At 57.0% G+C, this 55,905-nt stretch carries 54 protein-coding genes and 1 tRNA gene (1 of these 55 only partly in view); 29 read left to right on the forward strand and 26 right to left on the reverse strand.

Features of this window, described 5'->3' with window-relative positions; genetic code table 11:
* Positions 1 to 159, reverse strand: the beginning of a protein-coding gene (locus AC2FHX_RS06805) for an MBL fold metallo-hydrolase (protein ID WP_496700839.1). The gene continues 774 nt to the left of window position 1, outside the view; only the first 159 of its 933 coding nucleotides appear in the window; the start codon lies at positions 157 to 159; the stop codon falls past the left edge of the window.
* 140 nt (positions 160 to 299) lie between these two features.
* On the opposite strand from AC2FHX_RS06805, the gene gltX reads away from it, so the two are divergent.
* Complete coding sequence (gene gltX, locus AC2FHX_RS06810; protein WP_496700837.1) at positions 300 to 1,625, forward strand: glutamate--tRNA ligase; 1,326 nt, start codon at positions 300 to 302, stop codon at positions 1,623 to 1,625.
* 51 nt (positions 1,626 to 1,676) lie between these two features.
* Here gltX and AC2FHX_RS06815 read toward each other — a convergent pair whose 3' ends face one another.
* Positions 1,677 to 2,246 carry a gamma-glutamylcyclotransferase family protein gene (locus tag AC2FHX_RS06815; protein WP_142635620.1) on the reverse strand — a complete coding sequence of 190 codons (570 nt, stop codon included), beginning with the start codon at positions 2,244 to 2,246 and terminating at the stop codon, positions 1,677 to 1,679.
* A 93-nt stretch (positions 2,247 to 2,339) separates the two neighbouring features.
* Here AC2FHX_RS06815 and AC2FHX_RS06820 point away from each other — a divergent pair, with 93 nt between their 5' ends.
* On the forward strand, positions 2,340 to 2,786 hold the full coding sequence (locus tag AC2FHX_RS06820) for an RrF2 family transcriptional regulator (RefSeq protein ID WP_142635622.1): 447 nt from the start codon (positions 2,340 to 2,342) through the stop codon (positions 2,784 to 2,786).
* A 2-nt stretch (positions 2,787 to 2,788) separates the two neighbouring features.
* Here the strand turns inward: AC2FHX_RS06820 and AC2FHX_RS06825 are convergent, their stop codons facing one another.
* Entirely contained in the window at positions 2,789 to 5,317 is a 2,529-nt protein-coding gene (locus tag AC2FHX_RS06825; protein WP_496700835.1) for an ABC transporter permease, read from the reverse strand.
* Positions 5,314 to 6,009, reverse strand: coding sequence for an ABC transporter ATP-binding protein (locus tag AC2FHX_RS06830; RefSeq protein WP_496700833.1), 696 nt, complete (start codon positions 6,007 to 6,009; stop codon positions 5,314 to 5,316). Before AC2FHX_RS06830 ends, AC2FHX_RS06825 begins: the two co-directional genes overlap by 4 nt.
* 26 nt (positions 6,010 to 6,035) lie before the next feature.
* Between AC2FHX_RS06830 and AC2FHX_RS06835 the strand changes: the two genes are divergently transcribed.
* Positions 6,036 to 6,695, forward strand: coding sequence for an arylesterase (locus tag AC2FHX_RS06835; protein WP_416383914.1), 660 nt, complete (start codon positions 6,036 to 6,038; stop codon positions 6,693 to 6,695).
* On the opposite strand, the gene AC2FHX_RS06840 is transcribed toward AC2FHX_RS06835, so the two are convergent.
* The 4 genes from AC2FHX_RS06840 to ettA form a co-directional block, all read right to left on the reverse strand.
* Positions 6,696 to 7,253 (reverse strand): L,D-transpeptidase, encoded by a 558-nt coding sequence (locus AC2FHX_RS06840; protein WP_142635628.1) that lies wholly within the window; start codon positions 7,251 to 7,253, stop codon positions 6,696 to 6,698. It lies immediately after the preceding gene.
* 179 nt (positions 7,254 to 7,432) lie between these two features.
* Positions 7,433 to 7,639: a cold-shock protein gene (locus tag AC2FHX_RS06845; RefSeq protein ID WP_142635630.1), complete on the reverse strand. Its 207-nt coding sequence runs from the start codon at positions 7,637 to 7,639 to the stop codon at positions 7,433 to 7,435.
* 310 nt (positions 7,640 to 7,949) lie between these two features.
* The gene (locus AC2FHX_RS06850; protein WP_142635632.1) at positions 7,950 to 8,696 is read right to left on the reverse strand and encodes a hypothetical protein; all 747 of its coding nucleotides are present in this window, start codon (positions 8,694 to 8,696) and stop codon (positions 7,950 to 7,952) included.
* Complete coding sequence (gene ettA / locus AC2FHX_RS06855) at positions 8,693 to 10,348, reverse strand: energy-dependent translational throttle protein EttA (RefSeq protein WP_496700830.1); 1,656 nt, start codon at positions 10,346 to 10,348, stop codon at positions 8,693 to 8,695. The genes AC2FHX_RS06850 and ettA overlap by 4 nt, the downstream gene beginning before the upstream one ends.
* 593 nt (positions 10,349 to 10,941) lie before the next feature.
* On the opposite strand from ettA, the gene AC2FHX_RS06860 reads away from it, so the two are divergent.
* The 4 genes from AC2FHX_RS06860 (at position 10,942) to dacB (ending at position 14,253) form a co-directional block, all read left to right on the forward strand.
* Positions 10,942 to 11,472: a YcnI family copper-binding membrane protein gene (locus AC2FHX_RS06860; RefSeq protein ID WP_496700828.1), complete on the forward strand. Its 531-nt coding sequence runs from the start codon at positions 10,942 to 10,944 to the stop codon at positions 11,470 to 11,472.
* Between the two features lie 109 nt (positions 11,473 to 11,581).
* Positions 11,582 to 12,052, forward strand: coding sequence for an MOSC domain-containing protein (locus tag AC2FHX_RS06865; RefSeq protein ID WP_496700827.1), 471 nt, complete (start codon positions 11,582 to 11,584; stop codon positions 12,050 to 12,052).
* A 32-nt stretch (positions 12,053 to 12,084) separates the two neighbouring features.
* Positions 12,085 to 12,705, forward strand: a complete 621-nt coding sequence (locus tag AC2FHX_RS06870) for a nicotinate-nucleotide adenylyltransferase (protein ID WP_496700825.1) — start codon at positions 12,085 to 12,087, stop codon at positions 12,703 to 12,705.
* Positions 12,706 to 12,771: 66 nt separating this feature from the next.
* The gene (gene dacB, locus AC2FHX_RS06875; protein ID WP_496700823.1) at positions 12,772 to 14,253 is read left to right on the forward strand and encodes a D-alanyl-D-alanine carboxypeptidase/D-alanyl-D-alanine endopeptidase; all 1,482 of its coding nucleotides are present in this window, start codon (positions 12,772 to 12,774) and stop codon (positions 14,251 to 14,253) included.
* Between the two features lie 2 nt (positions 14,254 to 14,255).
* Here dacB and AC2FHX_RS06880 read toward each other — a convergent pair whose 3' ends face one another.
* Both AC2FHX_RS06880 and AC2FHX_RS06885 read right to left on the reverse strand, forming a co-directional pair.
* Positions 14,256 to 14,678, reverse strand: coding sequence for a tellurite resistance TerB family protein (locus AC2FHX_RS06880; RefSeq protein WP_142635642.1), 423 nt, complete (start codon positions 14,676 to 14,678; stop codon positions 14,256 to 14,258).
* Positions 14,679 to 14,759: 81 nt separating this feature from the next.
* Positions 14,760 to 15,227: an Lrp/AsnC family transcriptional regulator gene (locus tag AC2FHX_RS06885; protein WP_496691748.1), complete on the reverse strand. Its 468-nt coding sequence runs from the start codon at positions 15,225 to 15,227 to the stop codon at positions 14,760 to 14,762.
* A gap of 106 nt (positions 15,228 to 15,333) precedes the next feature.
* Between AC2FHX_RS06885 and phhA the strand changes: the two genes are divergently transcribed.
* The 5 genes from phhA to AC2FHX_RS06910 all read left to right on the forward strand — a co-directional run bounded on the left by phhA (position 15,334) and on the right by AC2FHX_RS06910 (position 21,072).
* Positions 15,334 to 16,134, forward strand: coding sequence for a phenylalanine 4-monooxygenase (gene phhA / locus AC2FHX_RS06890; protein WP_496700821.1), 801 nt, complete (start codon positions 15,334 to 15,336; stop codon positions 16,132 to 16,134).
* Positions 16,135 to 16,141: 7 nt separating this feature from the next.
* Positions 16,142 to 16,495, forward strand: coding sequence for a 4a-hydroxytetrahydrobiopterin dehydratase (locus tag AC2FHX_RS06895; RefSeq protein WP_142635646.1), 354 nt, complete (start codon positions 16,142 to 16,144; stop codon positions 16,493 to 16,495).
* A gap of 122 nt (positions 16,496 to 16,617) precedes the next feature.
* On the forward strand, positions 16,618 to 18,192 hold the full coding sequence (locus AC2FHX_RS06900; protein WP_142635648.1) for a lysine--tRNA ligase: 1,575 nt from the start codon (positions 16,618 to 16,620) through the stop codon (positions 18,190 to 18,192).
* Positions 18,193 to 18,240: 48 nt separating this feature from the next.
* Positions 18,241 to 18,642: a DUF4864 domain-containing protein gene (locus AC2FHX_RS06905; protein WP_142635650.1), complete on the forward strand. Its 402-nt coding sequence runs from the start codon at positions 18,241 to 18,243 to the stop codon at positions 18,640 to 18,642.
* Between the two features lie 141 nt (positions 18,643 to 18,783).
* Positions 18,784 to 21,072 carry a glycosyl hydrolase family 28-related protein gene (locus tag AC2FHX_RS06910; RefSeq protein ID WP_496700818.1) on the forward strand — a complete coding sequence of 763 codons (2,289 nt, stop codon included), beginning with the start codon at positions 18,784 to 18,786 and terminating at the stop codon, positions 21,070 to 21,072.
* Positions 21,073 to 21,115: 43 nt separating this feature from the next.
* Here AC2FHX_RS06910 and AC2FHX_RS06915 read toward each other — a convergent pair whose 3' ends face one another.
* Positions 21,116 to 21,799, reverse strand: a complete 684-nt coding sequence (locus AC2FHX_RS06915; RefSeq protein ID WP_496700816.1) for a hypothetical protein — start codon at positions 21,797 to 21,799, stop codon at positions 21,116 to 21,118.
* 123 nt (positions 21,800 to 21,922) lie between these two features.
* Between AC2FHX_RS06915 and AC2FHX_RS06920 the strand changes: the two genes are divergently transcribed.
* The 4 genes from AC2FHX_RS06920 to AC2FHX_RS06935 all read left to right on the forward strand — a co-directional run bounded on the left by AC2FHX_RS06920 (position 21,923) and on the right by AC2FHX_RS06935 (position 23,673).
* Positions 21,923 to 22,243: an antibiotic biosynthesis monooxygenase family protein gene (locus AC2FHX_RS06920; RefSeq protein ID WP_142635654.1), complete on the forward strand. Its 321-nt coding sequence runs from the start codon at positions 21,923 to 21,925 to the stop codon at positions 22,241 to 22,243.
* Positions 22,244 to 22,314: 71 nt separating this feature from the next.
* Positions 22,315 to 22,722, forward strand: a complete 408-nt coding sequence (locus AC2FHX_RS06925; protein ID WP_281972496.1) for a universal stress protein — start codon at positions 22,315 to 22,317, stop codon at positions 22,720 to 22,722.
* Positions 22,723 to 22,879: 157 nt separating this feature from the next.
* The gene (locus tag AC2FHX_RS06930; RefSeq protein ID WP_246097187.1) at positions 22,880 to 23,281 is read left to right on the forward strand and encodes an excalibur calcium-binding domain-containing protein; all 402 of its coding nucleotides are present in this window, start codon (positions 22,880 to 22,882) and stop codon (positions 23,279 to 23,281) included.
* Positions 23,282 to 23,319: 38 nt separating this feature from the next.
* Positions 23,320 to 23,673 (forward strand): MmcQ/YjbR family DNA-binding protein, encoded by a 354-nt coding sequence (locus AC2FHX_RS06935; RefSeq protein ID WP_496700813.1) that lies wholly within the window; start codon positions 23,320 to 23,322, stop codon positions 23,671 to 23,673.
* 43 nt (positions 23,674 to 23,716) lie between these two features.
* On the opposite strand, the gene AC2FHX_RS06940 is transcribed toward AC2FHX_RS06935, so the two are convergent.
* The gene (locus tag AC2FHX_RS06940) at positions 23,717 to 23,941 is read right to left on the reverse strand and encodes a hexameric tyrosine-coordinated heme protein (protein WP_142635660.1); all 225 of its coding nucleotides are present in this window, start codon (positions 23,939 to 23,941) and stop codon (positions 23,717 to 23,719) included.
* A 110-nt stretch (positions 23,942 to 24,051) separates the two neighbouring features.
* Here AC2FHX_RS06940 and AC2FHX_RS06945 point away from each other — a divergent pair, with 110 nt between their 5' ends.
* Positions 24,052 to 24,498, forward strand: coding sequence for a MarR family winged helix-turn-helix transcriptional regulator (locus tag AC2FHX_RS06945; RefSeq protein ID WP_271948315.1), 447 nt, complete (start codon positions 24,052 to 24,054; stop codon positions 24,496 to 24,498).
* Between the two features lie 275 nt (positions 24,499 to 24,773).
* Entirely contained in the window at positions 24,774 to 25,064 is a 291-nt protein-coding gene (locus AC2FHX_RS06950; RefSeq protein ID WP_282021601.1) for a hypothetical protein, read from the forward strand.
* Between the two features lie 243 nt (positions 25,065 to 25,307).
* Here AC2FHX_RS06950 and AC2FHX_RS06955 read toward each other — a convergent pair whose 3' ends face one another.
* The 4 genes from AC2FHX_RS06955 to AC2FHX_RS06970 form a co-directional block, all read right to left on the reverse strand.
* Positions 25,308 to 25,538, reverse strand: a complete 231-nt coding sequence (locus AC2FHX_RS06955; protein ID WP_271948311.1) for a hypothetical protein — start codon at positions 25,536 to 25,538, stop codon at positions 25,308 to 25,310.
* A 54-nt stretch (positions 25,539 to 25,592) separates the two neighbouring features.
* On the reverse strand, positions 25,593 to 26,111 hold the full coding sequence (locus AC2FHX_RS06960) for a hypothetical protein (protein WP_271948309.1): 519 nt from the start codon (positions 26,109 to 26,111) through the stop codon (positions 25,593 to 25,595).
* 80 nt (positions 26,112 to 26,191) lie between these two features.
* Positions 26,192 to 28,378: an excinuclease ABC subunit UvrB gene (uvrB, locus tag AC2FHX_RS06965; protein WP_281972493.1), complete on the reverse strand. Its 2,187-nt coding sequence runs from the start codon at positions 28,376 to 28,378 to the stop codon at positions 26,192 to 26,194.
* An 81-nt stretch (positions 28,379 to 28,459) separates the two neighbouring features.
* Entirely contained in the window at positions 28,460 to 28,939 is a 480-nt protein-coding gene (locus tag AC2FHX_RS06970; RefSeq protein ID WP_496700810.1) for an SRPBCC family protein, read from the reverse strand.
* Positions 28,940 to 29,097: 158 nt separating this feature from the next.
* Here AC2FHX_RS06970 and AC2FHX_RS06975 point away from each other — a divergent pair, with 158 nt between their 5' ends.
* Together AC2FHX_RS06975 and AC2FHX_RS06980 are read left to right on the forward strand one after the other, a co-directional pair.
* A complete protein-coding gene (locus tag AC2FHX_RS06975; RefSeq protein ID WP_142635668.1) occupies positions 29,098 to 29,409 on the forward strand; it encodes an ETC complex I subunit in 312 nt (103 codons plus the stop codon).
* Complete coding sequence (locus tag AC2FHX_RS06980) at positions 29,410 to 29,898, forward strand: GNAT family N-acetyltransferase (RefSeq protein WP_496700809.1); 489 nt, start codon at positions 29,410 to 29,412, stop codon at positions 29,896 to 29,898.
* Here AC2FHX_RS06980 and AC2FHX_RS06985 read toward each other — a convergent pair.
* Positions 29,895 to 30,764 carry a LysR family transcriptional regulator gene (locus tag AC2FHX_RS06985; RefSeq protein ID WP_496700807.1) on the reverse strand — a complete coding sequence of 290 codons (870 nt, stop codon included), beginning with the start codon at positions 30,762 to 30,764 and terminating at the stop codon, positions 29,895 to 29,897. The genes AC2FHX_RS06980 and AC2FHX_RS06985 overlap by 4 nt on opposite strands.
* Positions 30,765 to 30,867: 103 nt before the next feature.
* Between AC2FHX_RS06985 and glyA the strand changes: the two genes are divergently transcribed.
* Complete coding sequence (gene glyA / locus AC2FHX_RS06990; protein WP_496700805.1) at positions 30,868 to 32,175, forward strand: serine hydroxymethyltransferase; 1,308 nt, start codon at positions 30,868 to 30,870, stop codon at positions 32,173 to 32,175.
* A gap of 101 nt (positions 32,176 to 32,276) precedes the next feature.
* On the opposite strand, the gene hutU is transcribed toward glyA, so the two are convergent.
* The 3 genes from hutU to hutI all read right to left on the reverse strand — a co-directional run bounded on the left by hutU (position 32,277) and on the right by hutI (position 36,796).
* The gene (gene hutU, locus AC2FHX_RS06995) at positions 32,277 to 33,950 is read right to left on the reverse strand and encodes a urocanate hydratase (RefSeq protein WP_496700803.1); all 1,674 of its coding nucleotides are present in this window, start codon (positions 33,948 to 33,950) and stop codon (positions 32,277 to 32,279) included.
* A 105-nt stretch (positions 33,951 to 34,055) separates the two neighbouring features.
* Positions 34,056 to 35,591, reverse strand: a complete 1,536-nt coding sequence (gene hutH / locus AC2FHX_RS07000; protein ID WP_496700801.1) for a histidine ammonia-lyase — start codon at positions 35,589 to 35,591, stop codon at positions 34,056 to 34,058.
* Positions 35,588 to 36,796 carry an imidazolonepropionase gene (gene hutI / locus AC2FHX_RS07005; protein WP_496700799.1) on the reverse strand — a complete coding sequence of 403 codons (1,209 nt, stop codon included), beginning with the start codon at positions 36,794 to 36,796 and terminating at the stop codon, positions 35,588 to 35,590. The genes hutH and hutI overlap by 4 nt, the downstream gene beginning before the upstream one ends.
* 216 nt (positions 36,797 to 37,012) lie before the next feature.
* Between hutI and hutC the strand changes: the two genes are divergently transcribed.
* The 4 genes from hutC (at position 37,013) to AC2FHX_RS07025 (ending at position 40,741) form a co-directional block, all read left to right on the forward strand.
* Positions 37,013 to 37,717 carry a histidine utilization transcriptional repressor HutC gene (hutC, locus tag AC2FHX_RS07010; RefSeq protein ID WP_246097191.1) on the forward strand — a complete coding sequence of 235 codons (705 nt, stop codon included), beginning with the start codon at positions 37,013 to 37,015 and terminating at the stop codon, positions 37,715 to 37,717.
* A gap of 96 nt (positions 37,718 to 37,813) precedes the next feature.
* Positions 37,814 to 38,617: an N-formylglutamate deformylase gene (gene hutG, locus AC2FHX_RS07015; RefSeq protein ID WP_142635683.1), complete on the forward strand. Its 804-nt coding sequence runs from the start codon at positions 37,814 to 37,816 to the stop codon at positions 38,615 to 38,617.
* A 44-nt stretch (positions 38,618 to 38,661) separates the two neighbouring features.
* Complete coding sequence (locus AC2FHX_RS07020; protein ID WP_496700797.1) at positions 38,662 to 40,038, forward strand: formimidoylglutamate deiminase; 1,377 nt, start codon at positions 38,662 to 38,664, stop codon at positions 40,036 to 40,038.
* Between the two features lie 625 nt (positions 40,039 to 40,663).
* Positions 40,664 to 40,741: transfer RNA gene (locus tag AC2FHX_RS07025), tRNA-Arg, on the forward strand.
* A 37-nt stretch (positions 40,742 to 40,778) separates the two neighbouring features.
* On the opposite strand, the gene AC2FHX_RS07030 is transcribed toward AC2FHX_RS07025, so the two are convergent.
* The 6 genes from AC2FHX_RS07030 to AC2FHX_RS07055 are packed head-to-tail and all read right to left on the reverse strand — an operon-like array spanning position 40,779 to position 51,477.
* On the reverse strand, positions 40,779 to 42,761 hold the full coding sequence (locus AC2FHX_RS07030) for a DNA/RNA non-specific endonuclease (protein WP_496700795.1): 1,983 nt from the start codon (positions 42,759 to 42,761) through the stop codon (positions 40,779 to 40,781).
* A gap of 51 nt (positions 42,762 to 42,812) precedes the next feature.
* Positions 42,813 to 45,935, reverse strand: a complete 3,123-nt coding sequence (locus tag AC2FHX_RS07035; protein WP_496700793.1) for an ATP-binding protein — start codon at positions 45,933 to 45,935, stop codon at positions 42,813 to 42,815.
* Positions 45,932 to 47,740, reverse strand: coding sequence for a S1 family peptidase (locus AC2FHX_RS07040; RefSeq protein WP_496700791.1), 1,809 nt, complete (start codon positions 47,738 to 47,740; stop codon positions 45,932 to 45,934). Before AC2FHX_RS07040 ends, AC2FHX_RS07035 begins: the two co-directional genes overlap by 4 nt.
* Positions 47,741 to 47,747: 7 nt before the next feature.
* Positions 47,748 to 49,355 (reverse strand): S8 family peptidase, encoded by a 1,608-nt coding sequence (locus AC2FHX_RS07045; RefSeq protein ID WP_496691729.1) that lies wholly within the window; start codon positions 49,353 to 49,355, stop codon positions 47,748 to 47,750.
* Positions 49,342 to 50,043: a copper chaperone gene (locus AC2FHX_RS07050; protein ID WP_496700789.1), complete on the reverse strand. Its 702-nt coding sequence runs from the start codon at positions 50,041 to 50,043 to the stop codon at positions 49,342 to 49,344. The genes AC2FHX_RS07045 and AC2FHX_RS07050 overlap by 14 nt, the downstream gene beginning before the upstream one ends.
* 6 nt (positions 50,044 to 50,049) lie before the next feature.
* Complete coding sequence (locus AC2FHX_RS07055; RefSeq protein ID WP_496700788.1) at positions 50,050 to 51,477, reverse strand: tyrosinase family protein; 1,428 nt, start codon at positions 51,475 to 51,477, stop codon at positions 50,050 to 50,052.
* A gap of 364 nt (positions 51,478 to 51,841) precedes the next feature.
* Between AC2FHX_RS07055 and iolG the strand changes: the two genes are divergently transcribed.
* The 4 genes from iolG to AC2FHX_RS07075 all read left to right on the forward strand — a co-directional run bounded on the left by iolG (position 51,842) and on the right by AC2FHX_RS07075 (position 55,891).
* Positions 51,842 to 52,855 (forward strand): inositol 2-dehydrogenase, encoded by a 1,014-nt coding sequence (gene iolG / locus AC2FHX_RS07060; protein WP_496691726.1) that lies wholly within the window; start codon positions 51,842 to 51,844, stop codon positions 52,853 to 52,855.
* Positions 52,856 to 52,972: 117 nt separating this feature from the next.
* Positions 52,973 to 53,893, forward strand: coding sequence for a sugar ABC transporter substrate-binding protein (locus AC2FHX_RS07065; protein ID WP_142635704.1), 921 nt, complete (start codon positions 52,973 to 52,975; stop codon positions 53,891 to 53,893).
* 68 nt (positions 53,894 to 53,961) lie between these two features.
* A complete protein-coding gene (locus AC2FHX_RS07070) occupies positions 53,962 to 55,068 on the forward strand; it encodes an ABC transporter permease (protein ID WP_142635706.1) in 1,107 nt (368 codons plus the stop codon).
* 1 nt (position 55,069) lies between these two features.
* A complete protein-coding gene (locus AC2FHX_RS07075) occupies positions 55,070 to 55,891 on the forward strand; it encodes an ATP-binding cassette domain-containing protein (RefSeq protein WP_142635708.1) in 822 nt (273 codons plus the stop codon).
* The last annotated feature ends 14 nt before the right edge of the window (positions 55,892 to 55,905 follow it).

Consider the following 55,905-nt stretch of genomic DNA (forward strand, 5'->3'; position numbering starts at 1 on the left):
CAGGGTGGTTACGGTGAAATCGCCCAACTGGAACGATTTCGCGATGGTTGAATTCGCTTTGGTATCGCTTGCTGCAGCCAGGATGGGGGTAGCAGCTGATGCAAAAGGCAATGCTGCCGCCGCGCCCAGTGCGGCCCTACGAGTCAGTGTAACGGTCATTTTGAGATCTCCCTGTGTGTGCCAGCACTTTGAAGATAGGGTATCGCCCGAGGATTGCCACCTGACGTTGGCGTGAACCGGTGCGGTGGCTGGACAATTTGCCCATCCTGTGAGAAGAGCCGCGCCAACAGGAGACTCCTATGACAACCACCCGTTTCGCCCCGTCGCCCACCGGTTACATCCATGTGGGCAACCTGCGCACAGCGCTGATGAACTACTTGATTGCCCGCAAGGCCGGCGGCACGTTCATCCTGCGTATCGACGACACAGACCCCGAGCGGTCGAAGGAAGAATATGTCGATGCCATCAAGCAGGACCTCGAGTGGCTGGGCCTGCATTGGGACCGGGTCGAACGACAGTCCGAGCGTCTGGACCGCTATGCCGAGGCAGCCGACAAGCTGCGCGAGATGGGCCGGTTCTATGAAGCCTTCGAAACCCCGACCGAGCTGGACCTCAAGCGCAAGAAGCAGCTGAATATGGGCAAGCCGCCGGTTTATGACCGCGCAGCATTGAATCTTAACGACGCCGAGAAAGACGCGCTGCGGGCCGAACGTGGCAACGGTGTCTGGCGCTTTAGGCTGGATCATGAACGGATCGAGTGGACCGACGGCATTCTGGGCGATATTTCGATTGATGCGGCCTCAGTCTCTGACCCGGTTCTGATCCGGGGCGACGGTCAAGTTCTGTACACGATTGCGTCGGTGGTCGATGATACCGAAATGGGTGTGACCGATGTGGTGCGTGGCTCGGACCATGTGACAAATACCGCGACACAGATTCAGATCATCCAAGCGCTGGGTGGTACTTGCCCGCGTTTTGCACATCATTCTCTGCTGACCGGCCCCCAGGGCGAGGCGCTGTCTAAGCGACTGGGCACGCTGGCTCTGCGTGATCTGCGCGAGCAGGGCGTACAGCCGTTAGCATTGCTCAGCTTGATGGCGCGTCTGGGCTCATCCGACCCGGTTGAGTTGCGGACAGAGATGGCCGAGCTGATCGATGGATTTGACATTGGTCGTTTTGGTGCCGCGCCGACCAAGTTTGACGTTCAGGACCTGTTTCCGTTGACGGCAAAACACCTGCAATCTTTGTCATTGGCCGACGTTGCAGATGCTGTGGCAGATGCGGGCGTACCGGTCGAACTGGCCGAACCGTTCTGGGCCATGGCCCGCGAGAACATCACCACTCTGGCAGACCTGAGAGGGTGGTGGGAGCTGTGCCTTAACGGCGCCGAACCACTGATTGCCGATGAAGACCGAGAGTTCATCACCGAGGCCGTGGCGTTGTTGCCAGAAGGCCCGTTCGACGGCGCGACCTGGGGGCAGTGGACCAGCGCGGTGAAAGACGCGACAGGCCGCAAGGGCAAGAGTCTGTTCATGCCTTTGCGCAAGGCACTGACAGGAATGGAGCGCGGCCCCGAGATGGCCACCCTGTTGCCCCTTCTGCAGGTGATCCGCGCGCGCGGCTGATCTTAGTGCGTTAGATTGTGATAAGGCGTGGTCTGCTGGCCGCGCCTTTTTCTATAAGGTCTTTACGATCTGGGCTGCTATTCGCTTCAGCCGATCATCCACAAAACAAGTCTCATCCGGTTTCAATGCCTGGTGGCGCGGATACCGCGGCTCTGCCCGGTCATTCAGGATCGGGGCGTCCCAGCCATCAGTGGTGGCAAAAAAGCGATCGGCGCCCTCGGACCCGAACGCACGCAAATAGCCCTGCACAACCACATCGATATAGCTCATCAGCAGGGGGTGGCGCCGGCTGGCCGCGGATTGACGGTCATCAGGTACGGCATAAACAGCGATCTCAACCTCGTGTGGCAGAGAATGGGTGACGGCCTTAGTCGCTGGAACGCGGTCGTAGGCCCACTCACGTTGATCCAGCGCGTCCCAGTCATTGCCCGGGACATGGGCAATCATGCCGTCGATTTCAGAAGTGGGATCCGGAATGGCAGTCAGGAAAGCGACCGGGCGCAAATCGGTATGCCGCCAGGCCCGCCGCCATCCCTTCAACTGCGCGGGATGCGGGTCGGGGAAATCGTGGGTCGCGAGGTTCACGAGGCTGCCGTAGCCAAAGAAATAGGGATCTGCCATGCGGGATCACTTCTGACCGGGAATTGATGTATGTCAAACCGCTTTTTTGCCCAACATGCAATAAGGCAGCATGTTGAACTTAGGGAGGCAAACATGCGGATAACCAAGCGGACAAATATTGCTGTGCGCCTACTGATGTATTGTGCAGCAAATCCAGACAGGTTGGTGACCAAATCCGAGATCGCAAAGGCCTGCAATATCTCGGAAAACCACTTGGCGCAGGTGATCAACCAACTCAGCCAGTTAGATTATCTGAGCACTCATCGCGGTCGCAATGGTGGTATGGTACTCGCTAGATCTGCTGATCAGATACGGATCGGTTCGGTTTTTCGACATATCGAGGGCGACTTGCCGATTGCCGAGTGCTTTGCGGATGCCGACAATACATGCCCGCTCACCAACGCCTGCCGGCTGCGCCTTGCGCTGCGGGACGCGGCCGAGGTCTTTTATGCCTCGCTGGACGAAATCACGCTGGATTCGCTGGTGTGTGACAATGCAAATCTGCTGACGATTTTGCAGCCCGTCGCCTGCGTCCGATAAACTCAGTCGCTGGCGCGCAAGATGCGCGCCGGGCGAACGGCAAGGGGTTTCAAGGCAAAGATCAACCCCGCGCCCAGCGTGACGATGATCCCGGCCAATACGATGCCGATGGCAGATGGCCAAATGACGTCAAAGCTGGTGTCGAAAATATATGTCGCAACCGCCCAGCCGCCGAGGATGCCCACCATCAGGGCTACAATTCCAGCGGCAGACCCCAGCAGAACAGCCCGAAGGGCAAAGCTGATCAATATGCGCCGTCGGTCGGCACCGATGGTCTTCAGGACTGCGGCCTCGTACCGCCGGGCTGGTTCACCCGCTGCCGCGGCGCCGATCAGGACCAGAAAGCCGGTTAGCAGCGATACACCAGCCCCATAAGACGTCGCAGCGGCCAACCCGGCCAGCAGACCCGAGACCCGGTCAATCGCATCGCGGACACGGATTGCGGTGATATTGGGGAATTTACCCGCCAGATCACGAAGGATCGCGGCTTCGGCCTGCTCTTCGGCATAGACGGTGGCAATGAAGCTATGCGGGGCGCCGGCCAGGGCCGACGGGTTCATGGACATGATGAAACCCATCCCGGCGGTCGAGAAATCCACCTCGCGCAGAGAGGTGAGCTCTGCGGTGATGTCGCGCCCCAATATGTTGACGGTCAGTTGGTCACCCAGCTTCAGGCCCATCTCTTCGGCCTCTTCAGCGGCGAAGCTGACCTGAGGCGTTCCGGAATAGTCTTCGGACCACCATTCCCCGGCGGTGACCCGTGCGTTCGAGGGCGGGGCGTCGGAATAGGTGACCCCGCGGTCGCCTTCCAGTACCCAGTGGTCCCCGGCGACCTCAATCGCGGGCTGCCCGTTAATCTGTGTGATGATCCCGCGCAGCATGGGCGCGCTTTGGATCCGGCTTACGGCAGGGTCGTTTTCCAGCCGTTCGGTAAAGCCAGGCATCTGCTCTTTCTGGATATCGACGAAGAAATAAGAAGGGGCGACATCGGGCAGGTTTCCTGAAATCGCGTTTCGCAGCGTGCCGTCGATCTGCCCGACTGCGGCCAGAACCGACAGGCCCAGCCCCAGTGACAGGACAACCGATGCGGCTCCTTCGCGTGGGTCGGAAATGGCAGACAGGGCCCATCGCAGGGGCGGATTCCCTCGAGCGGGTTTTGTGGTCAAGCGTGCCAGTTTGCGGATTGCCAGCGCCGCCACCGAAAGCAGAACCAACGCTCCGGCCAACCCGCCGCTGGTCCAAAGGGTCAGGCGCGCCGATCCGCTGAAAAAGGCGGCTGCGCTGATCAGCGCCGCAAGCCCGATGCCTGTGGCAAGAACATATTTTGCACGAGGCAAGAAGCGCGCCGAAGACAGCGCATCGCGAAACAGGGTGGCTGCACGGACTTCTTCAGTACGGGCAAGGGGCCAGAGTGTGAATAAAAAGGCGGTGAGCACGCCGTAAAGCGCGGCTTCAGCCAGAGGCTGCGGATAGAACGAGAACACTGCGGGCACAGGCAGGCGAGTTTCGATCAGCGGCGCAAGCAGTAGAGGCACCGATCCACCCAATATGATGCCCAGAAAAATGCCGATGCCAGAGAGAATACCGATCTGGATCAGATAAGTCTGAAACACGGTCGCCCGATCGGCACCCAAAGTACGCAAGGTAGCAATGGTTTCAGTCTTTTGCGCCAGATAGGCGCGCACCGCTGCAGATACGCCGATGCCGCCAACAGCCAGCCCGGATAGTCCAACCAGAACCAGAAAAGCGCTGAGCCGGGCAACAAATTCTGAAATGCCGGGGGCACCGTTCCGTGCATCGGTCCACCGCATTCCGCTGCCTTCAAGGGCTTCGCTTGCCTGCGCCGAAAAAGCTGTAAGATCAGACCCCGGCGGCAGATCCAGACGGTATTTGGTGGAAAACAGAGTACCCGGTGCCAATAATCCGGAATTCAGCAAGTCCTTTGTGCGGATCAGCGTGCGCGGACCCAATCCAAACCCGTCTGCCGCCCCGTCCGGTTCGTGGATCAGGGCTGCCATCAGGACAAATTCCTGAGTTCCAAGTGAAAACCGATCCCCTACGGATAGCTGAAGCCGGTCGATCAGAGCGGCAGCCATTACGGCACCGGGCGCCCCTTGCTGGCCTGTAAAGGCGTCACGCAGGGGCATCTGTGGCTCTAGTATGGGCTTGCCCAACAATGGATAGGAGTCGTCAACGGATTTGACCTGCGTAAGCGCCCGCTGTGGGTCACTATTCTGCTGCGCGACTGCCATTGACCGAAAATCGACGACTTCGGAGATGGCTAAGGCCGCGTCGTTCATCCATGCACGCTCAGCCTCATCCGCAAAGCGATAGGTGAATTCCAGCTGTGCATCCCCGCCCAGCAGAGCCGCGCCTTCTTGCGTCAGTCCGGTTTGGATGGCGTGGCGGACCGAACCCACAGCGGCAATGGCAGCGACCCCAAGTGCAAGACAAGCCAGAAACACCCGAAATCCGCGCAGACCTCCGCGCAGTTCCCGCCGCGCCAGCCGCCCGGCCATCCGCAGGCTCATTCGGCAGCCTCTTGCCTTGTGTCATCGGCAATCCTTCCATCGCGCAGCCGGACAACACGGTCACATCTGCGCGCAAGGCTGTGGCTATGGGTCACCAGAACCAAAGTAGCACCATGCCTGTCGCGCAGGCCAAGCAGCAGGTCAATGATGGCGGCTCCGTTTGTTTCGTCCAGATTGCCGGTAGGCTCATCCGCCAGCAGGATCTGTGGTCGCGGGGCAGAGGCACGGGCTAGCGCGACGCGCTGCTGCTCTCCACCGGAGAGCTGCGCCGGATAATGGTCGCGTCGATGCGTCAGCCCTACGGACTCCAATTCGGCTTCGGCCCGTTGAAAGGCATCTTTGTGACCGGCCAACTCCAGCGGTGTGGCCACGTTCTCAAGGGCGGTCATCGTGGGGATCAGGTGGAAATTCTGAAATACAACGCCCATGCTGTTGCGTCGGAATCGCGCGAGCTCGTCTTCGTTCATGCGGGTCAGATTTTGGCCGAGTGCGGTTATCTGGCCGCCCGTCGCCTGTTCCAGCCCGCCCATCAGCATCAGTAACGACGATTTTCCTGACCCGGACGGCCCAATCAGACCCAGTGTCTCGCCCTTGTGTACGGAAAGCGTGATGTCGTGCAGGATATCTACCTGACCGGCATTGCCATCCAGCGATAAAGCGGCATTTTCAAGCGATAGAACAGTTGCGATCATGGGTTGGTCCGAACCGAGGTAATCAAATGGGATATGGAGCAGTTGAGATGTTGCGCAAGGCTTTGATGCCGGTGCTTATCACGTGTTGCGGCTTTGCGGCCACAGCAGAAACCGTAGTGATTGCCGCTCTCGGGGATTCTTTGACTCAAGGGTACGGCCTGCCCGAGCAAGACGGATTTGTCCCGCAGCTGGGTCGTTGGTTGAAAGATCACGGAGCGGATGTGCGCCTGATCAATGCGGGTGTATCCGGGGACACCACCGCCGGAGGGGCGGCACGTGTGGACTGGACACTGACGCCCGACGTGGATGGGATGATCGTCGCATTGGGCGGGAACGATCTGTTGCGAGGGCTTGATCCGGCAGTTGCACGCGCAAATCTTGAGACGATCTTGAAAGCAGCAGATGGCGCTGAGGTCGCCGTGTTGTTGGTCGGGATGCAGGCGCCGGGGAATTACGGCCCAGATTACAAAGCCGCATTTGATGCGATCTACCCCGATCTGGCGGATCGATATCAGACTGGATATGCGCCAAGTTTTTTCACAGGTTTGACTGCGGCAGGAAACCCCGAAGAAGTACGGGAACACATGCAGGCAGATGGCATCCATCCCAACGCCAGTGGTGTGGCCCTCATCGTTGAAGACCTTGGACCAAAGGTTTTGGAACTTGTGAAATCAGCAGAAGATTGATCAGACGACCGTCACAACTGTTCCAATCGGCACCCGCTGGTACAGGTCGATGACATGCGTGTTCAGCATGCGTATACATCCGTTCGAGGCCGCACGGCCTATGGTCTGCGGCTGAGTGGTCCCGTGAATTCGGAAATAAGTGTCAACGCCGTTCTGGAACAGATAAAGCGCCCGTGCACCTAACGGATTACCGTCACCGCCAGGCTGCACATAGTCGTTATCCTTGAAACGAGCATATGTAATTGGTTCACGCTCGATCATTTCATTGGTGGGGCGCCAGGTGGGCCACTCCTTTTTGACGTCTATGGTCGCTGTTCCGGTGAACTCCAGCCCGGCTTTGCCCACCCCGCACCCGTAACGGATTGCCTTGCGAGGTTCTGTTACGAAGTACAGATAGAACGAGCGTGGAACCACCAGAAGCTGGCCTGGCAGGAATTGCTTTTTGATTCGAACAAATTGTGGAGTGGGGTCGTATTCGACGGCTTTCTTTGCCGACGCGGCGGTCGAAACAAGGCTTGCTGCTGCTGTTGCAGTCAGGAATGTACGGCGTGTCAACATATCAGCTCTCTTCAATACAACAGAAAAATCATGACCATAGTGTCCGGATGATATCCGATCCGGTCAATCGTCGGGGAAGAGTAACTGAATTGTGATGTAATCGCCGGGACACACTTTTACAGGTGGTCCCTCAGGCGCAAATAGAAAAGGGCAGAGGAAAACCCTGCCCTTACAGCGGCTTACGCCAGCTGGATGTCGTCGGCGCTTTCGCGACCGTCACGACCCGAGCGCAGCTCGTACGTGACTTTCTGGTTGTCGGCCAGACCGGTCAGGCCCGAGCGTTCGACAGCCGAGATGTGTACAAAGATGTCTTTGCCGCCATCTTCGGGTGCAATAAAGCCGTAGCCTTTGGTGGTGTTGAACCATTTTACGGTGCCTGAAGGCATATCCGTGTTCTCCTTATCTGGTGCTGCCCACGGAGTTGCGGCAGCCTGGCGTCGTCGTCTGTATCGATAGACTGAACGCCGTAGAAGGAGACAGTGGGTCGAAATAGAAAAACGTAAGCACTCTGATTATGCCAGTTCAGACGAGATGTGACAAGCCGGATTTGCAATCCTGAACGGCTGAAACTAGCGCCAGGCATCAGAATCTACGCATCAGAATATCCTGAAACAATCTATACAATGTATGTGGTTAGACTGAATTTTTTGGATCCGCGAACGCCCGGAAAACGTTACGCGCCAGACCGTCCGAGGATCACTTTGCGAGCGGCAATTTGCCCACGATCTCGTTCATTTCGGGCGAGGCCACAAAACATCTGGGAAGCTGGGAAATCACTTCGTCAATCGGATCGTAGATTTGGCTCGCGGCCTTTCGGAGATCTTCCGGAATATCTTTTTCAGCCCGTTCACGCCGCGGAGCCGGTACAAATTTCAATCCGGTAAATTCAGAGATTTCGTCCTGATATTCCCACAACGCATCGTAGTGAACGCACAATACCGGGATGTCGTCATAAGTGACCCATTCCTTGATCTGCCGTGCCTGTTGCAGCACATCACGTTCGAAAAGCTCGTCATATGTGCCCGTCGCATGCAGATTGTAGAAGTGCTTTTTTATCCACTCAGGGCCATAGCCTTCCATCGCTGTGTAGACTGAAAAGGTAGAGTCCTTTGTCGAGCCAAAGCAAAAGACGACTCGGGTATCTTTTGACCAGTTTGACAAAACCTGCGGAAAATCATGCGTCTTGTAAAGAAACGGCGCCTGGAAGGTGGCGTCGTCCAACCGAGACACGAAACTGGCCTGACCCGAGAGGTTTGGGTCCAGCCTTTCCAGTGCATCGCGCAGCGCATGGTAGGTCATGGTGCTGCCCGACCGGCCATTGCTTGCGACGATCACACAGTAATCTGTCTTGTACATTTGCCGGATGCGCTTGCGCAGCGGCGCGCTGATTTTCAGCGCGCTACGTTGCCATTTTTCCAACCGTCTTTTGAGCTTCCGTCTCATCGCGCAAACTTCTTATGCTTCAACCGCTTCGGCTCCAGCGCGTCAGGTCCCAGACGGCGTTTCTTGTCCTCTTCGTAGTCCTCGAAGTTACCCTCGAACCACTCCACATGGGCATTGCCCTCAAACGCTAGAATATGCGTGCAGATCCGGTCGAGGAAGAAGCGGTCGTGGCTGATGACCACGGCGCAGCCGGCGAAATCGACCAGCGCGTCTTCCAGCGCGCGCAGGGTTTCGACGTCCAAATCGTTGGTCGGTTCATCGAGCAGCAGGACGTTGCCGCCCTCTTTCAGCAGGCGGGCCATGTGGACTCGGTTGCGCTCGCCCCCTGACAGCAGCGAGACCTTTTTCTGCTGGTCGCCGCCCTTGAAGTTGAAGGAGGAGCAATAGGCGCGGGAATTGACCTGTGCGTCACCCAGTTGGATGATCTCGGCGCCGCCGGTGATCGCCTCCCAGACGGTGTCGTTGTCCTTCAGGTCATCGCGGGACTGGTCGACATAGGACAGTTCAACCGTGTCGCCAAGCGTGATGGTGCCTGCGTCGGGTTGCTCTTGACTAGTAAGCATCTTGAACAGGGTCGATTTACCGGCGCCGTTGGGCCCGATGACGCCGACAATACCGCCGGGGGGCAGGGTAAAGTCGAGGTTCTCGATCAGTTGCTTATCGCCCATGTGTTTGGACAGGCCTTCGACCTCGATCACCTTACCACCTAGGCGCTGGCCGTTGGGGATGACGATCTGTGCGCGGGTCAGCTTTTCGCGCTCGGACTGTTCCGCCAAATCATTATAGGCGTTGATCCGGGCCTTGGATTTGGCCTGACGGGCCTTCTGGCCTTGACGCATCCAGTCCAACTCGCGCTGCAGAGTCTTTTGCTTGGATTTGTCCTCGCGGGCTTCCTGCTCCAGCCGTTTGGCCTTTTGTTCCAGCCACGCGGAATAGTTGCCCTCGTAAGGCAGGCCACGGCCACGGTCGAGTTCAAGGATCCAGCCGGTGATGCTGTCGAGGAAATAGCGGTCGTGAGTGACGATCAGGATGGTGCCCTTATAGTCGATCAGATGCTGTTGCAGCCAGGCGATTGTTTCGGCATCCAGGTGGTTGGTCGGCTCGTCGAGCAGCAGCATGTCGGGCGCTTCGAGCAGCAATTTGCACAGCGCGACGCGGCGTTTTTCACCGCCTGAGAGGTTGGCGATATTGGCATCATCCGGCGGGCAGCGCAGGGCCTCCATGCTGACGTCGATCTGGCTGTCGAGATCCCAGAGGTTCTGGCTGTCGATCTCGTCCTGCAGCTTGGCCATCTCATCCGCGGTTTCGTCTGAGTAGTTCATCGCCAATTCGTTATAGCGGTCGAGGATCGCCTTTTTCTCGGCTACGCCCAGCATGACGTTTTCGCGCACGCTGAGGGTTTCGTCCAGTTTCGGCTCCTGCGGCAGATAACCGACCTTGGCACCTTCGGCCGCCCAAGCCTCACCCGTGAAGTCTTTGTCGAGACCGGCCATGATCTTCATCAGCGTCGATTTACCAGCACCGTTGACGCCGACGACACCGATTTTCACGCCGGGCAGGAAGCTCAGGTGGATGTTTTCAAAGCACTTCTTGCCACCGGGATAGGTCTTGGAGACACCCTGCATGTGGTAGACATATTGATAGGCGGCCATGGTGTGTCCTCTGGGTCGGGGAAATTGGGTTGGGCGGTGTGATAGCGAAACGTGGGCGCAGGGGCAATCAGGATCGCATCGCGGGTTTGATTTTGATTGCCTGATACGACGCGCTGTTTTCAAAAGGCGTTGCGTTGAGCTGGCTGGGGTACTAAGCGGTCGCGGAAGATAAATATGAATTGGCAAGCCAGAGTGACGACGCTGGATCGACTTAAAACGGGATTGGCGCTGCTCGCAGCGTTGGGCTTTGTCATTTTGGCAAGTCTGCATCTGACCCGTCCCGTATCTGCAGATTCCGAACCGATTCTGCTTGGCTTTGCCCCCGGTGACATTTGTGGAACCGGTCAACCGAACGGCGATCAAAGCAGGTGCCCGGTTTGCACCTTAGCTGAAAGTGGTGTCACCTTATGTGGCCCTCTCGTGCTTGCGTCCTTGTGCCCTGAGGGTGTGCCGCTTCTTATTCCAGTTCGGGTGGAGTTGGTGCCACGTGGCGCAACAACGGCATATTTTGCGCGTGGACCCCCTTGGATGGTGTGAAGCTTCAATCCGGGTTGACCCCGGACGAAACAGAACGTCAAACAAGGAAATACCTTATGAAACTGGTGAAACTTACATCGGCTGCGATGATCGTGGCTGCAATAGGGACGACTGCGCAAGCGCACGCAACTCTGGAGCAGCAGGAAGCTCAGGTGGGCAGCTTCTACAAGGGGGTGATGCGGGTCGGTCATGGCTGCGAGGGCGAGGCAACGCTAAAGCTGCGCATCGCCATCCCCGAAGGTGTGATTTCGGTCAAGCCGATGCCCAAACCCGGCTGGAAGCTCGAAACCGTCGCGGGTGATTATGCCAACAGCTACGACTACTATGGCACGACCCTGACATCGGGTGTGCAAGAGATTATCTGGACCGGCGAATTGTCGAATGATCATTACGATGAGTTTGTATTCCGGGCCAAGCTGGATGGATCGCTTGCGGCAGAGCAGATGCTGTTTTTCCCGACCATTCAGGAATGTGCCAACGGCAGCCACAATTGGGTGGAAATTCCGGCCGAAGGTCAGGATCCGCATGACTTGGATCATCCCGCGCCGGGCTTGTATCTGCAACCGGAGGGTAAGCATTCGCACTGACCCCGGAATGTTGATCTGATCTTAAGAGCGGCAGGCGTTGGTACTGCCGCTCTTGTATGGCGCGATCGGTGCCTGTAGCTCGGACAGGGATAAAGCGGGAAGACTGGCAATGGCGGATTTGAAGGCCTTGATTTCCGACTGGGCGCAGTCGGGTTGTGTCGAATGGATCGGATTGCGGCCTGCACGACGAGATGAGTTGCAGTTGGTTGAAACTGCGATGATTTCGGCCGACGGTCTCGATGGCGACCGAAGCCGTGCAGGCAAACGGGCCGTGACGCTGATCCAGCAGGAGCATTTAGCGGCGATTGGGTCTTATCTGGGGCAGGGGCCGGTTGCGCCTGAAATACTGCGGCGCAATTTGGTGGTGTCGGGGATCAATCTGGCGGCCCTAAAAGAGCGCGAGGTTCAGGTGGGGGAGGCTGTTTTGCGGTTCACAGTCATCTGCGCCCCTTGCAGCCGGATGGAGGAGGCGCTGAGCAAGGGGGGCTATTCTGCCGTGCGTGGGCATGGCGGGTGGTGTGCCGAGGTTGTTCGGCCCGGTCGGGTGCGGCTTGGTGATGCGGTACAGCCGATTGATTGACAACGCCCTTCAGTTCTGAACATCAGCAAGGGATGCAACGCAGTGACATTCCATATGTGCGGCCCGGGCAGGTCGTGGGGTTGTTCGGGGGGTCATTTGATCCGCCGCATAAGGGCCATGTGCATGTGACACTCGAGGCAATGAAGGCCTTTGGGCTGGATCGGGTGTGGTGGCTGGTCTCTCCGGGCAATCCGTTGAAAGAGCACGGGCCTGCGCCATTGGCGCGGCGGGTGAAGGCAGCGCAAGCTGTGATGCAGCATCCACGTGTCGAGGTGACGGATATCGAGGCCCAGACCGGCACGCGCGCCACGGCAAATACTGTCGCAGCCCTGAAAAAGCTTTATCCGCAGGTCAGGTTTGTCTGGCTGATGGGCGCGGATAACCTGGCGCAATTCCATAAGTGGCAGGATTGGCAGTCGATTATCGAAACCGTACCGGTTGGCGTTGTTGCCCGTCCCGGAGACCGCATCTCTGCACGTATGTCCCCTGCGGCGCGTCGCTATGCCGACTACCGGATTGACGGGCAGGCGCGGCATTTACTCGGCCGGGCACAGGCCCCGGCGTGGTGTTTTGTGAATGTGCCGATGCTGGATGTCAGTTCGACCCAGTTGCGCATTCAGGGGGATTGGGGCAACAAGGTGTTGCCTGAATAGCCCCTGTGGGCCCATAATTCGGATCTCAGGTTGTTTGCCTGTGATCTCTGGGATTTTAATTGACCCATGATTGATCGTTATTCGCGACGAGGATTTATTGCTGGGCTGGGCGCGGCCCTGATGCCTGTAGCCGTTATGGCTGAGGCACCGCTGACGTCACTGAGGCCTCAGCTTCGTAATGAGCCGATCGTAGGTGTTGAGCGCTTGGTCGATGCCGCGAACCTGCGCGGCGAGGTCGCCTTTGCCGTAGCGGACGCCAATACAGGCGTAGTGCTTGAGACCTATGGTGGCGACCGGAGCCTTCCTCCGGCGAGCGTTGGCAAGACTCTGACCGCGCTCTATGCGCTGAATGTGCTGGGTGCCGATTACAGGTTTGAGACTGCATTGGTCGCCGAGGGGCCAATAGAAAACGGCATATTGAACGGCGATCTTGTTCTTGTTGGCGGTGGTGATCCATTGCTGGATACGGATGCGCTGGCCACGATGGCGGCAAACTTGCGCGAGGCCGGAATCACCGAGGTTCGCGGCGCGTTCAAAGTTTATGATGGCGCGTTGCCTTACGTGTTCAGCATTGATCCGGGGCAGCCAGATCATTTGGGGTACAGCCCTGCGATCAGCGGCATTTCTCTGAATTTCAATCGCGTGCATTTCGAGTGGAAAAAGCAGGGCGCCAGCTATGACGTGACCATGGATGCCCGAAGCACGCGCTATACCCCTGCAGTGGAAGTGGCGTCCATGAAGGTCGAGGGCCGCAACCTGCCGATCTATACCTACGAACCCAGCGCCCGTCAGGACCGGTGGACTGTTGCCAAAGGCGCGTTAGGTAGCGATGGGGCGCGGTGGCTGCCTGTCCGCAAGCCCGCGCTTTATGCAGGTGACGTTTTCAGAACATTGGCCCGATCCAACGGAATTGTGCTGGGGCGGACGCAGGTCACGCGGCAGATGCCGAATGGAACGCCTTTGGTCATTCATCAAAGCGACCCGCTCAAGAGCATATTGCAGGGCATGCTGAAATACTCGACCAACCTCACTGCCGAGATGGTAGGGCTCGCTGCCTCGAGGGCGCGCGGTACGCGACCGCAGACTTTGGCGGAGTCAGCCGCCGAGATGAACAGATGGGCCACAGAGACCTATGGTGTGACCGGGGTTGCGATGGTCGATCATTCAGGGCTTGGGGGCGATTCACGCGTAGCGCCCGAGGATTTGGTGGTCGCGCTGCTGGCGGCGCAGAAAGCCGGAGACCTCCGGCCTTTGCTGAAGAAATTTACCCTTGCCGACAGTCAGGGGCGGCCGGTCAAGGATCATCCGATCAGAGTGAATGCGAAAACCGGAACCCTGAACTTTGTCTCGGGCCTGGGCGGGTTCATAACCTCACCGGATGGGGCAGAGCTGGCCTTTGCGATATTCACGGCCGACATAGAGCATCGCGCAACGATCCCCCGAGCGTATCGTGAACGGCCCGAAGGCGGGCGGAGCTGGAATAACAGGTCGCGCAAATTGCAGCGCGCACTGATCGAAAGGTGGGGGAAGCTGGCCGGCAGCAGCTGATGTCAGGTCGTGTGCCGTGCCCGCGCGCCGCGCTCGATGGCAGCGGCATGCAAACGGTCGATGTCCAACTCGTAACGGATTTCCTCGAGCAGCCGCAATTCGGATTCTGCCAGCGTACCATCTGCAGCCGCAACATCACATGCAAGCGCATAGGAGGTTTCGTTCAGGCGTTCGGGCAGGTTGTCGCGGATCAGTCCAAACAGGGCATCCAGACCATCTTCTTGTTCAAACAGATCGAAGACGATTTGGGAAACGCGATACATCCGGTCGATGTCATATTCTGCAAAGACAGGCAGCATGTTGACCGCGCCCTCGATCTTGACCAGCTCGGCGGTGCGGATGGTCTCATCTGATGCAGAGATCGCAACCATAATCGCCACGAGGCAATCTTGAGGAGACATCGGGTGTGGCACTTGGTTGGTCATAGGGGTGTCCTGATTGAACTGTTCTGATCCCGCACGATAGGTGGGGCAGGGAATAGGTTCAACGGATTTTGGAGCGATAGATCAAAGAATGGGCAAAGGGCCACGTGTTTTCGTCTGCCGCAGTACAAAATTGCTGCGAGTGTCGCGGACTAACCCCGATTTCAACAGCCTTTGCATGATGAACGCCTCAAGATCTTCGGGTGTTTTCGAATAGACTTTCAGAATGAAGTCATGATCCCCGGTGATTGAGGCGCACTCGACAATCTGAGCCTCGGTCTCAACCAGCCGCAAAAACGAAGTGATGCTGTCTTCCTGATGATCGCGCAGCGCAACATGAACATAGGCTATTGCGTTCAGGCCAACGGATTTGGCGGGCACACGAGCGGTATAGCCTGCCACAACCCCGGCAGCTTCGAGATCGCGAACCCGCCGCCAACATTGCGAGGCAGACAGGCCGGTACGATCCGCGAGCTCTTGCATAGACAGGCGGCCATCGGTCTGAAGCTCTTGCAGGATGGCGATATCCGCGTTTTGAAGTATATGCGTCATATTCTCAGGGTTAGTGAAATGTTTCGTTCATATTGTATGATAATGAAAAGTATTCAAATGAAATTTTTCACGATGGCTGGCTATGCTATTTTCAGGAGGAGCTTCCATGCCAAAGTCGACAAAATACGTCGCCAAGGTGGCCAATGCCAATGGTCACATCACATATACCGACGAAGAGGATGCTGTCTGGGCTGATCTTTATGCCGCTCAGCAAGAGAACGTACAGCGCTATATGGCGCGTGATTATCTTGCGGGGCTGGACCGGCTGGAGCTTCCGAAAACCCGTGTTCCATCATGCGCTGATATTTCTGAGAGGCTTCTGGATATGACAGGCTGGAAAGTGCAGCCTGTACCCGCACTGATCGGGTTCAAGACTTTCTTTGGTATGTTGGCCGACCGGGTTTTCCCGGCGGCCTCGTTCATCCGGTCCCGCGAGGATTTCGATTATATCGAGGAACCGGACATCTTTCATGAAATTTTCGGCCATACTCCGTTGTTGAGCGATCCGCGATTTGCCTCTTTTAGCCACGCTATCGGATTGGCGGGGGTGCAGGCCGGTGAAAAGGACTATGCTTGGTTGATCCGGCTGTATTGGTTCTCGATCGAATTTGGCCTGCGGAGGCAAGACGGCGCGATCAAGGCGCTGGGATCGGGGCTTGCCTCCTCCCCGACCGAGCTTGTCTATGCAGTCGAAAGTGAGATACCCGACCGGGATCCCTTTGACGTTCTGACGATCCTGCGCACGCCCTACCGGATTGATATGCACCAGATGGGCTATTTCGTGCTGGACGACCCCGAGGAACTGTTTGCTGCCGCCGATCGGGATTTGCTGGCGGATGTGCATAAGGCGCAATCACTGGGCCTGTTGCCGAATAAGTTTCCCGAAAAGGCAACAGCGGCGGAGTAAGCTGGACATGACCACATCAGAACAAACCTGCACCCTATCGGATCGGACCTGTGCCCCTTGTTCCGGCGGCATTCCAGCTTTGAACCGTGATGCGGCAAGCGCGCATCTGGCCCAGTTGACCTCCGATTGGTCGCTGGATGCGGATGCAAAAACTCTCAGCCGTCATTTCAAATTCAAAGGCTTTGCCAAGGCGACCTATCTGGCAAACCTTTGCGCCTGGCTGGCCGATCAGCAAGGGCATCATCCCGACATCAGATTTGGATGGGGATATGTGGATGTTCAGCTGACGACCCACGAAATTGACGGCCTTAGTGAGAATGATTTCATCTGGGCGGCCAAGTTGGATCAGTTAGTCGTCTGAGGCCAGTTTCCAGACAGGAAAAACAGCTTGCTTTATTGACTCATGCTGCACCGGCACAATAGGAGGGGTCGGTCGGCGGCAAACGAAAGCCGACGCTGTTTTCCCGATGGAGCTTAAAGAAAATGTCTGAACTGCGTGAAACCGCGATGTCGTCCAAGGCCTGGCCTTTTGAAGAGGCGCGCCGGTTGCTCAAACGCTATCAGAAAGGGGCTCCGGACAAGGGGTATGTGTTATTCGAGACGGGCTATGGCCCGTCCGGCTTGCCGCATATCGGGACATTTGGCGAAGTGGCGCGGACCACCATGGTCAAGCGTGCGTTTGAGGCGCTGTCGGATATTCCGACCAAGCTGATCTGTTTCTCGGACGATTTGGACGGTATGCGCAAAGTGCCCGGCAACGTGCCGAATCCCGAAGCGCTTGAAGAGCATTTGCAGCGTCCTCTGACTTCGGTCCCTGATCCGTTCGGCGAATACCCAAGCTTTGGCGAATACAACAACGCAATGTTACGCCGGTTCCTCGACACTTTTGGGTTCGAGTATGATTTCTATTCGGCGCGCGACTTTTATCGCTCGGGTCAGTTTGACGAGATTCTGAAGCGGGCGGTCGACAACTATGATGCCGTAATGGCCATCATGTTGAAAAGCCTGCGAGAAGAGCGGCAGCAGACCTATTCGATCTTCCTGCCGATCCACCCCGAAACAGGTCGGGTTCTGTACGTGCCGATGAAAAAGGTCTGCGCCGAGACCTATACCGTCACCTTTGATGACGACGACGGCAAGGAATGGACGCTGCCAGTCACGGGGGGCAACGTAAAGCTGCAGTGGAAGCCGGATTTCGGTGCGCGCTGGGCCGCTCTGGGCGTCGATTTTGAAATGTACGGCAAGGAACATGCCACCAACGAAAAGATCTATGACGCGATCTGCCGGGCGTTGGGTGGCCGTGCGCCAGAGCATTTCAGTTATGAGCTGTTTTTGGATGAGAACGGTCAGAAGATTTCGAAATCTTCGGGCAATGGCGTCTCGATCGACGAATGGCTGACCTATGCACCGACTGAGAGTCTTGCGTATTTTATGTATCAAAAGCCCAAGACCGCCAAGCGCATGCATTTTGATGTGATCCCCAAGGCCTATGATGAATATCATCAGCAACTGCGGGCCTATCCGGGGCAGGAGCTGAAGGCGCAGTTGAACAATCCGGTGTGGCATATCCACGGTGGGGAGGTTCCTGAAACGACGCTGATGGTGCCCTTTGCGATGTTGCTGAATCTTGCTTCGGTTTCCGGGGCCGAGGACAAAGAGGCGCTGTGGGGGTTCATCCGTCGCTATGCGCCTGAGGCCACGGCTGAGACGCATCCTGATCTGGATCAGGCGGCGGGCTTTGCGGTCCGCTACTTTAACGATTTCGTCAAACCCACCCGCCAGCACCGGGCGCCGACGGATCAAGAGCGCGAAGCGCTGGAGGCGTTGAAAGCAGAGCTGGCGGCATATGACGGACCGATCGAGGATGAGGCGCTGCAATCGGTGGTCTACTCTGTCGGGCGCGAGCGGTTTGACCCTATGCGGGGCTGGTTCACCGCGCTCTACGAGGTGTTGTTGGGCGCATCCCAGGGGCCGCGATTTGGTGGGTTCATCGCGCTTTATGGCGTGCCGGAAACAGTCGCCTTGATCGACAAGGCGCTGGCCGGAGAGCTGGTCTGATTTGACCTGATCGCGCGTGGGACTATCCTTCAATCAGGAGGTGGCCCCATGCGTCGTTTTATGCTTGCTGTATCTATAAGCGCCGGACTGGCATCCGGTGCCTTTGCCCAAAACGCCGAGATCGAGGCGAATATCGCGGGGCAGATACAGGCGTTCATGGTGGATGATTTCGCAACCGCCTTTACATTTGCCAGCCCCACTATCCAGCGCCTTTTCGGAACGCCTGAGAATTTCGGGGTGATGGTCCGGCGTGGCTATCCGATGGTCTGGCGGCCTGCGGACGTACGGTTTCTGGAACTTCGCGAAATTTCAGGGGCGTTGTGGCAGAAGGTGATGATCACGGATGGCGACGGGCAGATTCACATTCTGGACTACGAGATGATCCCTCAGGAAGAGGGCTGGAAAATCAATGGCGTGCAGCTTTTGGGCAATTCGGATCCGGCGGCGTAACGCAACACCACCGTCACGGTGATATGAACGGCGGTTAATTCCTTTTCGATACTCAGACTTTTGCGTTCGGGGTGCGTGGCCCTGGGCACTGGGTTTATGCGCACGGCGACTGACCGCAGCGCGATTGGGAAAGGGATTTCTATGAATAAGGCAATCACTGACGGCATCGTATTCATGCCGCCTGTTTTCGCATCCGGTCTGAACGTGTGGTCGAGCGGCGATGGTACTCCGGGTTCGCCAACCTATGACGGATCGGGGAACGGCGTATATGTCCCGGCCGATGCGGATTTTGGCGGATGTCTGGAAATCCTGAAGGTAAACGCAACACAACAGCTGCGCTATATGGGCCAGACACCGCTGCTGCCGGGGTGCTACTTACAGATCAAAGCCCGGATAAAAGCGGTTAGCGGCCCCTTGCCCGAGGTTCGTATCGCCGCTTGGGCGGGTGGTGCAGGTGATGTTCAGGTGCCGGGCGTGGTCGAACAGGGCCCGGCAACACAGCTGTCCGGGTACGGCACCGTGCATGAAATCACTGCGATTGTTGGCGCGGGGCAACGGATGGGCGTGGATATGCCCTGGGGTGTTTCCACCCTGTACGGGCATTTCGGGTTGGATATTGAGGGCACCAACGGGGCTGTGGTCCGGGTTGACGACATCGAAATCACGGATGTTACCAATGTGTTCCTGCGCGACATGATCTCTCTGGTCGATGTGCGCGATTTTGGGGCCGTGGGCGATGGCGTGGCAGATGACACGGATGCGTTTGTCGCGGCTGATCAGGCGGCGAATGGGCGGCGTGTTTTTGTCTCGAATGGCACTTACCTTTTGACGGAGAACACGACGATCTCGTCTGAGATTGAATTTGAGGGCACGGTCACGATGCCCGATGACAAGATGCTCTTGCTGACCAAGGATTTTAACCTGCCAGCCTATATCACCGCCTTCGGCGCCGAAGATCTGGCGTTCAAAAAGGCCTTTCAGGCTTTGCTGAACAACTCGGATCATGAATCGCTGGATTTGGGCGGACGCAAGATTTCGGTGAGCGAGCCGATTGATATGGCGGCGGCGGTTCCCAACAAACAGACAGGGTTTTCTACACGGCGGATCATCCGCAATGGCCAGTTCGATGTTCAAAGCAGTTCGGCATGGGGCACCGAGACATTCACATCTCTGGCAACCTACAGCCTGTCGGACCCAACGCGTTTGACCAATGTTGCGAATGTGGCCAACATTCCTGTCGGCTCGCTGGTGCAGGGCAGCGGCGTTGGCCGCGAGATCTATGTCCGGTCCAAGGATGAGGGGGCGGGAGAGATCACTTTGAACGCCCCGATCTATAACGCATCCGGGACGCAAACGTTCACCTTTTTGTCTTTCAAATATCTGCTCGATTTCAGCGGTTTCAGCACGTTGCGCAAGTTCGGAATGGAAGAGATCGAGTTTCAATGCAATGGCCGCTGTAGCGCAATCCGCCTTGCGCCGTCAGGCAGCACATTTGCCATAACGAACTGTTTTATCAGCCGACCTTTGGATCGCGGTATCACCTCGATCGGTACAGGGTGTCAGGGCATGTTGGTCGATAATTGTCAGTTCCTGTCTTCTGAAGAGTCCTTTGACGTCCCGGATCGCAAGTCGATTGCGTTGAACTCAACGGCCAATGACATCAAGTTGCGCCACAATCGCGCGGTTCGTTTCCTGCATTTTGCGGTGCTGGCAGGGACCAACAACATGGTCCTGGGTAACCATTTTTTCCAGGGAGACAGCATCGCTCAGGGGGTGCGCTCGGCCGGATTGGTCATGATCGGAACTTACAACAGCTCGACCATCGCCGAGAACTATGTCGATAACTGTTTTGTCGAATGGACAAATGAGCGGGATTCAGACCCTGTTTACACCGCTGGCTTCTCATTCAGCGCCATGAGCATTACCGACAATATCTTCTACTCGAACGAGGTCGCACCCTGGTTCAGCAGCATTGTCATTCGTCCCTATGGCGCCGGGCATTTCCTGAACGGCGTTGTCGTGACGGGGAACAAATTCCGGTCCATCAACGGTGGGATCGACCGGGCCGAACGCGTGGACACGACATTCGCTGATCTGAACAACACAGCCCATTTGAACGTGACGTTTGAAAACAATACGTTCCATGGTGTGACTGCTAAAACCGCAAATCCACTGAGGGTACGGCACGCACAGAACACCGCTGCAACGGCTTGGACGGTGTCTTCTGGGGATCGGTTGCCCTTTGGTGGCAAGGCGCGCAGTTGTGACTCGGTTACCGTTCTGGGACCTTTGAAGACAGCGCTTGGGTCAACCAAATATTCGCACCCCTATGTCCTGCTGGAGCACGGGGTGGATGGATCTGATATCCAGTTACGCTGGCCTGAGGGTCTGAAGGGCGAGGTTTCAGCAATCCTGAGGATGGAGCGCTGACGGTGCGGGCGTCTGCCTGAATTAATGTAGGAACGGATTGGACTTAGAATTCGTTCCACAAAGCCAGTTTGATGCCCGTGTTTTTGCGGGCATCGTTTCTTTCCACCCCCAGAATCCAGGTAGTAGAACTGTCTTTGGTTCGGATCATGACCGAGGGGCGTGCCTTCCAATATATCGAGTGCCCAGACCTGTAGGCCGTTTCGATTTGGATAAGGGGATTGATCAACCTGTCCGATGAAAGCCCTGTTGTCAGGTCGAGCTTTCGATAGATGTCATCATGTGTTCGGTTTTCGATGGCGGCATCAATCGCGATCCAACCGCTTCCCAAGGCACTCTGGAATCCTTTGCCGTAAGACAGCGTCACTTTGTACTGTGCCCAGGCCCGTTCTTGTTTGTGATATGCACCGGCACCAAATTCAGCAGCGAACCGACCCCATTGGCCCAAATCCGCTACTGGGACACGGGCAAAGATGAGTGCATGGCCATAGAGGTCTTGGTTTTGTTCGAAATCAAAGCCGACCGTCAGGTTCTGGCTGTATCCCCATTCCGCATAGAGAGAGGTTTTATAGTCGTACCCATCCTCAGGGAGCCGAAAAGCTGTCAGTGAGGCGGCTGTGAATGCTGCATCCTTTTCTCGCAGCCATGCACCTGACAAGGCAGGAGAGGCCATCAGCAACAGGTGCAATATCAGGGCAATGCGATACATGCTTGCAGCTTCCGTCAGCATGGTTAACGGAGTGTTAGTGTTTTGTTCATTTTTCGAATTGAAAAGAGCGCGCCTAGGCCAAAAGGAAACACAAGACCTTTCAGAATCCTGTGTTAGGTTTGAGACAGACAAGGGAGTTTCAAGATGCCAAAGATTTCCAAAAACGCTACTGTGCAGACCGTAATCACGACATTTGAAATGACGCCTGGCACCTGCCAGGATCTGCTCGAGGCGTTGACGGATGCCTATGCCAGCTTCATCTCAAAGCAACCTGGATTTGTTGCAGCGGGATTGCACGTGAATGACGCCCAGACCCGGATTGCCAATTATTCCCAATGGGAGCGTCGCGAGGATTTTCTGGCCATGCTGCGTACGTCAGAAATGCGTGATAGAAACCGTAAAATCAACGAGTTGTGCAAGAGTTTTGAGCCCGTCATGTACGATGTTGCGGAAACCTTCAACTGATCCTGACCTGGATCAAGGTCACGCGTCTGGTAATCGACCAGTATACTTGAGCAACCAAGGAGGCGCGTGCCATGTATCACAATATTCTTGTACCAATATCATTCGACGACGCGCGTGATATGCCGTCTGCATTGAAACTGGCGCAACTGTTGGCAGCACCCGAGTCACAGGTCACGCTGCTGCACGTGGTCGAACATATACCGGCCTATGCCAGCGCTTATATGCCGGTCGGGTATCTGGACGATGCGCGCAAGGCCGTTCAGGCCGAGTTGGATGCGCTGGCGGAAAATATTTCGGGCGCCCGCGGAGTCGTTGTCGAGGGGCATTCCGGTCGGACGATCCTTGACTGGGCCGACGTGAATAAGCCGGATCTGATCATCATCGCGTCTCATCGACCAGGTATGCAGGACCTGCTTTTGGGCTCCACCGCTACCCATGTTGTCCGCCACGCTGCATGCTCAGTGCACGTGGTGCGTTAGGTCTCTGCCAGATCACAAGCGAGCAGCCAAGAATTTGGCGGTCTGTCTTGTTTGCTTGGCCCAGGCTCGTAGAGCGTCCTGCATCGTGACAGAGTTTCACAGATATGTTTGTCCCTTAGGTATCGGCATCCCACGGATACTGGTGTATTGATCGGGAATGCAGCCAGAAAAGACCACTCCAAAGGCGCTGTTCACGGATCCGAAATCGGCCAAACGTGTTCAACGCGCCGAAGCTCTGCGCCGGCGCGCATTGTCACCGGTGCGGATTCTGCTGATGGTCCTCATGTTGCCGCTGACGACAGGCATCATTGCCCTGAGCGTCTGGTTGCGCACTTCCGAATTCGAGCGTGATGAGGCGGTTTTACATCTTGTTGCTCTTGCCGGATGTGGTGCTGCGCTCTCAGTTCTTCCTGGTCCGTTTCTGGAGGGCGAGCCGGGCTATCACCTGCAAAACGATCCCGATCAGGATGGTGTGGCCTGTGGAGTGATTGCCCCGAATGCAGAACAAAGCGCTGCCCCTCAAAAACGCGTTGGCAATGCCAAATTCGTGAGGCCCTGACAGGTGGGTAAGGACTTCGGAACAAAGAGGCTGAGCCGATGACGCGAGCAGAGTTCAACAGTTTCTGCGCGGGCCTGAAGGCCAGCTCTCATGTGGTTCAATGGGGCAATGCAGACGTGTGGAAAGTGGGGGGCAAGGTGTTTGCGATCTGCGGCTGGAACGACGGTCAGGCCGCCTTCACCTTCAAAGCCACTGAACTGGCCTTTGAGGTGCTGAGCGACGAACCCGGAATTCGCCCTGCGCCATATCTGGCCTCGCGCGGGATGAAATGGCTGCAGGTCTATGAGGACCGCGGGATGAGCGACACGTCGCTGCGCGAGCATATCGTGACGTCCTATGATCTGGTCGTGGCCAAGCTGACCAAGAAGATGCGGGCGGAACTGGGCGTATAGGAATGGGTCATCCCATCCACCACCCAGCCCATTTCACCTTTACTCACTTGCGCCAATAGTTGTTCGCCGCCGCCACGGTCTGGTAATTTGTCGCCACGACATGCGACACCATAGTCAGGCTGTCCGCATCGTTTTCGTAGATCGGCCTCAGGCGCTGACGGATCTCGTCATTGGGCTGCGTCTTCTTAACCGCCATCCGTGATAGTTTGATTGCCAGGTCAAATCCCTCCTCGGGTGTCTCGGTGATGAGCGTTGGTAGCCAGGACATGTGCTGCCTCCTATATCGTGCACGATAATATCGATCACGATATAAACAACCTTGTGGGTGTGGGTCAATGAATTATATCGTGCACGATATAAGCGAGCGAAGGTGCTGCCGTGACAGATTCTCCGACCCAACCGAAGACCGACGAGATGTTTTGCCATGCGGTCTATACGTCATGGCATGTGATCAACCGCGCTTATAAGAGACACCTCGGCCCGCTAGGGCTGACCTATCCGCAATACATCACCCTGACTCTGCTGTGGCAGAGAGACCGGCGAAATGTCAGTGAGTTGGCCAACGCGTTGTCGATGGAAACCAGTACGCTGACCCCGCTGCTGAAACGCCTTGAGGCCGACGGGCTTGTCGACCGAACCCGTAGCAAAGAGGACGAACGCCAGGTTGTTGTTTCTCTGACCGGGGCGGGATCGGCATTGCGGTCTGTGGCGCATGAGATCACCGCCTGCATGATCGCCGATACCGGGCTGGACGAACCTGACCTAGACCGCCTTTTGAATACGCTGGAGAAGCTGAAAGCTGGCTTGTCACAGGCCGGCAATTAGCACAGGCCGCAAACACGGTGAACAGCGCTTTGGTAGTTCGGGTTCGATCTGGCTGCGGCTGTGGAATCACAATATGTGAATTCAGATGTCGAGCCTTCCGCACTGGGCAGCAACTCTGGCGTGTCAGTGGCCCAAATACAGTGAGGCGTATGGTTGAAAATGGCCACAAATCACGCGTATCAATGTGAGATTTCGGGCTGCCGTGCTAGGTTGCGTGCGGCGGGGTCGTTCCGACCGCGCCACATGGCGATATCGCCGGACGAGGGAGGAAGATCATGTTCGCACGTATTACTCAATTCAAGATGAAGCCCGGCACGCGTGAGATGGCGACGGCGAAAATGAACGCATTGAAATCAGAAATCATGGGCATGCCCGGCATGCACAGCTTTACCAATGTGATGAACGAGGACGGGTCGGGCTATGTGATCTCGGTTGTTGAAAGCGAGGCGACCTCGAACGCAAACGCACCCAAAGTGGCCGAGCTGTGGGGCCATTTCGCCGAGTTCATGGAAAGCCCGCCGACCCCCGTCGGCTATGACGTGGTCGCGCACTGGGATAAGGGGTAACGGTTTGGGCGGGGACATCCCCGCCCCTTTTGTCCGAGGGCACGTGCCCGACCTTCGGCCAGCGCAAAGCGCATGCCCTTCACCCGGTGAAAGGCGCATTGGACCTAATGCGTGCCGGGCAGGGTACACGAGTTCGTCATGGCAACCGTTTGGCCTCACAATTTGTGATTTCAAACGTGGAGGAGTGCGCGCTGGGCTGCAAGTTTGAAGTGTCTGTAAATTCCATCACGCGCTCGCTCAAAACTAGCTTTGCGAGCGGTAAATGACCCGGGCGAAAGCAATAGCGATCAGGCTCAACAGCTCGCGTGCAAAAAGCAGTAGGAGAAAACCTACCAAAACATATGGAGCGCGCGGATGGGCCCAATAACCGGGTTCAAAGAATGTGAGTAGCAATGAAAAAAGCAGAAAGAGAAGCTTCCCTTTGGTGCCGTTGGTGAAGACGCTACCGAAGCGGACCCCTTCATAGTCGCGCAAACAGGGGCCAACTCTGCCCCGGAGACGACATATGATCGAAGGCGGACTCAACGATCAGCTTACTTTAAGAGCAAGTTTGAGGTCCTCGATTGCCCCTATCTGAGATCGGGAAAGCTGGTCTCCGGCCAACGGCGTCAACACTTCCTGCAAACGGTCCCAAGATTGCCCAGAGCCAATTTTTCTCAGACGACGCCCCAGTCTTGGTACCGCATCGCTGGGGCCGTTGCACTGTGTCATCAACCAGCGGCCAAGAACTTCCATTTCCTTTGCTTCTTCCTCAGAACAGCGCAGTTTCGTGCGCAAAAGAACGTGGAGCTGTTGACGTTGCTCAGAAGTGGGCAGGTCATCCAGCTCAATAAAAGCCTGAGATATTGCACAGATTGCAATGCGATCATCGTCGATCCCCTCGACAGGATGGGCGTTGGCGACACTTCGAAAAGCCAGTCTTCTGGGCGCATTCCTGATGGTTGTCGCAACGTCTTGCGCCGTGTTGAGCGCTTCTCTCGGGTTGTTGCGAATCCACCACCATATTGCGCCGCCAATAGCGGTCAGGATGAGAATAACAATCGGCAAATCAATGATCTCCAGAAGTTCAATTGGCGACGATCATCTATCGGTTTTTGTCGTATTGCAACTTTCAGTTGCGGGCATGCCTACCGCTTCCTCCGCTTCACATTCCCACCCCTTTGCCCCGGCTTGCCAGCCGTTGACCGTCCACGCGATTTCACCGCGTCTTCCGAGGCTTTCTCGACCGCCCATTGGCGCGCCATGGGGTCGTCGGCGATGGCCAGATCGACTGCTTCCAGGCGTTTGATCTCGTCCCTAATATTGGCGGCCTCTTCGAATTCCAGATTCTCGGCAGCTTTGCGCATCTTGTCGCGCAGCCCGTCCAGATGCGCCTCAAGATTCGCGCCGTGCATCGGTTTGTCGATGGTGGCGGTGACGCGGTTCATGTCGACGTCGCCTTTGTAGAGACCGGCCAGAACGTCCTCGACATTTTTCTTCACCGTTGCGGGTGTGATGCCGTGTTCCTCGTTATAGGCCATCTGCTTGGCGCGGCGGCGGTTGGTCTCGTTCAGGGCGCGCTCCATGGAACCGGTGATCTTGTCGGCATACATGATCACCCGCCCGTCGGCGTTGCGCGCGGCGCGGCCAATGGTCTGGACCAGTGAGGTTTCGGATCGCAGGAAGCCTTCTTTGTCGGCGTCCAGAATGGCGACCAGCCCACATTCAGGGATGTCGAGCCCCTCGCGCAGCAGGTTGATACCGATCAGCACGTCGAACGCGCCCAGACGCAGGTCGCGCAGAATCTCGATGCGTTCCAGTGTGTCGATATCCGAGTGCATGTAACGGACCCTGATGCCCTGTTCGTGCATGTATTCGGTCAAATCCTCGGCCATGCGTTTGGTCAACGTTGTGACCAGCGTGCGATAACCGTCGGCGGCGACCTTGCGCACCTCGTCCAGCAGATCGTCGACCTGCATGCCGACAGGGCGGATTTCGACCTCGGGGTCCAAGAGCCCGGTGGGGCGGATCACCTGTTCGGTGAAGACACCGCCGGTCTGTTCAATCTCCCACTTGGCCGGGGTTGCCGAGACAAAGACGGATTGCGGGCGCATGGCGTCCCATTCCTCAAACTTGAGGGGGCGGTTGTCCATGCAGGAGGGCAGGCGGAACCCGTGTTCGGCCAGCGTGAATTTGCGTCGATAGTCGCCCCGGTACATGCCGCCGATCTGCGGCACGCTGACATGGGATTCGTCAGCAAACACGATGGCATTGTCGGGGATGAACTCGAATAGGGTTGGCGGCGGCTCACCCGGTGCGCGGCCGGTCAAATAGCGTGAGTAGTTTTCGATCCCGTTGCAGACGCCAGTGGCCTCAAGCATTTCCAGATCGAAGTTGGTGCGCTGTTCCAGCCGTTGGGCTTCCAGCAGCTTGCCCTCGCCGACCAGCTGGTCCAGCCGGATACGTAGTTCCTTTTTAATGCCGATGATCGCTTGGTTCATCGTTGGCTTCGGCGTCACGTAGTGCGAGTTGGCGTAAACCCGCACCTGTTCCATATTCGCGGCGCGTTCACCGGTCAGCGGGTCGAACTCGGTGATGGTTTCCAATTCCTCACCGAAGAACGAGAATTTCCAAGCGCGATCCTCAAGGTGGGCGGGCCAGATTTCCAGGCTGTCCCCCCGCACTCGGAACGAGCCCCGTTGGAATGCCTGATCATTTCGGCGGTATTGCTGGGCGACCAGATCGGCCATGATCTGGCGCTGGTTGTATTCACCGCCGACCTTCAGGTCCTGCGTCATCGCCCCATAGGTTTCGACCGAGCCGATACCGTAGATGCACGACACTGAGGCGACGATGATCACGTCATCGCGTTCCAACAGCGCCCGCGTGGCCGAGTGGCGCATCCGGTCGATCTGTTCGTTGATCTGGGATTCTTTCTCGATATAGGTATCCGACCGTGCGACATAAGCCTCGGGCTGGTAATAGTCGTAGTAGGACACGAAATACTCGACCGAGTTTTCCGGGAAGAAGCCTTTGAATTCGCCATAGAGCTGTGCCGCGAGCGTTTTGTTGGGCGCAAGGATGATGGCCGGGCGCTGGGTTTCCTCGATCACCTTGGCCATTGTGAAGGTCTTGCCCGTACCGGTCGCGCCCAGCAGAACCTGTTCTCTTTCGCCGTCGAAGATACCGTTGGTCAGCTCTTTGATCGCGGTGGGCTGGTCGCCTGCCGGTGAGAACTCTGTATGCATGACGAATTCTTTACCGCCTTCCAGTTTCAGGCGGGCGCGGACGTCATCAGCAGTCAGCTGAGTCTTGTCGGAATGGGCGTAAGGCATGGGCAGGCTCCGGGTCAGGCCCCTACATTTGTTCTTATTTTGTCCAACTGCAAGACCTGATCCGAGATAGAAACGGCAGTTTCAGTAATACGCAAACCGATGATCCGGAATTTGATCCGAACGCACCTTTTCTTCAAGCGCTTTCAGGTTGTCACCCAGGACACGCCCCATCATCGCTTTCAGCACAGTCTGCCCGATAAGCCATCCCAATGGACCAAACTTCATTTGATAATCCATGCTCCAGACTACTCTGGATTGGTTGTTGGCAAGGGGTTCAACGACGATTGCTGCATGTGCTTGGGTCAGAGGCATTGCAGACATCTCAGACAAGCGGACACGGTAGCCCCGGTTGATTTGCCAATCCGTGACTTCTTCGACCAGAGACGTCCCATTTTCAAAATGGCATCGTCGTTTCGATCCCACCCCATCCGCACCTTGTGTTAGCGCATCTACTGAAGTCACCTGCGGGGCGAAATCGTCGATATGCATGAACCGGCTCAGAATGGCCCAGATATCTTCGGGTCGGGTATCAATGTCGAGGCTGCGTTCGTGGTGGATCATCTTGCTGTCCTTGTTGTGGCGTTTGAGTGATTATACCATTCCCCTAATGACAGTTTTCGTCATCAGAACATCCTTGTCCTCCGCGACATTTGCCACCTTGTCCCAGGCCTCGCTCTGACGCATAAACAACCTCAGCCAAGTGAGTACGGAGAGGCGACATGCGCGCACGGATCTACCAGCCTTCGCGGAATGCGATGACATCGGGTACGGCCAAGACCCGGCATTGGGTGTTGGAATATGCCCCAGCATCCACGCGCGAGGTTGATCCGTTGATGGGCTGGACGTCTTCCAGTGACACCCAGACCCAGGTGCGTCTGAATTTTGACACCAAGGAAGAGGCGCTGGATTACGCCAAGGACAACGGTATCGACGCACAGGTCAGTGAACCGCATAAACGCAAGCCGAACCTGCGCGCGCGCGGTTATGGCGAGAATTTTGCCACCGATCGGCGCGCACCCTGGACGCACTAAATGATCGACATTCGCGAGACTGACCCAACCTCCGACGCATTGCGCCCAGTGGTCGAGGCGCATTTTGCCCATAGCGAAACCGCCGGGCCAGCCGAGAGCAATCACACGATGGAAGCCAGTGCCTTGGCCGGGCCCGGAATGCGGTTCTGGGCTTTGTATGAGGGTAACAAGGTGCTGGGCTGCGGCGCGCTCAAGGCGCTGCCGGATGGGACCGCCGAAGTCAAATCCGTGCATATCCTTGCCACCGCACGTGGCCGCGGTCTGGCGCGAGTGATGATGACCCATCTTGCTGATCACGCACGGGTCGAAGGGACCTCGGCGCTGGTTCTTGAGACGGGCGCCGATCATCTGTCCTACTACGACGCCGCGCGCAGGCTGTATGAAGCGCTGGGCTATTCCTATTGCGGCCCGATCTACGGCTATGAGGCCGACCCCAACAGCGCCTTCATGCGATTGGATCTAAAGCCCGCAGAAAAGGCCGGTTGTTAGGCACTATCTTCGTTCAGCAATGCCACGACCTGTTGCGTTTCGAGCCTTTGCCGCGTTGCGCCAGGTATCTGGACGAACAGAAAGCGGCCCGTTGGGCAGGTGTATTCGCTTGCAGACTTAAGAGCGCCGCTTGCCAGGGCATCCTCAAGCAAACATAGATGCCCCATTAGAATACCCGCACCTGCCTTCGCTTCCTCCACGGCCAGGCTGTACAGAGAAAACTGCGGCCCGGTCTGAGCATCCTGCAGTTCAATTCCCGTGTTCTGTGACCAGATTGTCCAATCGTCGTTCCAGGTCTGGTCATGCAGAAGGACGGCGTCGCCAAAGTGGTTCATACGTTCAAGCAGGCTAGGCGCGCCGACCGGAGAGATGAGATCGGGGCAAATGCAAATCTGCTCGGGCCCAGCATTGGGTTCGCCAATGAATATGGCCAGATCGAACAATTCCCGATCAAGACTGGGTGGGTTTTCCATCGCGGTCACCGAAAAATTGATATGCGGAAACTGCGCCCTGACCCGGCTTAGCCGTTTCGGTAGCCAAAGCTGCGCAACAGATGGCAAGGCGGCGATATGAAAATCGGCGTTAGGTTTGAGGTTGCGGAGGGCACGCGTCGCCTCGGCCAGCCCGTCGAAGGCCGCAGAAAATTCAGCCACCAGAGAAGCCCCGGCCTTGGTCAGTTCCACCCCCTGCGCATTGCGCCGAAACAGCGCGGTACCTGCCCAGCCCTCCAGTGTCTTGATGTGCTGCGAAATCGCTCCGGGCGTGACGCTCAATTCCTCAGCGGCGGCAACAAAGCTGACATGACGTGCGGCAGCTTCAAAGGCGCGCATTGCATTCAGCGGGGGCCCTTTCGGGCGTTTGGGCATGACACTCATTTCAAGCCTTAGTTTTTCTACGCCAAGAAATAGCAAATCTGCTTTGCGCTGTCACGGAATGGCTGCCACCATGCTGCAAAACGGAGGACGTCCAATGACGCTTGCACAACGAGATTGGGTGCCGAGCACCAGTGAAACCCTGATTCAGGACATAGCGGCCACGACGGCGTCCGCAACGTCTGCCGATTTGCTGGCCCGTATTGAGCAGCTGGCCGAGCAGAACCGAGTGATCCATGAGGAAGAGTGCTTTAACCTCAACCCTGCGACCAATGTGATGAACCCGAAAGCCGAAGCGCTGTTATCCTCTGGCATCGGGTCGCGCCCCTCTTTGGGGTATCCCGGCGACAAATACGAAATGGGACTGGAAGCGATCGAGGAAATCGAAGTGATCGCGGCCCAGCTTTGCGCGGATGTGTTCGATGCCAAATTCGCCGAGGTTCGTGTGCCTTCTGGTGCGATTGCCAACCTCTATGGCTTTATGGCCACCTGCAAACCGGGCGAAACAATCATTGCGCCGCCCGCATCCATTGGCGGGCATGTGACGCATCATGCCGATGGCTGCGCCGGCTTATACGGCTTGCGCACGATTGAGGCGCCGGTGAATGCCGATGGCTATACCGTTGACCTGGACCAACTGCGGGCGCTGGCACGGGCCGAGCGGCCCAAGCTGATTACGATTGGTGGCAGCCTGAACCTGTTCGAGCATCCCGTGTCCGAAGTGCGGTCCATCGCCGATGAGGTCGGGGCCAAGGTCATGTTCGATGCGGCCCATCAATGCGGCATTATTGCCGGGCGCGCCTGGTCCAACCCGCTGGCCGAGGGCGCGCATTTCATGACGATGAGCACCTATAAAAGCCTTGGTGGCCCTGCAGGTGGGCTGATCGTTTCGAATGATGCAGAAATCGCCAAAACGCTGGACGCTATCGCCTTTCCCGGCATGACGGCCAATTTTGATGCGGCGAAAACTGCCGCACTTGCGGTCACGATGCTGGACTGGAAAGACTTTGGCGCGGCCTATGCGAATGAGATGATCGCTATGGCGCAGGCATTGGCTGCGGCTTTGGATGCACAAAATGTGCCTGTGTTCGCTGGGGCCGAGGGCTTTACCAACTCTCACCAGTTCGCTGTGCTGGCTGAGCCCTTTGGGGGCGGGCAGGCGGCCTCAAAAGCCTTGCGCCAAAGTGGGTTCCTTGCCTGTGGCATCGGTCTGCCTGTGGCGGCGGTTGAAGGTGATATGAACGGTCTGCGAATTGGCACGCCCGAGCTTGTCCGCTGGGGGATGACCGCAGGCGATGCGGATCGTCTGGCGGGGTTGATCAAACAAGGTCTGCAAGGCGCGCCGATTGCCTCCGAGGTTTCAGCCTGGAGACGCGCGTTCAATACGCTGTGCTTTGTCCATTAGATCACCGTTTCCAAAAGCAACCGGCGCGCACGGTGTTTGGTGATCGTTCAATCCCGGCCTTCACAAATGAATGGCCGGGATCTGTTCCGCTTGATCCAAACTTAGTTTCCCAGAATTCCAGGCAGGCGCAGCCCGTGTTCACGAGCGCAATCCTTGGCCAGGTCATAACCCGCATCGGCGTGACGCCACACGCCCGAGGCAGGGTCGTTCCACAAAACGCGCTCCAGGCGTTTGGCAGCATCATCGGTGCCGTCGGCGCAGATCACCACACCCGCATGCTGGGAAAAGCCCATGCCAACGCCGCCGCCATGGTGCAGAGATACCCAAGTCGCGCCCGAGGCGGTGTTGACCAGTGCATTTAGCAGAGGCCAGTCCGAGACCGCGTCAGACCCGTCCTTCATCGCTTCGGTCTCGCGGTTGGGCGAGGCGACTGAACCGGAATCCAGATGGTCACGACCAATGACTACCGGCGCGCTTAGCTCGCCCGTTCTGACCATCTCGTTAAACGCCAGACCCAGGCGATGTCGGTCACCCAGACCAACCCAGCAAATACGCGCAGGAAGGCCTTGGAATGCGATCCGTTCGCGCGCCATATCCAGCCAGTTGTGCAGATGCGTGTTATCGGGCAGCAGTTCCTTGACCTTTTGATCGGTCTTGTAGATGTCCTCGGGGTCCCCCGACAAGGCCGCCCAGCGGAACGGGCCAATGCCACGGCAGAATAGCGGACGGATATAGGCAGGCACAAAGCCCGGGAAGGCGAAGGCGTCTTCCAGACCTTCCTCAAGCGCCATTTGCCGGATGTTGTTGCCGTAATCGACGGTTGGAACACCATCATTGTGAAAGGCAACCATCGCCGCGACCTGCACCTTCATCGAGGCGCGGGCTGCCTTTTCCACTTCCTTCGGAGCGGTTTCAGCCTTGGATCGCCACTCGGCTACGGTCCAACCTTGAGGCAGGTACCCATTGATCGGGTCATGCGCGCTGGTCTGATCGGTGACGATGTCGGGCTTGACGCCGCGCTTGTGGATCTCGGGGAAGATATCGGCGGCATTGCCGATCAGCGCCACGGATTTGGCTTCGCCCGCTTTGGTCCAACGCTCGATCATATCCAGCGCCTCGTCCAGGCTGTGGGTTTTCTCGTCGACATAGCGCGTGCGCAGTCGGAAATCGGCGGATTTCTCGTCGCACTCCACGGCCAGACAGCAGGCACCCGCCATCACAGCAGCCAGTGGCTGAGCACCGCCCATACCACCCAGACCCCCGGTCAGGATCCAACGGCCTTTCAGACTGCCACTATAGTGCTGGCGTCCTGCTTCCATGAAGGTCTCATAGGTGCCTTGGACGATGCCCTGCGACCCGATGTAAATCCAGGAACCCGCAGTCATCTGGCCATACATCGCCAGACCTTTCTTATCCAACTCGTTGAAGTGATCCCAATTCGCCCAATGCGGCACCAAGTTCGAGTTGGCAATCAGCACGCGCGGTGCGTCCTTGTGGGTTTTCACGATGGCGACGGGCTTTCCCGATTGCACGACCAGGGTTTCGTCCGCTTCCAGATCTTTCAGGCTGTCGACGATCAGGTCGAAATCCTTCCAGGTTCGCGCGGCCCGGCCTATGCCGCCATATACTACCAGCTCGTGCGGGTTTTCTGCCACGTCGGGATGCAGGTTGTTCATCAGCATCCGCAGTGGTGCTTCGGTCAACCAGCTTTTGGCATTCAGTTCGGTCCCGGTTGGCGGATAGATGTCCCGGCTGTTCTTACGAGGATCGCTCATCGGTCATTCCCTTCAGATTGGATGGAGCCCGACAGGGCAAGGGCATTGAAGTTTTCAATCATGTGTCTCGGCTGCGGTCGCGCGCCATCATGGCAAAGACCGCCATCAGGTAAGGCCCGGCAAAGAGGCGTTCAGTGCGTTCAGCAACGCACCCGAAGCGACTAATTCCTTTGCCGCTTTCAGGTCGGGCGCCATATAGCGATCCTCTTGCAGGCTCGAAACATCCTCGCGCAGCCGTGCGATGGCCTGTTGCAGCAACGGGCTCGTCTGGAGGGGTGCGCGGAATTCGATGCCACGCGCGGCACAGAGCAACTCGACCCCAAGGATATGGTTGAGGTTTTCGACCATGCGGGCCAGCCGCCGCGCACCATGCGCTGCCATCGAGACGTGATCTTCCTGATTGGCGGAGGTGGGTGTTGAATCGGTGACACATGGGTTGGCCAGATGCTTGTTCTCGCTCATCAAAGCGGCTGTCGTCACCTCGGCAATCATCAGGCCGGAATTCAATCCGGGTTCAGGTGTCAGGAAGGGCGGAAGATCGAAGCTGAGCGTTGGATCGACCATCAGAGCAATACGCCGTTGACTGATCGCGCCAATCTCGGACAATGCCAGCGCAATCATGTCAGCAGCGAACCCAACGGGTTCCGCGTGAAAATTACCACCGGACACGATCATATCCGCTTCGGTCAGCACAAGTGGGTTGTCTGTTGCAGCATTCGCTTCGATCAAAAGGGTCTGTGCGGCCTGTCGCAGGACATCCATCGCCGCACCAGTCACCTGCGGCTGACAGCGGATGCAATAGGGATCCTGAACACGTGTATCATCATCCCGGTGGCTTTCTCGAATTTCGGATTGCGCCAGTATCTCACGCATCGAACCTGCCGCTTCGATCTGGCCACGATGTCCTCGCAGCGCATGGATTTCGGGCTGCAGCGGAGCCGTTGAACCCATGATGGCATCGGTGGACATGGCCGAGATGACAAGCGCATTGCGCACAGCACGCCAGACTTCGAACAGACCGGCAAGCGCATAGGCCGTTGAAAACTGTGTGCCATTGATAAAGGCCAAACCTTCCTTGGGGCCAAGCTCGATCGGGGACAGGCCAGCCTTTGCAAGCGCCTCGGCGCCCGGAAGAATTTCGCCTTTATATTCCGCCTCTCCCTCACCGATCACTACTGCGGTCATATGTGAAAGAGGTGCCAGATCGCCTGACGCGCCAACCGATCCCTGATTTGGAACAACAGGGGTGACGCCTTTTTCCAGCATGTCTTGCATAAGCTTGATCAGTTGCCAGCGGACGCCAGATGCGCCACGGCCAAAACTCAATAGCTTAAGAGACATCATAAGCCGAACCATCCGGCGGGGCATCGCGTTTCCTACGCCGCAGCAATGGCTGAGGATCAGATTTCGCTGCAAAGTGGCGGTGTCTTCAGATTTGATCTTGAGACTGGCCAATTTGCCAAAACCCGTGTTGACGCCATAAACCGGTACATCACCCGCAGCGGCGATAGCGATCCGTTTTGCGGCCGCCTCGACCGCAGGACGACACGTCGGATCAAGTATGACCGAGGCTTCATCCCAATAGATGGTTTCAAGCTGAGGCAGAGTAGCCTGCCCGGGCGCCAGAGTGAGAGTTGTCACGCTTGACCTCCAAAGATGCGTTTGTGAAGCGGGTTGAACCCGATACGATAAGAAAGCTCGGCCGGACGGCCCACATTCCAGACCGCCAGATCGGCCCGCTGACCCGCTGCGATCATACCGCGATCACTCAAACCAAGGGCACGCGCTGCGTTACAGGTTACGCCCGCAAGTGTTTCCTCTGGCGTCATGCGGAACAGGGTGCAGCCCATATTCATGGTCAGAAGAAGAGATGTCAGGGGGGATGATCCCGGATTGCAATCGGTTGCCAGTGCCATTGGGACATCGTGTTTGCGCAGAAACTCAATCGGAGGCTGACGCGTTTCGCGCAGAGTATAGAACGCACCGGGCAGGATTACGCCCGCTGTTCCCGCCTGGGCCATGGTGATCACGCCGTCTTCGTCAAGATACTCGATATGATCCGCAGACAATGCGCCATAGGAGGCGGCAAGCTGCGCCCCGCCCAGATTAGAAAGCTGCTCGGCATGCAGTTTAAGCGGAAGGCCAAGCGCAGCGGCGGCGTCAAAGACACGGGCGATCTGTTTGGGCTGAAAGGCGATCCCTTCGCAGAATCCGTCAACCGCATCGACCAGCCCTTCTATATGGGCGGCCCGCAAGGTCGGAATGACGACCTCGTCGATATAGGCGTCATCGCGCCCCTTGTACTCTGGCGGAGTCGCGTGGGCGCCCAGATATGTGGTTTGAACAGAAACCGGGCGACGTTTTCCAATTTCGCGCGCGGCGCGCAGCATGTTCAGCTCTGTCTGTTGTTCTAGCCCATAGCCGGACTTGATTTCGATAGTGGTCATGCCCTCTTGGATCATCGCGTCGACGCGGGGCAATGCACTTTCTATCAGCTCTTCCAGGCTGGCGGCCCGTGTCGCTTGAACGGTTGCGTTAATACCGCCTCCGGCGCGCGCAACCTGTTCATAGCTTGCACCATTCAGGCGCATTTCAAACTCTTGGGCGCGGTCGCCGCCAAATACAACATGGGTGTGGCAGTCGATCAAACCGGGCGTCACAAGGCGTCCGTTCAGATCCTCGGCCTCAAGCTCGGTATATTCATCGGGCAGATCGCGTCTGGGTCCGACCCATTCGATAAACTCACCTGATATTACGATGATGCCATCCTCGATTAGCCCATAAGGGCCCTGCTGGCTGGCTTGTGTTGCAATTTTTGCGCCACGAAGGGTTGTTTTACCAGTCATGAGAATCTGATCCCAAGTTGCAATGCTTCTGAAATAGGTATACTGATTACTGCATAATGTGTACACAAAATAATGAAAGGCATCGCGCCGAAGCCGCCTTCTTGGAGTCAAATTAGGTGGAGGTCTTAGGTGCGGGGCAGAGTTACATGCTTCATTGCAGATGTCTTATGTGTATGTATAAGCCAAATAAGGCTGGTTTTTGAGTTGGGGAGTTTTATGGCAAGACCTCAGGGGAACATGAGCTTTCGGGACATCAAGCAGGTGGTTTTGGATCGAATCCAAACCGGTATCTGGAGCCCGGATTCCATTTTGCCAAGCGAGATGGATTTGGCCGCTGAATTCTCAAGTACACGAACAACGGTCAACCGGGCGTTGAGAGAGCTTGCCGAAGAAGGATACCTGGAAAGAAAACGCAAGGCCGGCACGCGGGTTCTGAATTCTCCCATCAGAAAGGCGCAATTTGCGATCCCTTTGGTGCGTGACGAGATAACGGCCACCGGTGCGGCCTATCGGTACTCTTTGGTGGACCGAGAGGTGCAACCCGCACCGTCCTGGCTGGCATCACGCCTCGACCTGAAAAAAGAGCAGGACGTCTTGCACCTGCGATGTATGCATTATGCCGACAACGTAGCGTTTCAGCTTGAGGTGCGATGGATTGTTGCCGACGTTGTACCTGAAGTGTTGGAGGAAAGTTTCGAACAATCGGGGCCGAATGACTGGTTGGTTAACAGGGTGCCATTCAGCAATCTGGAGCTTAGTTTCATGGCGACCAAGGCTGATGGTGAAATCTCCAAGTTCCTGGACACGCCACCTGGCGACCCGATCTTTACTGCCGAACGCATTACCTGGCTGCGTCGCGCGCCGGTGACATATGCCAAGCTTTACTTTGCGCCGGGATACCGGATGACGACGCATCTCTGATCTGACCGGAGTCCAGCTTTTGGGGCGGTAAAAAATGTCGGTTTTCGTCGGTCCGCCGAATTATGGGCTGACAGAACATCAAACAAAGGGAACGCGATGGCTGTTCAGAATCTGATGACGTTTAAGGCGGGTTCAACGCCGATTTTGCTGAATGTCCCACATGCCGGAACCTTGCTGCATCCGGAGGTAGAACGCCGTTTGCGACCCGCCGCGCTGGAGCTGAAGGATACGGATTGGCACATGGACAAGCTGGCGCTGCCTTGTGCCGAATTGGGTGTGGGTGTCATGGCGGCGCAGTATTCGCGCTATGTGGTGGACCTGAACCGTTCAGCTGATGACGCGCCGCTTTATTCCGGTCCGACAACCGGCCTGATATCGCAAATCGATTTTGACGGTCAGCCGCTTTATCTGGAAGGGCAAGAGCCAGATGGGCAAGAGACAAAGGCGCGCATCCAATCCTATTGGGCACCGTATCATCAGGCGCTCAAGGCTGAGATTCTGCGGATCAGGGCGCAGTTTGGCACCTGCATACTGTTGGATCTGCATTCCATCCGTTCCGAGGTGCCAAGGCTGTTTGATGGGGTGCTGCCGGATTTGAATCTCGGCACAAATAGCGGGGCCAGCACAGCCGCGCGCTTTGAGGCCTGCGCCGAAAGATCGCTGGGGTCCGGCCAATACAGCTTTGTCAAAAACGGCCGCTTTAAGGGAGGCTATATTACCCGGCACTATGGCCAACCCGACCAGAACATTCATGCGCTGCAACTCGAAATTGCACAGTCCACCTATATGATCGAGCACGCCCCTTGGGACCTTGTGCCCCCTAAGGCAGAGATGCTTGGCGCCGCGATCAAGAACCTTGTTACCGCGTTGCTGGATGAGGTTAACACCACCCGTGGATGACCCAAACAGACTCGCCGATACGGCATCCAAGTAAAGGAAAGTGGATGACAACTGGATTTCATTTCAAACAGGCACTGACGGACCAGGGCTGGCTTAGCAATATCTCCGTAACCGTTACGGAATCTGGTGAGTTCGGAGCACTGGTCGCGGACGACAATCCCAACGCCTATCCGGTGATTGAAAGCCCGGTTGTGCCAGGCATGCCCAACCTGCACAGTCATTCCTTTCAATACGCGATGGCGGGGTTATCAGAAGTGCGCCGGAATCCGGTCGACAGCTTCTGGTCCTGGCGCGAAATGATGTATTATTTCGCTCATAACGTATCGCCCGAGGACCTGCAGGCAATCACTGCCAAGCTGTATATGGAATTGCTCAAAGGCGGCTATACCGAGATTGTCGAGTTTCATTATCTGCACAACGAAGAGGATGGAGCGTACTACGCCCGACCTGAGGAGCTGTCTTCTGCTATTGTCTCTGCTGCAGATCGAACGAGCCTCAGCCTGACGCATCTTCCGGTGTTTTATGCACACGCAAATTTCGGTGGCGTGTCTCCGCAAGATGCTCAGAGGCGTTTCACCAATGCACGTGATCAATACGCTTTGCTGATCGAAACCCTGAAGCAGCAGCATGAAAAGCTTAACCTCGGAATCGCGCCGCATTCCCTGCGCGCCGTAACCGAGGATGAAATGTCATGGCTTATGGAGCTTCGGCAAGACCAGTTGCCGAGGTGTCCAGTTCACATCCATGTGGCCGAACAGACTAAAGAGGTGGAAGACAGTATCGCCCATAGTGGCAAACGCTCTGTTTCGGCGCTGATGGACCAGGTCCAGATTGACGCCGCGTGGTGCCTGATCCATGCCACCCATCTGGATGACGCCGAGGTTGCGGCCATTGCCGCTTCGGGCGCGACCGTAGGTCTGTGCCCGCTGACGGAATCAAATCTTGGAGACGGGATTTTCCGGGCGGTCGATTTCGTGGCAGCAAATGGCCATTTTGGTATCGGCTCGGACAGCAATATCTGTACCCAGGCAGTTCAGGAGTTGCGCACACTGGAATATAGTCAGCGCCTGCTGCACCGGCAGCGCAATGTTATGTGCTCCAAGGACATGCCCAATGTCGGCGGTTATCTCTGGCAAGCCGCCGCCCAAGGTGGAGCACGTGCAGCCGGGCGCAATATCGGCCGTATCGCAGAAGGGTGCCGTGCTGATTTTGTAGAATTGTCTTACGATAGGAATGGTCTGATGGCGGCGGTGTCGCCCAAAGCCGTGCTGGATTTCCACATGTTCTCGGGTCAGCAGGCAGAAATCATTGCCGTCTATGTTGCTGGTCAAAAGGTCATTGAAGATGGTCAGCACCCCGATCACGAGTCCATCGACGCCGGATATATTTCCACCATGCGTCGGTTGGCGCAAAAACTATGATGAAGGGTGAATAGAACCAACGGAACTCATTACTGCGCGAGCTTAAGAACCTTGGGGCACTTGGTGCTGGTCAGGCTGAAAACATTGTCCGAGATCGCCAAGGAATTTTCTGTCACCCAGCCCATTGGATTCGAACATTCCAGTTGGTTCGCGCCTTCCGTACCTTGTCACATCAATTGCGCGCGTGATGCTGGCGGATCTGAGCGAAACGGAACTGGATCACCGTACCCCCCAATGACGGGTCTGGGCATGTGTGCGGTGCTATTAACAATTCCGGCCACCGCAATCAGCTGGGATCTGCGGAAGATCTGATCAAACAGGTCTGCCACTGCGCGGCGCAATATCAAATTGCAGTGATGCAGGTGGCGGCATCCCAGTTTGCCGATGTATTCCGTCATCGTGACAGGCTGCATAAGCGGCCTGAATTAGTCTGGTAAGTTCGACTCGGTTAGGGCCTTTTGAGGCATGGCTTCGAGGTGCAGTTCACCCAGCAATCAAGGTACCTGTATAAGCTTGCTCCGGTCAGAGATAATGCTGAAATCAGAGAGGTTTTTTGCCCCAAAACCTCATCTCTCCATCAAGTTGACAAGGCGAGGGATTTGGCTGATACAGCCAGAATATGAGCGGGCCGTTAGCTCAGCTGGATTAGAGCAGGGAACTTCTAATTCTCAGGTCGGGGGTTCGAGTCCTCCACGGCTCGCCAAATGCACAATTCCTAATTGAGTATTCATCCGCCACCCTCAGATTACGACGTTGGCAAAGCTCTCGACTGTGACGATCGGACGTGGTTGTCCCGCCAGGCTTTCTGCATCGGTCAGACGCTGCGCCAATGGGTCGGCGTCGCTAAGGGGGCCAAAGTTCAGCCCGGTTAATTTTTCCAAATCCCGGACGCGGATCTGGAATGTCTTATAGGCACCAAACTCAAATCCACCGACAGATTCCACGCTCCCCTGGTTCGAGAGCATCTGTTGGATGACCTCAACCTGGCTGAGTACATAGGCGGTGGAATGAAGGCGAAGAATGCCTTCGCTGCCATCCTCTTCGGCCAGCATGGTCACAAGCTTGAAGAACTTCAGGGGTACCGGCGATCCGGTATCTTTCAACATCGGCTCGTCACCGGTCAGGATTGGTCCGGTGAACACACAGGCCTTGAATCCATGTGTGCGCACATTTGTCATGATAAAGTTCTCAAGACCCAACCATTGCGCGTGGCTCCGGTTAAAGGCCCGGTGCTGCGGGGCAGCAGCGGTATAGTGAAAGCTGTCATCATTGGCCTGTTTGGCCTGTGCATCATCGACACCCCAATTTGTCGCCGCACGGCGAACCAGGTGGCCCCGGTCAATATCCGCGTGATCATAATCCTCTTTGCCGAGTTGGACATTTGCTGGGATGCGCAGGTCGGCGAACCACTTGTCGCTACCTCGTTTTTGCGGTCTGGTCTTGGCACCATCGATATTTAGCGCGGCAATGATCGGTGTTTTGAAAGTCGCAGAATAGAGAATGCCGAAATTCTGATAGCGCAATTCGTTGGGGCGTTCCGGGGTCGCATCCGACGGAGTGGCAAGTCCAAACGCATTCGGTACCACCGGCAGAGGCACCTCTGCCACCTGAAGGAAGTCCGGGTTGTACCCGTCGCGCGGTTCAAAATGGTCTGCGTCATGGTTTCCGTCAGGTCGTTCTGGCCGGACGATTTCAGTTCCGGGGATCGAGGTCGGCACCGCCCCGTCCAACAATGCGTTGACCGTGCTGATCCTGACCGCCGAGTTTCCGACGCCGAAGGTACCTGCATAATGCAGACCAACTGCTTTGCCGCTGTCCAACGAGATCACAGGCGAGCCCGAGTTGCCGCCCAAAGTCGTGCAGTCATGGCGCAGGATCGTCACGCCGCCATCTTCGATGAGAAATCCGGGCGAAAAGCGTTTCACGTCATACAGGTCGTTGAAATAGTTGGACATCTGCGTGGGGTCATTGCGCAGGGAATCCTTGGCGGGATACCCGATCACCGCGACGCATTCGCCGTGCTGGGCATCCGTATCGGCGCGCGGGATCGGCGCAGGCGTGAAATTGGCCGTATCTGCGGGCAGGTCGATCTTTCCAAGCGCGATATCTGCGGCCGCATCTTCGGCGATATAGGTGAACTTGCGAATGTCGAAAAGCCGTTCGGGGTCTTGTGCCGCGCCGACCTCTTCGAGGAAATCTATCCGGGCGCCATAGCGGGCATTGCCAGGGGCAAACATGAAGACACCATCGCCCAGGAAACTGCGCCGCGCGACCAGCTTGGCAACATGGCGATTGGTGATGATCAGCAGATGGTCGTCCTTCTTTTCGATCACCCAGCCAGTGCCACCCCAGCTAAAGTCATGATTGATAAACTCGATCCGCCCGACCGAGGCGATATTGTCTTCGGCCTTGCCGATACGAATGTCGATATCCGGCGGAAAGTCGGATGACAGCGATTGTTTGCCTTCAACCTTGCCGCCGCGCACGATCAGGGGCGGACGTCCGACCGCGCGCACGATGGCTTCAAGTTGCGAGGGCGTAGAGCCAAAGCTTTCTAGCTTATTCATCTGCGCGCCCATCAATTCACGGGCACGATCCGGTGTCAGGCCCATTTCGCCAAGAATGCCCGGACTGGTATCCAGAACCTCACGCGCCTTGTCGATTGTTCCGGCATTTCCAAGGCCTTCCAGCCGGCTGAATGTTTCCTTTTCGAAATCGCTCATGGCATTGGTTCCTCAGCTAGTATGAAGTTTTGAAACTCAGTCGATATGCCTCTAGGGATCGAGGTATTTTGGCCCCCGCCCTGTTTCGGCAAACATGGTCAGTGCCGGATGAAACACCACGGGCGCCCGGCTTTTGGTAAGCCAACCAAGGATTTCCTCTGTTCCTGAACCATGGGTGAGCCCCCGAGCAACTGGTGCAAGGCGGCGTTGCAGGGTTTGAGTGGACTTACCGCGCCCTTCGTTCAAAGGATCCGCCCAGAAGTTTAGAACTCGGTCTGCCAGACCATGACTGCCGCGTTCCAAAAGGTCGACGGTTCGACTTGATGTCAGGTCGCTCCATTTCCGTGTGGAATTCCATTCTGGTGGCGGTGGTGAGGGGAAGGCCCAATAGCCGCCGATGACTTGTTGCCAACGTCTTGCCGCGCGTGCGAGCGTTGGCAAGTCAGGGATCGGGTGGTAAAAACTGTACCCCTCGGCCCAATCAGCGGTAAGGCCCATCGCGCGCAATAGCGAAATCACATCCGTTGGACGCTCTGACAGCTGGGACATCGCATTGTTGATTCCCTGTAAACCCGGGGCAAAAATGTCAGCCGCTTCATAAAGGCCGGTGGCAAGGTTGGACAAATCGCGCAGAACACGACCCCGGCCACTTGCTTGAAACTCTTCCACAAGCGCCAGCATCCGGTCGAAATAGGGATTCAATGGGGCCAACGCGAGCCCGTAATCATCCGTCGGTAAAGCGGGGTCGGGCATGTCCGGCTCTGAATATTCCAGCCCGAACTCCTGACGGATACCCGCCGCATAGCGGAGCCTTTCATAGGTCAGCTCGCGTGGGCCGTGATCCAGATAGGGGGCGATCAGGCCCAGAACCTCATGATCACCCTCAAAGCTCATACCCGTTGCCAGAAGAGCGAATTCAAGCGCTGCTGACTGCATTCCAATTCGAGACGAGCTGTTCACGACGCGAAGAGCTATGTCGCGAAAGTCCTTATCGCGGAGTCGGTTAACGAGCTCCTCGAATTCAAACTCGGCATAAATCTCTAGGAGCATCCGGCCTTCCAGTTCGGGCCTTTGTTGTGCCTCTCTCAGCAAGGTATCTGCTGGCAACAAATTGAATAGGCTTCGCGCCATGGACCAATGACCGCTCTGCCAGTTGTGGCACAGGATCAGGATGCCAACTTCGCTTGCCGGATCATAGGCGCCTTTCAATCCTTCGCGTATGATATGTGTTGCCTCGCGGCGCTGGCCCTGCTCCAACATCGCTCGCAGGTCTTTGACTGCGCGACTATCTGGTGCGGCCACATAACCGCGACCTTTGACGATCCGTGCTCGTGCCGTCGCGGCCTTGGACTCAACCTGTACAAGGTCTTCGGGGGGAAGTTCAGAACCGCTGTCCAGCCCAGTGGCGCCGTATTCCCGTTGTTTGGTTTCTTGCACCGGGGCCGAGCGCTGGCCGCGAGCTTGACGGATCAGGTCCTGCGCGTCGATTGGCAGCTCTTTCAACAGCTGTTCGGGGAAGCGTTCAGCCAGTGAGGGATTGATGCTTGGAGGGGCTTCTCCGACGCGCATAAGCTGAAGCGAATGGTACAGGAACAGCAGCGGATCGCGGTCGGCGTAATACGCACAGGCCGCGCGGTTGACCTGCGCGGTTTCGATGGGGCTTTGGCTGTAGGTCGGTTCCAACAGGTCCCGCCGCATATCGGCCTTATGGGTCAGTTGACCTTCGGTGGCGGCGTCCATCAGCCAGGATTGCAGGCCAAGATCCGCGACGATTGTGCCTGCTTCGCTGCTGAGGTCACCCAGCCCAAGCGCCGGTGCAACGATGCCGTTCAGGTTGTCGGCGTTTATCTCGCTTAGAACCAAGCCGTAATTGGCAATGCCACGTAGGTGTACTGGCAGGCGCGATGTGATGGCCCGGTTCACGATGCCCGCGGCAATCGGGTCATTCTCGTCTTCGGTGACTTCGGCCAATCGGCCCTCGGTCTGCACCTCGTCAATCAGCAGCCGCAATTTCAACGGATTGCCCTGACAGCGCAAAATGATCTGATCGCGGAATTCCTCGGGGATTCCGGCCTCATCCAGCGTTTGATTGACCAACTCGTCTTCGATCTGGTCGAGCTTGATGTATTCGCCCCGTCTTGGGTGATCTTCGCCGAAAATCGGCCCGCGACCGGCTGAGATGATCGATACTTCGATCTGTTCCTTTTCGACAAAGCGATCCAGATCGTTCATGAGGTTATTCACGAAGGTCGCGCCCTGACCATGCAATACTTCGAGCGTATCCAGCAGGATAACCAGGCGCAGACCGGCATCAGCCACCGCATTGATCATCGCCCGGATCAACTGACGCGGTGTAAGGTCCGAGCTTTCGTATATCTCCCGTGTGACCTGTTCGGAATAGCGCAACCGCAATTTGCGGAGTTCGGGGGCCGCTTGGGGTATTGCGGTACCGATCTGACGCGAGATCTCTTCAAAGATTGGACCGGTCTGCAATGAAGGCTGATCGAAATCCAGCCGGATCAGGATGACGTCTTCGCGTTCGCTTGTAATCTGGATGATGCGTTCCAGCAGGTAGGATTTTCCGATCCCGTACTGACCTTCGATATGCAGGGTTTTCAAAGGGGCCGAGCGCATAGGGTGGTCGATCCAGCGTTGAATCTTGTCGATTTCGCTGACACGCCCCACGAATTTTTCACCCAGGCGCTCTTTTGACCGGCGCTCGCGTCTGAGCAGGTTCAATCGGCTGCGCAGCCTGAACAGGCGGTCATATCCCGGCGCTTTTTGGCCTGCACGCTCTAACGTGACAAGGTGCTGCGACAGGTTTTGTTCATCTGTTTCCGCCTCGATAAGGTGATCCAGAGCGCCCGGTGCGAAACCTTCTCGTCCCGACAGAGCCTGCACGATATCGGTCTGCGTTGCCGCCGAGTCGAACTCTTCGATCCCGGACAATTCGCGATGTCGTGCAGTCAGGCGCAGTATCCATTTCGTAGAGCTGCCCGACTTATCAACATGGCTCAACTCGCGCAGGGATGACATCAGCCGGGCCCGTAGCACCCGGTTGCCGTACTCATCTTCGCTAAGCACCTCGCGCATAAGCTGCCGTGGTTCAAATGCCCCGCGAAGGGCTGCGGCGCGCAGCAGACGCGAACGGAGTTCTTCCTGCGCCTGGTTCATTCTTCTATCTCCAGAAAGCGTTTGGCCTCTTGGCGAACACGGGTGACAACGGTTTCCAGATGTTCGCCATCGAATTCACCTGTGTTGTCAGGGCTCAACCCGGCCAGAGCAGAGTCCACCATTGCCCGTCGAGCAGCCGGTGTCAGCTCTTTTGCCGGGTCAAGCGAAGTGATCATGCTGTTAATTGTAGCCTCAACATCGCTACGTGTGAATGGTCCCAGCTCTTCCACCAATAGGCCGCTGCGCTGCGCGCCGTCGACAGCGCCGACATTGGCAAAACGCAGGGGCGACAGGCGATAGGTCTCATAGCCTGCGAGGATCAGGCGCAGATTCTCGGATGTGGGCAAGCATTTGGCGATGTGCTCGAACTGTACCTGGGCACGTGGTGAGAGCCCTTCGGGCGGGTTGTCGAAATAGATCCACCATGTTTGCCCTGCGGTTTTGGCGGCCTGATCCATGTCAGCAATCAGGGTCTCCGCGCGGCTGCCTTCGAATGCAACATCGGTAGTCTGGGCGGCGGTTGTTCCAGCAGCAGCGTCTGGCGAGGCGACGGTCCCGTTGGCCTTCTCGGCAAGATCAGCAAGCAAATCGTCCGTATTCAGGGTCGGCCCCAATCGGATGCAACGATGTTGCGGCGCGGCGTTAGGTGCTTCTTGCATCAACAGATAGGATTCCAGCATGTCATAGCTGAATCCGAGACCACGAATAGACGTCGTATCCTCGCGCCTGATCCAGATCCCACGCAGTTTGGATTTGGGATGATCCAGCATATGGGCAAGCCCGGATACGAATTGGTTGCGGCCGATGATGATGGTCCCGTCAATGTCGCGGCTCAGCGACCACATGTCCCGCTGTTTCGAGTTCTTGCTGATCAGATCTTGGAAGTCGGGGTCATCGTGGAACTGCTCGAAAGGGACAAGCCGTTTCGTTGTCTCCCATTTGCCCTGGTGGATGCCCAAAAACCTGAACTGGCTGTCAAAACCGGGGCCACCCGATGACCCGCCGGATGTGTCGATGTCATGAGGGAACCGCTTGGCGCCAGGTTCTCGGTGCACTTTGCCGGGCATGAACCCCTTGGTGACACCTTCGGGGTAGTGGACCAATGTGAACAGGTCCGCGCCCTCAAAATCGGGGGGGTCGCCGGTCACATCGACACTGCCATAGGTATGCCCCAGCGGCAGGAATATCCGCAGCAGCGCGATATCCACCTCATCGCCCGGCGGCAGGTTTCCGGTCTTTTCACTGGTGTGATAGGGCCAGAGCTTTACGCATTTTGCCCGGTACCGTTTTTCGTCCGAGGCAAGTATTTCAAGCCGTGGGTCGACCCCGGCGGGCACGGAGTTAAGCGGGTCCAGAACATGGGCTGCGGTCAGCACCAGGTTTGGGGCCACAAACGCGCCGGATCCTTCGAATGTGTTGTTGATCCAGATCTGACAGCGAAAGCTTTCCGCGCGCGGGGCAAAATCGCCCAATGCGGCAAAGTCGAACGAATTATTTGCCGGTGTGCCGATCAAGGTGCCGTCAAACCGAGCGATGTTTTCGGCAAAAATCAGGTTACGGTCGCGCGGCACAGGGTCGGCGCCGCGCGCGCGCAGAAAGTTGAGGAACTGCTTGACCTTCGCAGCGTCGACCAGAATTTCCAGCAAGACATCGGCAAGCGTTTCGCCGATATCTTCGTCTACACTTTCCTCGACGGCTTCATAATTCACCGGGTCATCAGGGTCGGGAAACAGCGCAGTCAGAGCATGACGCACAATCGGTTCATGCTTTCGGATTGCAATCCGGATATGCGCTGCATTCACCATCCGTGGCTTATCCCATGCCCAAATAGGCGCTGAGGGCCGGTTTGTCCGACAATGCGGTGTCCAGCCCCGAGGTCGGGGCGTCTTCGCCAACCATGGCCTCGGCCCCACCATCGCTTTCGACGATACGCTTCCGGGCCCCGCGACGATAGCTGAGCCAGATGATCTCATTGGCGTAATCGGCCATGTCTGGGGTAATTTCTCCGGCGGCCTCGCTGTCTGTTCCCGCAAGATGCGAGACCAGAATGTTCAATGTCGGGGTTGCATTCGGGTCGGGTGCTGCCGGACTTTCAGCGCCTGTTGGCAGTGGCGCATTCAGGACCGCCTGGGCATTGATGATGCCCGCGCCAAGATCGGTGGCGCCGTTCCAGACGGCTGGCTTGCTCATCCCGTGTTTGGCACAGTGCAACCACATCGCCTGAACGGTGGTCCCAGCATTCTGGGCCTTTTGCAACAGCGCCGCCCGACCGCCGTGATGTGCGACCCACAGCGCTGCAACGCCTCCAGTCATTGAGGTGGCAAGCGTGGTACCCTGGCTGGCGCGGATACCCGAGTTTGGGTCGGTCGCCTTGTTCTTGGCCGCGCCCCACACGTTTTCGCCATAGGCCGAAAAGCTGACCTCGGGGCCACGCCCAGTTTTGCGCCAGGGGCGTCTGTCGGGCTGCAGTGCAGCGACCGCTGTGCAGATTTCCAGTGATGCATAGGCGGCGGGAAAGACCACGTTCGGATAGCAGTTGCCCGCGGCGCAGACGATGACCAATCCGGCCTGTACCGCATTGCGCAACGCCTGTTCCGTCGAAGAGACCCGTACCGGCCCGCCAAGCGCCATCACGATGACATCGGCGTTTTGGCTGACCGCATGAGAGATTGCCGCAGGAATACGCAGCTGGGTCATGTCGATCACCGATTTGATCGCCCGGATTGGCAGAACCTTGGCCGCAGGGGCCGTACCGGTTATCGCCCCCGGCGAGGTGGTATCGCCATTCATATCGGCCCCGCCCCGCGATCCGACGACCGAGGTGACAAGCGTGCCATGACCGGGATGTTTAAGGACGCCGCCTGAAAACCGGTCACGCGCATCCCCGTTCCCTTCGACAAAATTCCACATGCCGTTGGTTTCGATCACGCCCGCCAGTTCGCTATGGTCGGAATAGCCCGTGTCGATCACCGCGACCTTGCTGCCCTGACCCCGGGTGTGCTGCCAGGCCAGCGGTGTCTTGATCCGTTTGTGGTGCCAGCCATAGGGCCGAGAGTTGTCACGCTTGGTTTCGCAGAAACTGAGAAAGCTCTCCGTACCCACATGTGCCGCGCCATACAGGCTGTCTGGCAAGACCGGGTTGGCCTCGGCTACGTCCAGCGCCATACGGAGGGCACGGCCAAATGCAAAAACCTCACGCTCTTGGCCTTTTGGATCGATCTCGGGGAATTCAACAAAGAAAAATCGATCCGCATCTGCGTCGAAGACCGCTTGGGTACTGGTGGCAACATCAGGAAGTGCACTACCCACACGTTCTTGAATAGCCGACAAGGATTGGGGTGTATCCGAGACCACTTCAATGACTAGCGGATCGCCGTCGAGCGAGACATCGGACCTTGTTAGGGCGTCATATTCCTGCATGGCAAATATCCTTATACAAAAGCAAAAGATGGTGGGGCGCATGGGCCAACGCCGTAAGCGCAAGCGCGGTCAGCAACAGGGTGAATGCGCTGGCGCGGGGGTCGGGGCGAAGAACGGCGCGCTCCGACAGGATGATCACAGTCAAAAAGATCATAATGGCAAAGTCATGGGTCCCTAGCATGACAAGCATCATCGGCAAGCAAGAGGTGATGCAATCGCGCGCATAGGTCAGCCCAAAGATCAGCACATCGCGGTCGGCACTAGGACCAAAGGCGGCCAGGACCGGACGGCTGTGGCATTTCCTTAATGCGCTGCGTTTTTGCGGGCTGAACTGCCATGCTGCGGCGCACAGGCAAGCCAACGGCGCGAACACGGTTTGGTGCAGAACCGGCGCCAGAAGAAACGCAGCAAGCGCGCCTGCGACCAGCCAGGCCAACAGATATGGCAGAACAAACAGAAGTGCCGCGCGTGATCTTCGATCTGCGAAGCTGCGCGCGCGGACATGTGCGATCTGCGGAACAAGCGTTGGAAGCATCATCGCCAGAACCATCGCCGGCCAATGCAATGAGGGCGCGGGCACCAAAGCAAGCCAAAGCCATGCAAGCGCTGCCACGCCAAGTGTCGTGCGTATTTCGATATCGGCCCGTCCAAACAGGCGAGGGCGATCTATTCCGGTAGCCGACGCCATGGGCGATCAGTCGAAATAAAGGTTTATGCGGCCGATCTCAATGTCTGGCTGCTGTTCTGTTGGGGCGATCTGTTCCAACCCTGGTACTTGGCCAAAGGCCTCGCTGTCATCAAACATCCGTTGAAACCGGATTTGCAACCTGTTGGCGTCGCCTTGGCTCAGCCCCAGTGCAAAGGCCAGCTTTGTGATCTCGTAAGTCACCGCAAGGCCGTTGCCGCCATGTGGACCGTCCGGGTTGCTTGCCTGTTCAAGGCCGAACGGCGACAAGGTGCCAATAATCGCTGGCGGCAAAGCGTCATCCGGAAGATCCAGCATGACGCGGTAAGATCCGGGCATGCCACGGCCCTTGATCCCCTCAAGATGCAGGTGAACGCGCCGGGTGGTGCCGGGGGCCTCTGCGCCGGAAATCAGCGCGACTGAAGTGTCGAGCTTTACGCCGGCAGTGGTCATTGCACCACGCAACTTGACCGGAGCTTCGCTTGCGCCGGCAAGCTCGGGTTCCTTGCCTGCCATGACAAACTCCTCTGCTGGAATGGCGGGTTCTACTGCGGGTGGAACGCCGTCATATTGAAACCCGTGCAGGACGTTTGTGCTGTCCAGCATTTCTTCGCTGTTGAAGGTGAATGCCGTGCCATCGCCATCATGCATCGAGAATGTCTGGCCAGTGCGCCACAGTGGCGAGGGTGGGGCGACATGGCTCGGGTCGGCGTTGCGCCAGACTTCCCATAGCCGATCAATGTTGCAATGGTGCAGCCAGAAAATCGGATCAAAGGCCGCAGTGGCCGGATTTGCCATAAAACCGCCAGAGCCCCCAATCCAAACGTGTATATCGTTATGGGGCGTGCTTTCCAATGCGCCATTGTCCCCACCGCCGGGGTGAAACCCGGTTTGCGGGCCACCAAACCCTGATGAGAATCCGGGCGTATCATTGGTGAAATCTTCATGATCCAACGCATCCAACGACACCACGTCGTCCGGAAATCCGAAATCTCCATTCACCACTACACGTCGGCGGGAAAACAGGAAGTTGCGCGTGCCGTCTGACTTGGTCGGCTCACGGAACGCCACAGGAAGGCGGCGCGCATTCGGGTTTTCTGACAGGGGTTGGGAATAGTCCCAATAAGGCAGCGCCCAATCCTGCGGCCCGCCCAGATCGGCGACGGCTTTGCCGACGACGGCCTCAAATGCGGTGATATATCCGCGGTGCCAGGGCAGGAAGAACCAGCTTTGGTGCTGGCATTGGTTCCAGAATTGTCCGGAACCGGGAATGTTCGGAAAATTCTGCGGCTGCCCATGAACTGCGCCCATGAAAAACCACGATGTCGGGTCTTCCAGATCTCGGTCCCAGAGAGCTTCGACAGCACGCTCATACCAGATCAGAGTTTCGTCGTTGGCTGGCAGGGTCCAAACGTTTTTGCGGATTCTTGTGGCCATAACAATACCTCAAACTGCAAATAAATCTTGGAATCTAATAATGCGCCGAGTGTAACACTTGCGTGGTTTTATGTTAACCAAAATGAATCCAAGCCATAGCAGGGTAGGCCTGGCAGGTGTTGACTGTGCCAATGTGCGTTTCCCAGATAAGATGAATTCAGGGTGACGCGCGGCCTTTCGCTTGCGTTCTAAGTCAGAGGCGCCAGTTACTGTATATTTGTGAATTGGACGGCCGCAGCTGCAGTGGGCACACATGCCGAGTACCCGAAAACAAGGGTGAATTCGAGTAACAGTGAAATAATTCTTGCAACCGGTTGCAAAGAGAATCATTGTGGTGTCGAAAAAAGGGATTCGGGGGCGCGGGATGCTAAAAGTAGGATTGCTGGGGGCTGGGCGCATTGGGCGTGTTCACGCGCAGGCTATTGCGGCGCATCCCTACAGTGAACTGAGCGCGGTGTCTGATGCACTGCCCGAAGCTTCGGCGCGTTTGGCTGAGGAATTCGGGGCCAGTGCGCGACAGTCACAAGAGATTATTTCCGATCCTTCGATAAATGCAGTGCTGATCGCCACGCCGACGGATACGCATTCCGACCTGATCGAAGCGGCCACTCAAGCCGGAAAAGCGGTATTGTGCGAGAAGCCGGTTGATTTGAGCCTTGATAGGGCTGTCGCCTGTCAATCCGTTGCAAAAGCCACCGGCCAGCCCGTCATGGTCGGTTTTAATCGTCGATTCGACCCGAATTTTGCTGCTTTGAAGGCCGCGTTTGAGGCTGGTGAGGTCGGCAAGGCCGAGTTGTTGTCCATTACATCTTTCGACCCAGCGCCGCCACCGGTGAGCTATGTCAAAGTATCAGGAGGGCTGTTTCGGGACATGATGATTCATGATTTCGACATGGCGAACTTCCTGATGGGTGACCTGCCGGAAGTAATCTCGGCAGTGGGCACATCGGTTGTTGACCCCGAAATCGGTGCCGTAGGTGATGTGGACACGGCGGTCGTGACAATGACTTATGCAGATGGCCGGATCGCTGTGATCAAAAACTCTCGGCGTGCGGCTTATGGGTATGATCAGAGGGTTGAACTGTTGGGATCAGAAGGGATGCTTCAGGCGCAAAATATCCTTGAAAACTCAGTAGTTAAGTCAACTTCGAATGGCGTGACCGGTGCCAAGCCGACTTACTTTTTCCTTGAACGCTACATGTCTGCCTATCGCGCCGAATGGGATGCATTCGTTAGGTCAGTAAATTCTGGATCAGGGGTGCCTGTAACTCTGGACGACGGTGTCGCCGCGCTTGCTATGGCCGAGGCCGCAACCCGTTCTGCGCAGTCCGGACAGTCGATGGTTTTGGCCAAAGTTTTGAAACCGGTTGCAAAATGATCGGATATGCGGAAACTTGGGGCAGCTTCGCCCCGGATCGGGGCGAAGAAGATTCGGTTTAATCGGAAGATTGGGGCCAAGACCCCAACACACTGTTCAAACGGGAGGAGAAACCATATGAATAATTTCTTTAAAGGCGCACTGGCAGCTGGTGCACTGGCGATGGCCACGCCTGCATTCGCGCAGGAGATCGTCGTTGTGTCTCATGGTCAGGCCAATGACGCCTTCTGGAACGTCGTGAAAAACGGCGTTGAGCAAGCGGGCAAGGATGTCGGCGTGAACGTGGAATACCGCGCACCCGAGACCTTTGACATGGTTGCGATGTCACAGCTGATCGACGCCGCCGTGAACCAGGAACCGGACGGGTTGATTGTCTCGATCCCGGATGCCGATGCGCTTGGCCCGTCAATCGAACGTGCTGTTGCTGCCGGAATTCCAGTGATCTCGATCAACTCGGGTTCGGACGTGTCCAAACAGCTGGGCGCATTGCTGCATGTCGGTCAGGACGAGTTTGATGCGGGCAAGGCCGCAGGCGAAAAGCTGGCTTCGATGGGTGGCGCGAATGCGATCTGTGTGAACCACGAAGTCGGAAACGTGGCGCTTGACCTGCGTTGCGCCGGTTTTGCCGAAGGCTTTGGTGGCAGCGTAGAAGTTCTGCCGACCTCGAACGATCCTTCAGAAATCGAAGCGAAGGTCTCGGCCGCTCTGGCCGCGAATGACGCTGTCGACACAGTCATGGCGCTGGGTGCAAGTTCGGCTGGTGAACCCACGGTAGCGGCTGTGAAAGCATCGGGCCGTGATGTGAACGTGGCCTCGTTCGACCTGTCTGCGAACTTCTTGCAGTCCATCGCCGATGGAGATGCGGCATTTGCCATTGACCAGCAGCAGTATCTGCAGGGCTATCTGTCTGTGAACTTCATGGGCCTGCATGCCAAATACGGTCTGATGCCAGGTGGCAACGTGCCATCGGGTCCGAACCTGATCACACAGGACAAGGCAGCCCAGGTTATCGACCTATCGGCACAGGGTATCCGCTGATCCGTTTGGGACAGTGAAAAACAGAAACGGCGCCAGGTGCGCCGTTTCAACCGAATTGGGAGGGAAACATGAGTGAGTCAGCGCCCGTCACTACGGACGAACGCGTAAAGAAAGAACCGTTTCTGACCAAGCTGATGAAACGTCCAGAGCTTGGTGCCATGGCCGGTGTGGTCCTGGTGGTCATTTTCTTCGCGCTCACGGCAGACGATTCCATGTTCACGCTGGCTGGAGTTATGAACTTCATGACGCCTGCGGCACAGCTGGGTATCCTGGCTATCGGAGCGGCGCTGCTGATGATCGGGGGTGAGTTTGACCTGTCGATCGGTTCGATGGTTGCCTTTGCAGGCTTGTTCTTTGGTGTCTGCGTGGTGACTTGGCAGTTACCTCTGATCATTGCGATCCCGATGACATTTGTTTTTGCGGCCTTTGTTGGGGCGGTGAACGGCAATATCGTCATACGGTCGGGCCTACCTTCTTTTATTGTAACTCTGGCTTTCCTTTTCATTCTGCGCGGTCTCTCACTGGTGGGTCTCAAAGCAGCCACTGGCGGGTCAACCCAGCTGCGTGGCGTGCGCGATGTAGTCGAAAACGACTGGCTGGCCCCGTTCTTCTCGGGCGAAGCTTTTGCCGGTTTGTTTGCCTGGCTGGCTGCAAACGGATTGATCGATACATTCAAAAACGGGGCGCCGAAAGTACCGGGCATTCCGGTCGAGATTCTGTGGTTTATCGTTCTGGCCCTAGCGGCGACCTATGTTTTGCTGCGGACCCCAGCTGGAAACTGGATTTTTGCCGCCGGTGGCGACAGCAATGCGGCGTCGAATTCTGGTGTGCCGGTGAGCCGTATCAAAGTGTCTTTGTTCATGCTAACCGCCTGCTGTGCGGCGCTGGTCGCAATCATCACCGTGATCGACGCGGGATCGACCGATGCGCGCCGTGGCTTCCAGAAAGAGTTTGAGGCCATCATTGCGGCGGTGATCGGAGGTTGTCTGCTGACCGGCGGCTATGGATCGGCCATCGGGGCATTCTTTGGCGCGATCATCTTTGGCATGGTGGTCATTGGGCTGACTTACACGGATTTCGATCAGGACTGGTTCCAGGTGTTCCTGGGCGCAATGCTTCTGATCGCGGTATTGTTCAACAACGCCATCCGCAAACGCGTAACCGGGGAGCGCTGATATGACTGAAGACAGCAAGTTCCATCACGGGGATGCGGTAAAGGATGTCGCGCCGATCGTGCAAATGAAGAATATCGAAAAGCACTTTGGCAACATTATTGCTTTAGCAGGCGTCAGCTTTGACGTCAGGCCTGGCGAATGCCACTGCCTGCTGGGCGACAACGGTGCCGGAAAGTCGACCTTCATCAAGACCATGTCCGGAGTTCACAAACCCACCAAGGGCGAGATCTTTTTCGAAGGCAAACCGCTGCAATTTGACACCCCACGCGATGCGATGGAGGCGGGCATTGCGACCGTGTTTCAGGATCTGGCGATGATCCCGCTGATGAGTGTGACGCGGAATTTCTTCATGGGCCGCGAACCGACTAAGGGCAAGGGATTGCTGAAACGGTTCGATATCGACCAGGCCAATGAGGTCTGTATGGCCGAGATGCGCAAGATGGGTATCAATCTGCGCGGGCCGGATCAGGCCGTTGGAACCTTGTCAGGAGGTGAGCGCCAGACAGTTGCCATTGCTCGCGCGGTTTACTTCGGGGCCAAGGTCCTGATCCTGGACGAACCGACCTCGGCACTTGGGGTACGTCAGACATCGAATGTTTTGGCAACCATCGACAAGGTGCGTAATCAGGGCGTGGGTGTGGTGTTTATCAGCCATAACGTGCGCCATGCGCTGGCAGTGGGTGATCGCTTTACCGTGCTCAATCGTGGCAAGACGCTGGGCACGGCCACACGTGGAGAGATCACACCCGAGGAATTGCAGGACCTGATGGCCGGAGGTCAGGAAATGGCCCAGCTGGAAGGCTCTTTGGGCGGAACGGTTTAACCGTTCCCCCGTCT

Source organism: Ruegeria sp. CDSC042 (assembly GCF_059610745.1).

What these genes read in the sequence shown, in the direction of transcription:
- gltX (WP_496700837.1), top strand. Translation starts at nt 300, where the DNA reads ATGACAACCACCCGTTTCGCCCCGTCGCCCACCGGTTACATCCATGTG.
- AC2FHX_RS06815 (WP_142635620.1), bottom strand. Translation starts at nt 2,246, where the DNA reads ATGGCAGATCCCTATTTCTTTGGCTACGGCAGCCTCGTGAACCTCGCG.
- AC2FHX_RS06820 (WP_142635622.1), top strand. Translation starts at nt 2,340, where the DNA reads ATGCGGATAACCAAGCGGACAAATATTGCTGTGCGCCTACTGATGTAT.
- AC2FHX_RS06825 (WP_496700835.1), bottom strand. Translation starts at nt 5,317, where the DNA reads ATGAGCCTGCGGATGGCCGGGCGGCTGGCGCGGCGGGAACTGCGCGGA.
- AC2FHX_RS06830 (WP_496700833.1), bottom strand. Translation starts at nt 6,009, where the DNA reads ATGATCGCAACTGTTCTATCGCTTGAAAATGCCGCTTTATCGCTGGAT.
- AC2FHX_RS06835 (WP_416383914.1), top strand. Translation starts at nt 6,036, where the DNA reads ATGGGATATGGAGCAGTTGAGATGTTGCGCAAGGCTTTGATGCCGGTG.
- AC2FHX_RS06840 (WP_142635628.1), bottom strand. Translation starts at nt 7,253, where the DNA reads ATGTTGACACGCCGTACATTCCTGACTGCAACAGCAGCAGCAAGCCTT.
- AC2FHX_RS06845 (WP_142635630.1), bottom strand. Translation starts at nt 7,639, where the DNA reads ATGCCTTCAGGCACCGTAAAATGGTTCAACACCACCAAAGGCTACGGC.
- AC2FHX_RS06850 (WP_142635632.1), bottom strand. Translation starts at nt 8,696, where the DNA reads ATGAGACGGAAGCTCAAAAGACGGTTGGAAAAATGGCAACGTAGCGCG.
- ettA (WP_496700830.1), bottom strand. Translation starts at nt 10,348, where the DNA reads ATGGCCGCCTATCAATATGTCTACCACATGCAGGGTGTCTCCAAGACC.
- AC2FHX_RS06860 (WP_496700828.1), top strand. Translation starts at nt 10,942, where the DNA reads ATGAAACTGGTGAAACTTACATCGGCTGCGATGATCGTGGCTGCAATA.
- AC2FHX_RS06865 (WP_496700827.1), top strand. Translation starts at nt 11,582, where the DNA reads ATGGCGGATTTGAAGGCCTTGATTTCCGACTGGGCGCAGTCGGGTTGT.
- AC2FHX_RS06870 (WP_496700825.1), top strand. Translation starts at nt 12,085, where the DNA reads ATGCAACGCAGTGACATTCCATATGTGCGGCCCGGGCAGGTCGTGGGG.
- dacB (WP_496700823.1), top strand. Translation starts at nt 12,772, where the DNA reads ATGATTGATCGTTATTCGCGACGAGGATTTATTGCTGGGCTGGGCGCG.
- AC2FHX_RS06880 (WP_142635642.1), bottom strand. Translation starts at nt 14,678, where the DNA reads ATGACCAACCAAGTGCCACACCCGATGTCTCCTCAAGATTGCCTCGTG.
- AC2FHX_RS06885 (WP_496691748.1), bottom strand. Translation starts at nt 15,227, where the DNA reads ATGACGCATATACTTCAAAACGCGGATATCGCCATCCTGCAAGAGCTT.
- phhA (WP_496700821.1), top strand. Translation starts at nt 15,334, where the DNA reads ATGCCAAAGTCGACAAAATACGTCGCCAAGGTGGCCAATGCCAATGGT.
- AC2FHX_RS06895 (WP_142635646.1), top strand. Translation starts at nt 16,142, where the DNA reads ATGACCACATCAGAACAAACCTGCACCCTATCGGATCGGACCTGTGCC.
- AC2FHX_RS06900 (WP_142635648.1), top strand. Translation starts at nt 16,618, where the DNA reads ATGTCTGAACTGCGTGAAACCGCGATGTCGTCCAAGGCCTGGCCTTTT.
- AC2FHX_RS06905 (WP_142635650.1), top strand. Translation starts at nt 18,241, where the DNA reads ATGCGTCGTTTTATGCTTGCTGTATCTATAAGCGCCGGACTGGCATCC.
- AC2FHX_RS06910 (WP_496700818.1), top strand. Translation starts at nt 18,784, where the DNA reads ATGAATAAGGCAATCACTGACGGCATCGTATTCATGCCGCCTGTTTTC.
- AC2FHX_RS06915 (WP_496700816.1), bottom strand. Translation starts at nt 21,799, where the DNA reads ATGCTGACGGAAGCTGCAAGCATGTATCGCATTGCCCTGATATTGCAC.
- AC2FHX_RS06920 (WP_142635654.1), top strand. Translation starts at nt 21,923, where the DNA reads ATGCCAAAGATTTCCAAAAACGCTACTGTGCAGACCGTAATCACGACA.
- AC2FHX_RS06925 (WP_281972496.1), top strand. Translation starts at nt 22,315, where the DNA reads ATGTATCACAATATTCTTGTACCAATATCATTCGACGACGCGCGTGAT.
- AC2FHX_RS06930 (WP_246097187.1), top strand. Translation starts at nt 22,880, where the DNA reads ATGCAGCCAGAAAAGACCACTCCAAAGGCGCTGTTCACGGATCCGAAA.
- AC2FHX_RS06935 (WP_496700813.1), top strand. Translation starts at nt 23,320, where the DNA reads ATGACGCGAGCAGAGTTCAACAGTTTCTGCGCGGGCCTGAAGGCCAGC.
- AC2FHX_RS06940 (WP_142635660.1), bottom strand. Translation starts at nt 23,941, where the DNA reads ATGTCCTGGCTACCAACGCTCATCACCGAGACACCCGAGGAGGGATTT.
- AC2FHX_RS06950 (WP_282021601.1), top strand. Translation starts at nt 24,774, where the DNA reads ATGTTCGCACGTATTACTCAATTCAAGATGAAGCCCGGCACGCGTGAG.
- uvrB (WP_281972493.1), bottom strand. Translation starts at nt 28,378, where the DNA reads ATGCCTTACGCCCATTCCGACAAGACTCAGCTGACTGCTGATGACGTC.
- AC2FHX_RS06970 (WP_496700810.1), bottom strand. Translation starts at nt 28,939, where the DNA reads ATGATCCACCACGAACGCAGCCTCGACATTGATACCCGACCCGAAGAT.
- AC2FHX_RS06975 (WP_142635668.1), top strand. Translation starts at nt 29,098, where the DNA reads ATGCGCGCACGGATCTACCAGCCTTCGCGGAATGCGATGACATCGGGT.
- AC2FHX_RS06980 (WP_496700809.1), top strand. Translation starts at nt 29,410, where the DNA reads ATGATCGACATTCGCGAGACTGACCCAACCTCCGACGCATTGCGCCCA.
- AC2FHX_RS06985 (WP_496700807.1), bottom strand. Translation starts at nt 30,764, where the DNA reads ATGCCCAAACGCCCGAAAGGGCCCCCGCTGAATGCAATGCGCGCCTTT.
- glyA (WP_496700805.1), top strand. Translation starts at nt 30,868, where the DNA reads ATGACGCTTGCACAACGAGATTGGGTGCCGAGCACCAGTGAAACCCTG.
- hutU (WP_496700803.1), bottom strand. Translation starts at nt 33,950, where the DNA reads ATGAGCGATCCTCGTAAGAACAGCCGGGACATCTATCCGCCAACCGGG.
- hutI (WP_496700799.1), bottom strand. Translation starts at nt 36,796, where the DNA reads ATGACTGGTAAAACAACCCTTCGTGGCGCAAAAATTGCAACACAAGCC.
- hutC (WP_246097191.1), top strand. Translation starts at nt 37,013, where the DNA reads ATGGCAAGACCTCAGGGGAACATGAGCTTTCGGGACATCAAGCAGGTG.
- hutG (WP_142635683.1), top strand. Translation starts at nt 37,814, where the DNA reads ATGGCTGTTCAGAATCTGATGACGTTTAAGGCGGGTTCAACGCCGATT.
- AC2FHX_RS07020 (WP_496700797.1), top strand. Translation starts at nt 38,662, where the DNA reads ATGACAACTGGATTTCATTTCAAACAGGCACTGACGGACCAGGGCTGG.
- AC2FHX_RS07030 (WP_496700795.1), bottom strand. Translation starts at nt 42,761, where the DNA reads ATGAGCGATTTCGAAAAGGAAACATTCAGCCGGCTGGAAGGCCTTGGA.
- AC2FHX_RS07035 (WP_496700793.1), bottom strand. Translation starts at nt 45,935, where the DNA reads ATGAACCAGGCGCAGGAAGAACTCCGTTCGCGTCTGCTGCGCGCCGCA.
- AC2FHX_RS07040 (WP_496700791.1), bottom strand. Translation starts at nt 47,740, where the DNA reads ATGGTGAATGCAGCGCATATCCGGATTGCAATCCGAAAGCATGAACCG.
- AC2FHX_RS07045 (WP_496691729.1), bottom strand. Translation starts at nt 49,355, where the DNA reads ATGCAGGAATATGACGCCCTAACAAGGTCCGATGTCTCGCTCGACGGC.
- AC2FHX_RS07050 (WP_496700789.1), bottom strand. Translation starts at nt 50,043, where the DNA reads ATGGCGTCGGCTACCGGAATAGATCGCCCTCGCCTGTTTGGACGGGCC.
- AC2FHX_RS07055 (WP_496700788.1), bottom strand. Translation starts at nt 51,477, where the DNA reads ATGGCCACAAGAATCCGCAAAAACGTTTGGACCCTGCCAGCCAACGAC.
- iolG (WP_496691726.1), top strand. Translation starts at nt 51,842, where the DNA reads ATGCTAAAAGTAGGATTGCTGGGGGCTGGGCGCATTGGGCGTGTTCAC.
- AC2FHX_RS07065 (WP_142635704.1), top strand. Translation starts at nt 52,973, where the DNA reads ATGAATAATTTCTTTAAAGGCGCACTGGCAGCTGGTGCACTGGCGATG.
- AC2FHX_RS07070 (WP_142635706.1), top strand. Translation starts at nt 53,962, where the DNA reads ATGAGTGAGTCAGCGCCCGTCACTACGGACGAACGCGTAAAGAAAGAA.
- AC2FHX_RS07075 (WP_142635708.1), top strand. Translation starts at nt 55,070, where the DNA reads ATGACTGAAGACAGCAAGTTCCATCACGGGGATGCGGTAAAGGATGTC.